The organism is Pararhizobium antarcticum, from assembly GCF_001885585.1.
Classification (GTDB): Bacteria; Pseudomonadota; Alphaproteobacteria; order Rhizobiales; family Rhizobiaceae; genus Pararhizobium; species Pararhizobium antarcticum.
On sequence record NZ_LSRP01000099.1, the window covers coordinates 1 to 42,876 of the forward strand.

Consider the following 42,876-nt stretch of genomic DNA (forward strand, 5'->3'; position numbering starts at 1 on the left):
AAGAAGCGGTTCAAGCACAGCCCATTCTTCATCGCTCAATTCGTGACGGCGCATCGCAATCTCCTTTCAAGGAGATTGAATCACATCGAATGCCGAAGATGAACCCCGTTTATGGGGACGCGCCCTAAACGCCATGAGCAAATCTCAGGCCATCATCGAGTTCAAGCTTGATGGCACGATCATTACCGCGAATGAGAACTTCTGTCGTGCGCTGGGCTATCCGCTGTCGGAGATCGCCGGTCAACACCATCGGATTTTTGTGGATCCCACAGAAGCTGCGAGCGCTGACTACCGGGAGTTCTGGGCCAGGCTTGCGCGTGGCGAGTTCGATCGTCGCCAATATAAGCGTATCACCAAGGACGGTCGTGAAGTCTGGATCGAGGCCTCCTATAATCCGGTTTTCCGAGGTGGCAAGGCCTACAAGGTCGTGAAGTTCGCAACTGACATTACGGCACAGAAATTGAAGGCCGCCGAAGAGGGTGGCAAACTCGACGCCATTTCCCGTGCCCAGGCCGTTATCGAGTTCACCCCCAAGGGCGATATCCTGACTGCCAACGAAAATTTTCTGAACACGTTGGGTTATCAACTGTCAGAGGTTCAGGGCAAGCACCACTCGATGTTCTGCGAGCCGGCCTACGCCAACAGCGAGGAATATCGCCGGTTTTGGCCTAATCTTGCCAGTGGTGAATTTGTGTCCGGCGAATTCATGCGTATCGGCAAGGGTGGAAAAAAAGCCTATATCCAGGCTTCCTACAATCCGATCTTCGACATGAACGGCAAGGTTTTCAAAATCGTGAAGTTCGCAAGCGACGTTACCGCCCGGGTCGGCAATGTTGAGCAGCTTGCCGGTGCTCTGAACGCCTTGTCCGAAGGCGACCTGACGCAGACGGTGACTACGCCGTTCATTCCGACACTTGAAAAACTCCGTGTCGATTTTAACGCTGCTTCAGAGAAGTTGCGCGGTACGTTGCAGACGATCTCGCAGAACGCCGGCGCCATTGCCGCTTCATCGCAGCAGATCCAGTCGGCCTCGAATGATCTTGCGAAACGCACCGAGCAGCAGGCCGCATCGGTGGAAGAAACTGCAGCGGCGCTGGAAGAAATCACCACCACCGTCGCCGACTCCAGCAATCGTGCACAGGAGGCCGGTCAACTGGTCCGCAAGACCAAGGAAAATGCCGAACACTCCGGCAAGGTCGTAGGCGAAGCGGTCGAGGCCATGGGCAAGATCGAGAAGTCGGCAGGCGAAATCGCCAGCATTATCGGCGTCATCGACGAGATCGCATTCCAGACCAACCTTCTTGCCCTGAACGCCGGTGTCGAAGCCGCGCGGGCTGGCGATGCTGGCAAGGGCTTTGCCGTTGTTGCCCAGGAAGTGCGCGAACTTGCGCAGCGCTCGGCCAAGGCCGCCAAAGAGATCAAGGACTTGATCAGGGCATCGAATGAACATGTGAAAAGCGGTGTTGCCTTGGTGGGCAATACGGGAAAAGCCCTGCAGGAGATCGTGACACAGGTTGTCCAGGTTGATGGAAATGTCAGCGCGATCGTCGAATCGTCCAAGGAGCAGTCAACCGGCCTCAAGGAAATCAACACGGCCGTGAATACCATGGATCAGGGTACGCAGCAGAATGCCGCCATGGTCGAGGAGACGACGGCCGCTGCCCACGGTCTCGCCCGCGAAGCAGAGCAATTGTTCGATCTTCTTGGACAGTTCAACATTGGAATGGGCGGGCCGACCCATCGTGCGGCACCAGTTGCAGCCAGCCATAACTCGCGGCCGGTGGCGTCGCCAGCGCGGCAGATGACGGCCAAGGTTGCCAATGCGTTCAATGGCAACGCCGCACTCAAAGGTGGCGATAGCTGGGAGGAGTTTTGAGATCTCAACCCCGAGGTGCCGATCAGCATTGATGCCGATGAACTGAAATCCAAGGCCTTCGCTTTCGCGACCGAGAGTTCATGGATCCTAACAAAGACCATCCGCGAGATTCGCGGATGGTTTTCTTTTGATCCGGTTCGAGGTTGCCTGCACGGGCAGGCAGCCGCATCGTCGACGGTCTAGGGGCGAGGGGTCTAGGGTAGGCCGGGCTCCTCCTCACGGGCAGGGCGCAGCCTGCAGTCCAGGCTTTCGAGCAGCGATCGTGCCGAGCGGTCGAATGTCGTGACCTCCTCGCGGATCCAGTCTGTAAACAGGCGCACGGGGCGTCGGTTGGTGTGGCGCGCCGGGCAGACGATCCAGTAGGCGGGGAACTCGACGACATCGAAGGCGGTCGACAGGGGAACGAGCGTGCCGCGCTCCAGATCCTCCTGCGCCAGTGTTGCAGAATCCAGCACTACGCCGGCACCATCGCGGGCGAGCTGGATCGCCATCGAGGAGCGGTCGAAACGAAGCGGGGCCTGTTCGGTCGGAGGGTCTATGCCGTGGACCAGAAGCCAGACATCCCATTGATAAAGCGCCTTGACGGAATGGATCAGCCGCGCCCTGGACAATTGCTCGGCCGGGTCGTCACTGAGGGCATACAGCCTGTCGCGATAACCAGGACTGCACATGGGCAGGACGAAATCGTTGATGATACATTCCGTGTGAAGCTGATCCCATGCGCCGGATCCATAACGCAGATCGAGATCGACGATCTCCGTTTCGAAATTGGAGAATTCCGGGGTTGCGTCCACACGGACGCCCCAGTCCGGATTGGCATCGAGAAAGCCCTTCAGGCGGGGCGTCAGCCAGCGCACTGCAAAGCTCGGGCTCGAGCGTATATTCAGTTGTCGGCTGTTATGCTGGCGCAAAACCGCAGAGCGGGCGCCGCGGATCATGCGGAACGCTGTCGATGTTGCCTGAAACAGCATTTCACCATCGATCGTCAGGGTCAGTCGCCGGTCGTTGCGCTTGAACAGCCGCACGCCCCACTGTTCTTCCAGCTGTTTCAATTGCTGGCTGACGGCTGCCATGGATACACCCAGTTCGGCTGCAGCCAGAGTAACGCGGCCGGTCCGGGCCACGGCTTCGAAATAGGCGAGGGAATTCAGATTGGGATTGATCGGCAAGCCGGCCTCCACGTCGGAGCTTCGGACGATCGTTGCCGGAAAAACGATCGCACGAGCCCTTGTCTCTTCGGCTCGCCCGTCCAGGCTGTCAAGCGATTCCGTTCAGCCGGCGATAGGCGGCAACCACCTGGCTGTCGTCTCCGAGCCCGTTACCGCTGCCGCTTTCAGCCAGGAACATTTGATGGGCAGCAGCAGCCAGCGGCAATGCCATCGCGGCGGACCGCCCTGCGGCAAGTGCTATCCCGAGGTCCTTGACGAAAATATCGACGGCGCTGGTGACCGGCGGCGCCTCCATCAGCATGCGCGGTCCGCGATCCCTCAGCATCCAGCTGGAGGCAGCCGACCCGGAGAGGATTTCCAGCAGGACTTGCGTGTCGACGCCGGCCTTTTCACCGAGCGCCATCGCCTCGCCGGCAACAGCAAGGTGCACACCGCAGAGAAGCTGATTGATGGCCTTGACCATGGCACCCTGACCTTGCCGGGGTCCGCAATGATAGAGCTTGTCGCCCATGGCACGCAGCACCGGCGCAACGGCGTGGTAGGCGATGTCCGGTGCGCCGACCATGATCGTCAATGTGCCGGCCTCTGCACCGACCACGCCGCCGGAGACCGGGCAATCGACCAGAACCTTGCCGGAACCTTCGATTTCGGCTGCAAGCTGCACCACGTCATCGGGCGGGCAGGTGGCCATGAGGCAGATATGCGCGCCTTCTGGAAGTTCGGCGAGCGCACCGGCCTGAAGCAACACCGAACGGGCCTGCTGGGCGTTGACCACCATGAGCACCAGGATATCAGCACCGGCACAGGCCTGCGCCAGCGTCTCGACGTGGTCGCCGCCAGCCTTTGCCAGCACATCCATTGCCTCCGCGCGCATGTCGAAACCGCGGACGGCATGGCCTGCCTTCACAAGGTTCTGAGCCATGGGAAGTCCCATGGAACCCAGACCAACGAATGCGACGATTTTCTGCTCTGTCATGGCATGCCTCAGTAGAAGGTGAGCGCTGGGACGTAGGATATCAGCGCGAGCACTGCGATCGCCACCCCGTAGAAAGGCCACAGCTCGCGGACCACGTCGCCGATCGGCACCCTGGCAATCACAGCGCCGATGAACAGGGTCGTTCCGATTGGCGGCGTAAACAGGCCGATGGACAGGTTGATGCAGATCATCACGCCAAGCTGGATCGGATCCATGCCGATCGACTGGCCGATGGCGACGAAAGTGGGGCCAAGCAAAAGGATGGCCGCGGGAAGATCAAGGAACATGCCGATGACCAGCATGATGATGTTCATCATCAGAATAATCAGCACGGCATTGACCAGGGTGTGCTGGGCCCATTGCGCGACGATCGTCGGCACCCGCTCGGTGATCAGGACATGGCCGACAAGACTGGAGGCTGCGATCACCAGCATCACGACGCCGGTCGTGGTGACCGTGCTGACCAGCGCCTGGTAAATGCGCTGCCAGGTAAGGTCACGGTAGATCGCCAGGCTGACGACCAGCGCATAGAAGACGGCAATGACGCTGACTTCGGTTGGCGTCGCGATACCGGCGCGCAAAAGCAGGACGATGAAGAACGGCATGGCGAGGGCCGGCAAGGCCAGCAGCACGGACTTGCCGAAGGACGTCAGTTGCTTGTCCACCGTCAGGCGCGGAAAGTTGCGCAGCCGTCCGGAAAAATAGCAGACCAGCATCATGCCGAAGGCGAGCATCAGGCCCGGGAGCACGGCAGCGGAAAACAGCTTGGCGATCGAGGCATTGGCGACCGTCGAATACAGGATCAACGGAATGGACGGCGGAATGAGGCCGGCAATGGTGGATGATGATGCCGTGACGGCAGCCGCAAAGGCCGGCGGATAGCCTTCCCGTTTCTGCCAGGGAATGAGCATCGAGCCGAGCGCGGAGGCTTCGGCTACAGCCGAGCCGGATACGCCGCCGAAGATGGTGGAGCCGACAACGGTGACCTGTCCCATGCCACCATGAAAACGGCCGACGAGCCTGGCTGCAAACTGCACGAGTTTCTGGCCGAGCGTACCCGACATCATCAGCGATCCCGACAGGATGAAGAAGGGAATGGCCAGCAGCGGAAAGCTCTGGGTCGGCTGGAAAAGCTTGACGACGGCCAGCACCGTGGGCGTGCCGCCCTGCCAGAGAATGGCGGCGCCGGCAGCGATGATCAAGGCGTAGCCGACGGGCGTGGAGATCGCCAGCAGGACGGCGAAAATGCCGGTCATGATCGCGGTCATAGCGTGTGCTCCGGTTCAGGCTGATGAAGGGTCCTTGGATCATCGGTAAAGACGACCCGCACAAGATTGACGAGCGACGCGAGCGCAATGCCGCCGAAACCGAAGAGCAGCGAACTGTAGGCCCATGCCTGGCCGAGCCCCGTCATTGGAAAAACCTGCGTCCGGGTGATCTGGATGACCTGAAGCGAAAGAAAGGCGAGATAGGCGAAGGAGACCGCCACCAGAAGATGAATGAAGCTCAGCAGCATGCGCAGCTGTTCGGTCGACAGGAAGCCCCGGATCGCTTCTGCAGCAATATGCGAGCCGCGTTGTGCGCCGAGGACGATGCCGCCCATGATGAGCCAGGGAAACAGAAGGTTTGGCACCTCGTTCGGCCAGCCGAGGCCCGCCTGTGTCATGTATCGGATGGTAACCTCGAGCATCAGGGCGATGAAGATCGCGATGACCGCGCTGATGGCGATCACCATGGCCACGCGGTCGAGCACGAAGCCGATGCCGTTTGCAATGCGCAAGGCGGGAGAACCCGCCTTGGCATTGTCGTTGCGGACAGGATCCGTCATCGTCATTTGCCTGCTGCTGCCTTGGCGGCGGCCACCAGTTCGTCAACCAGTTCCGGATATTGCACGTGCCATTTTTCGTAGACAGACTGGGTTGCCGCGACAAAGGGGGCGGGATCGACGTCGTTGATCTTGACACCTGTCGCTTCGATTTCGCCACGCAGCTTGTCCGTCTGCTCACGCACCATCTGGCGGTTCAGTTCACCCGCTTCCTTGGCCGCATCGCGGACGATCTGCTGATCTTCCGGCGACAGCGTATCAAAGACGATCTTCGAGGCTAGAAACGGCGTCGATTCATACTTGTGGTTCGTCATGGAGATAAAGGGCTGAACTTCATGCAGCTTCGACGAGAAGATGTTGATCAGCGGGTTCTCCTGGCCGTCGACCACGCCCTGTTGCAGAGCGATGTAGAGCTCGGAAAAGGCCATCGGCGTTGGCGAGGCACCCAGAGCCGTGAAGATGTCCACGGTCATCGGATCCGGTGGCGTGCGGATCTTCATGCCAGCCAGATCCGCCGGCGAGACAATCGCCTTCTTGGAGTTGGATGTCTGGCGGATGCCGTTGTTCCACCAGGACAGAACGACAAGCCCCTGCGTTTCGGCGGCGGCGGCAATCTTGTCGCCCACCGGGCCGTCCATGACCGTTTCGGCCTGCTTCAGATCCTGAAACAGGAATGGAAGGCCGAGAAGCGCGATTTCAGGCGCGACTGCCGAGGTTGTTCCCTGGGAGTTTGCCGAAAAAGCGATCGTACCGAGACGCATATTGGTGATGGTCTCAGCATCGTCGCCAAACTGGGCGCTGCCGCCGACGGACACTTTCAGGCGGCCATCCGTCTTCTGTTCAACGAGCTCGGCGAATTTCTGCGATGCCACGTCCTTGGGATTACCGGCAGCGGCATTATGCGAAAGCTGGAATTCCTGCGCGCTCGCCTGGCTGGCGCAAAGCGACAACACGGCAGCCGCAACGATCTGGCGAATATTCATTGTGTCTCCTCCCTGAGAACATCATCTATCATCCGGTCTGCGAGAATTCTCCTGCGGCAAACGGGCCTTGCCGGTTGCCCGGCATATCCTGGAAAGAGCATCGACCGAAACCCTCCCAGGCGGCGCATTGCACACAGCGAGCGTCCTCCCCGCTCAACCTGACCTGAGCCTGTCTGATCTCCTCGGTCCAGTCACGTAAGTTCTACTTAACAACTCGTTCGTTTTTCTTAATTGCCGGGGATGGCAAGTTAAGTCCAGAAATTGCTGTGGGGGCGATTGGTTTGCGCCGCCGCCGCATGGGAGGAAACATGACCAGCCAAATTCAAGCGACAGACCTGTCGAACATGAGTCTTGCGCGCCGTGCCTGGGAAATCCGGCGCAAGGCGGTTCGCATGGGCGAAGTTCAGGGCCAGGGCTATGTCGGCCAGGCGCTCGGCGTCGCTGACGTGCTCGCTGTCTCGTATTTTCACGCCATGACCTATCGCCGCGAAGACCCCGAATGGGAAGGCCGCGACCGGTTCCTTCTGTCGATCGGTCACTACGCGATCGCACTTTATGCCGCCCTGATCGAGGCGGGAATCCTCCCGGAGCAGGAGCTCGAGACCTATGGTACGGACGATAGCCGCCTGCCGATGTCCGGCATGGCCGCATACACGCCCGGCATGGAAATTACAGGCGGCTCGTTGGGGCAGGGGCTCGGTATCGGCGTCGGCATGGCGCTGGGCCTGAAAGCCAAGAAAAACCCGGCCTTCGTCTACAATCTGATGTCCGATGGCGAACTCGGCGAGGGCTCGACCTGGGAAGCGGCCATGTCGGCGGCCCATCATAAGCTCGACAACCTGATCTGCATCATCGATTTTAACGACCAGCAGGCCGACGGCAAGTCGACCGAAATGCTCTGTGCCGAACCGCTTGCTGCCAAATGGAGCGCCTTCGGCTGGCACACACAGAGGGTCGATGGCAACGACATGGCGGCGCTCGTGGCTGCGTTCGATGCAGCGCGTGCGGTCACGGACGCAAAACCCCGCGCCATCATCTGCGATACGCTGATGTGCAAGGGCGTGCCCTTTCTCGAGGCGCGCGAAATGGCGCATTTCGTGCGGGTGGAGGCCGATGAATGGCAAAAGGCACTGGCCGTGCTGGATGCGAACCGGCCGGAATGAGGCCGGCTGGAATGAGGAGGGAAAAAGCATGAGCACGAACCGCAATTACGATCCGCACCGCAAATGGCAGCCCCGGACCCCGCCGAAGAGCGGCGAGGCCGTGCGGACCTCTGCGATGATCGCGTCCTTGGCGGCGGAAGGCTACGAGACGGTTTCCGCGCCGTTCGGTCATGCGCTGGTTGCCGAGGCAAAGCGCAACGACAAGATCGTCGGACTGACGGCGGATCTTGCAAAATATACTGACCTGCACATCTTTGCCGAAGCCTTTCCGGAGCGATTCTACCAGATGGGCATGGCCGAGCAGGTGATGTTTTCGGCTGCGGCCGGCCTCGCACGCGAGGGTTTCCTGCCGTTCGCCACCACCTATGCGGTCTTTGCCTCGCGCCGTGCCTATGATTTCATCGCCATGGCGATCGCCGAGGAAAATCTTCCGGTCAAGATCGTCTGCGCCTTGCCGGGCCTGACCACCGGATATGGTCCAAGCCACCAGGCAACGGAAGATCTGGCGATCTTTCGCGGGCTTCCGAACCTGACGATCATCGACCCCTGCGACGCGATCGACGTTGCGGAAGCCGTCCCGGCGATGGCAGCACATGACGGTCCTGTCTATATGCGCCTGCTGCGCGGCAAGGTGCCGTCCGTCATTCACAAACACTGCCCCGATTACAAGTTCGAGATCGGCAAGGCCAAGCTCCTGCGCGACGGCACGGATGCGCTGGTGATTTCCTCGGGATTCATGACCATGCGGGCGCTGGACGCGGCCGTGGAGATGGAAAAGGACGGCCTGTCCATCGGCGTGCTGCACTGCCCGACGATCAAGCCGCTCGATACGGCCACGATCCTATCGGAAGCCGGCAAGGGCGGAAGACTTGTGGTGACCGCTGAAAACCACACGCGGGTCGGCGGTCTTGGCGAGGCTGTCGCCGGCACGTTGCTCGTCAATGGCGTGACGCCGACCTTCCGGATGATCGGCCTGCCCGACCAGTTCCTGGATGCCGGGGCCTTGCCGAGCCTGCATGAGCGCTACGGCATTTCGACAGCCGCGATGATCCGCCAGATCCGCGGCTGGCTTTGAAGAATTCCTGAATTCCAATCACATTCTTGCACTGCGCGTGATTGCGCCGGTGCGATCTGACCAAAGGGAGAAGAAACAATGGGTATAGCTCTGCTCGAGGGCAAATTTGCAGTCATCACCGGTGCAGCGTCTAAGCGTGGTCTCGGCAAGGCAACGGCCAGGCTGTTTGCCGCACATGGTGCCACCGTCGCGATCCTCGATCTGGACGAGGCCGCCGCGAAGGCCGCCGCTGCCGATCTCGGCCCGCAGCATGTCGGCATGGCTTGCAACGTCACCGACCTCGAAGCAGCCCGCACGGTCATGGCCGCACTGATCGCCAAGTGGGGTCAGATCGACATTCTCGTCAACAATGCCGGCATCACCCAGCCGCTGAAAATCATGGATATCGCCCCGGAAAATTACGACGCGGTTCTGGACGTGAACCTGCGCGGTACGCTTTATTGCAGCCAGGCCGTCATCCCGCACATGCGCGAGCGCCAACAGGGCAAGATCGTCAACATGTCGTCGGTTTCGGCACAACGCGGCGGTGGCATCTTCGGTGGTCCGCATTATTCGGCAGCCAAGGCCGGTGTTCTCGGCCTGACCAAGGCGATGGCCCGCGAACTCGCGCCCGTCAACGTGCGGGTCAACGCTATTTGCCCCGGCTTCATCGCCACCGACATCACCGCCGGCATGCTGACGCCGGAAAAGCTCGTGGAAATCGAGGCCGGCATCCCGATGGCGCGCGCCGGAACCGCGGACGATGTGGCCGGTTGCGCCCTGTTCCTTGCCTCGGACCTGTCGTCCTACGTCACCGGCTCGGAAGTCGATGTCAACGGCGGCTCGCTGATCCATTGATGAAGATGACGGCCCGGTTTCAAGGCCGGGCCGTCGTTGCAGTTCTCGGGAGAAACGTATGAAAATCGGACTTGGCAGCTATGCTTTCCGCTGGTCTATCGGCATCAAGGACCTGCAGCCGGAAAAGCCGATGACGGCAATGGAGGTTCTGGACATCGCGCATGGGCACGGCCTTGGCCTGGTGCAATATGCTGACAACCTGCCGCTCGACCGCCTGACGCCGGACGAGCATATCGCGCTGAAACAGCGCGCTGACAGCTACGACATGACGCTCGAACTGGGAATCCAGTCCTTTGATGCGAAGGAGCTGGCGCGTTACATCCCGATCGGCGAGCGGATCGGCTCGAAGATCTTGCGCGTGGCGCTGGATGCCGAGGATGCGCTCATTCCGGTGGCCGAACTTGCCGCTGAGATCCGCGAACTCCTGCCGGATGGCAAGCGAGCCGGCCTTCGCTTTGCCATAGAGAACCATTTCAACTACCCGTCGACCCGTATGGTGGAACTGCTGGATGCGGTTTCCGATGAGGCGCTCGGCGTCTGCCTTGATGTCGCAAACTCCATCTGCGCCGGGGAATGGCCGATGACCACGGTCAGGATGCTGGCCCCCTACACGATCAACCTTCACCTGAAGGACTATCAGATCACCCCCGACCCCTATGGCGTCGGTTTCCGAATCCATGGCACGCCGCTGGGCGAGGGGCGGGCGGAGATCGAGGAGATCCTCGCCTGCCTGTCGCATTGCCCCGACGATATGAGCTGCATTCTGGAACACTGGCTGCCGCAAACCGATGACATGGCGGCGACGCGCCGGCTGGAGCATGCATGGCTGGATCGCACGGTTGCGGCCGCCAAGCGGTTGGTTCCCTCGACCACCGCCGACTGAAACGCAAGCCCAGAACTGTTTCGAAATCCACGACAACCGGACGTCGCTGCGGTGGCGCTACCGTCGAATGTCCAGAAGGATCGTACCGGACCATGAGCATCAAGACCAAGAAACTGATCAACGCACCCGAAAATATCATCCCCGAATTTATCGAGGGTCTGATCGCCGCCTATCCCGACATGCTGTGCGTGGAAGGAAGCACCGGCCGTGCGGTCGTTGCGCAACAGGGCCCGCGCGATGGCAAGGTCGGCATTGTCATTGGCGGCGGTTCCGGACACGAACCCGCCTTTGCAGGATATGTTGGCCAGGGACTGGCCGACGCCGCAGCGGTTGGCAATGTCTTTGCGTCCCCTTCACCGGAGCAGATTCTGGATGCGGGCCGGGCCGCCGATGGCGGGGCAGGCGTGGTCTTTCTCTACGGCAACTACACCGGCGATGTGCTCAACTTCACGATGGCGGCGGAGGAATTGGAGGCCGAAGGGACGCCGGTGCGCCAGATTGCCGTCGCCGACGACGTCGCATCCGCACCGTTTGAGCGTCGGCACGAACGCCGTGGCGTTGCCGGCGATTTCTTCGTCTTCAAATGCGCCGGGGCCGCCGCCGATCTTGGCGAGCCGCTGCAGCGCGTCGAAGAACTGGCCCGTCTTGCCAATGACAGATGCCGTTCCATGGGCGTGGCGCTCGGAGCCTGCTCTTTGCCGCAGACCGGCACGCCGAATTTCGAGATCGGCGCTGCAGACATGGAAATCGGCATGGGTCTTCATGGCGAACCGGGCATGCGCCGCGAGCCTCTGGCGCCTGCCGATGCCGTGACGGATGTTCTGATGGAACCCATCCTGCGGGAACTCGGTCTCAACGATGGCGATCGCGTGGCGGTGCTCGTCAACGGGCTGGGGGCCACGACACAGCTGGAACTCTTTCTTGTCTTCCGGCGCGTGAAGCAGATCCTCGATCAAAGGAGCATCCACATCCACGCCAACTGGGTGGGCGAATATGCAACGTCGCTGGAAATGGCCGGCGCGTCGGTGACGTTGTTGAAGCTCGACGACGCGCTGACGCGGCTCCTCGACCATCCCTGCCGCACGCCGGCCCTGACGGTGGGTGCTGCAGCTGAGCGCCCGGTGGATGCGCAGCGCAGCGTCCGAAAGACGAGGGCCATCAAGGATGTCGTCGTTTTGGATCGCGCCACATTGGCCACCGGCGGGCGCATTACGCCGCCTGCGTTCCTTGCCATGATGCGGGCGGTCTCGGTCGCAATCCGTGCGCAAAAAGACTGGTTGTCTCAGCTCGACGGCGTCATCGGCGACGGTGATCATGGCGTGACCATGGATATCGGCTGGACGGCGGTCGGGCATGTTCTGGACGCGCAGCCGCGGGATGCGGTGATTGCCCAGACCTGCGAACAGATGGCACAGGCCTTTCTGACGGCCGTGGGCGCGTCTTCGGGGCCGCTTTACGCCGGCGCTTTTCGTTCTGCTGCAGCAGCTGTCAACACCCGCCTGAACCTTGATTCTGCAGCTCTCGCCGCCTGGATTGCCGGGATGAACAACGGCATTCTTGCCCGTGGCGGCGCGAAGCCCGGAGACAAGACGATGATCGACGCCTGGGCACCGGCTGCGGAAGCCGCTGCGATAGCGGCACAGGCGGGCGGCGATGAACGTGCCGTGTTGCAGGCCGCATGCGATGCCGCGAAGACAGGAATGGACGACACAGCCGGTATCGAGAGCCGTCGCGGCCGCTCGGCGAAACTTGGGCTGCGGTCGATTGGCCATATAGACCCCGGCGCCGCCTCGGCCTATCTCACGCTCCGCGCAATGCATGAGGCCTTGCTGGGCCTTGAATAGTCCGGAGAAGGGCGCGATCCTTTTCTCGTCGGGATCAGGTTCAAGCCGGCAGAACCTTGCCCGGATTGAGAATGCCGTTGGGATCAAGCGCCTGCTTGATCCGCCGCATGACCGCGATTTCGGCTTCGCTGCGGGAGTGGTCTAGGAAATCGCGTTTCAGCGTGCCGATGCCGTGCTCGGCCGAGATCGAACCCTTGAACTGCCGCACCAGACCATAGGCAATCGTGTCGATCGCGTGCAGGTCGTGCGCGTCTATCCCGTCCTTCCAGACGGCCACATGCAGGTTGCTGTCGCCGACATGGCCGAAAAACGAGACATGGGCGTTGGGGAAGTGCTGGAGAAGCGCCGCCGAGCAGTCGTCGGCGAAATCGCCGAGCTGGCCGATCGGCAGGCTGATGTCGAGATTGACAAGGCCCGGCAGGCGCTGATCCATGGCATGGCCTTCGCGCACTGACCAGAAAATCCGGGCTTCCTTTTCCGACTGGGCGACCAGCGCATCCTGGATCGTGCCATCCTCTAGCGCCGTGCCGAGGAATGTCTCGAAACGTTCCCTGTCCTCGCCGCTCCCCGAAGAATCGACCTCGATGATCACCGCAAAGGGTGGCGGGTTTTCGAAAAGCGAGAGCGCCAGCGCCTCGGTGTTGAAGCGGAAATAGCTGTCCCACATGGCCTCGAACGCCGACAGGCCCGGGAGATCGCGTTGCGCCGATTTCAGGAGGGCGACGACGGCGCCATAGGTTTCGACCGCACAGAGCGCGGTCAGCCGGGCAGCGGGCAGGGGACGAAGGCGCAGGACCGCGCGGGTGATGATGCCGAGCGTGCCTTCCGCGCCGATGAACAATTGGCGCAGATCGTAGCCGGTATTGTTCTTCATCATCTTGTTGAGAGACGACAGAACAGTGCCGTCAGCGAGAACCGCTTCGAGCCCGAGCACATTATCGCGGGTCATTCCGTGGCGGATGACGCGGATGCCGCCGGCATTGGTGGAAAGATTGCCGCCGATCTGGCAGGAGCCGCGCGCCCCCAGATCGATCGGCAACAACAGGCCCATCTCTTCCGCAGCGCGCTGGGCGACTTCCAGCGGCGTGCCGGCCAGGACCGTCATGGTGCCTGCCGCGACGTCGATCTCCTCGATGCCGGTGAGGCGCTCGAGCGACAGCGCGATCGCGCCGTCATCAGCATTGGCGCCGCCGGCAAGCCCGGTGCGGCCACCCTGGGGAACGACGGGCTGGCGGTAACGGTCGCAGATCTGTAGCGCGAGCGACACCTGTTGCGTGCTTGCGGGACGCAAGACGGCCAGCGGCAAGGTGCGGCCCGTGGTGCTGGCGTCGCTGCGATAGCGCTCGCCGATCGCAGCCCCCGTCAGGACCGCATCCGCACCCAGCGCCTCGATAAGGTCGGTGATCACGCTCATGGCTTGATTGAATCTCCGGTTCGGCCGGGTTTGTGGAGGAAGGATGGCAGGTCGGCAATCGTGCGGCAACCGAGCTGCGCCATGGCGCCGGACAGTTCGGCCTTGAGAATGCCGATCAGGTGGTCACCACCCCGCGCGCCGATCGCGGCACTGGCGTAAATGAAGGGTCGGCCGAGAAGCACGGCATCGGCACCGAGTGCCAGCATGCGAGCGATATCGAGGCCGGAGCGGATGCCGCCGTCGGCAAGGATTGGCACATCCGGCCCGAGCGCACGGCGCATCCCGGGCAGCACGGAAACGGCGGTCGGTGCGGCATCAAGCTGGCGGCCGCCATGATTGGAGACGATCAGGCCGTCGGCGCCAAGTGCCAGATAGGCCTGCGCCTCCGTGACATCGAGTACGCCCTTGATCAACATGTTTCCGCTCCACGCATCGCGGATTCGGCGGACCCGCTCTGCCCCGAGATGGCCGGTCATGACGCGGCCGACGAACGCAGCGGATTGCTGCAGGGAAACGCCCTTCGGAAAATAGGGCGAGAGGTTCTCGAAATCGGGAATGCCATGCCGCAACACGTGGCGCGCCCAGGCTGGGTGCGTGGCGATCTGGAACAAGGTGCGCGCATCGAGAATCGGTGGCACGGACATGCCGTTGCGGATATCGCGCTCGCGGCGGGTGGGGGCTGGGATGTCGACGGTCAGCACCAGGGTCCGGTAACCGGCGCGAAGGGCGCGTTCGAGCATGTCGGCTTCCATTGCCGGATCGTTCGGCGGGTAGAACTGGAACCAGCCATTGTCGTCGACAACCGGACCGATCGTTTCCATCGAACGATTTGCAAAGGTGGAGAGCACATGCGGAATGTTGTGCGCCATCGCCGCCTGCGCCAAAGGCAGCTCGCAGCCCGGCCAGAGCAGGCCGGCAAGACCGAGCGGGGCAACGCCGAACGGCGCATCGAAACGCTTTCCAAGCACAGTGATGCCCATGTCCGGCGTGGCCGCCTCCGAAAGGTAGCGTGGCATCAGTTCGACCGTGTCGAGGCTTGCCGCGTTGCGCCGCACGCTGCTTTCGCGTCCGAGGCCGCCGATCAGATAATCATGCACGAAACCCGGCATGCGCCGCGCTGCAGCTGCTTCCATATCGGGGATGCAGGGAAAGCGGCGGTTGAGGTTTTTCATGGTGTCAGGCTCGCTTCCCGTTGGCGCAGTGCCGTTTCCTATCACGATTTGGCATCGTTCCAGCCCGTGGCAAACAAGCCATTCCCCAGTGAGCCGCAGAGACCATTTCTGAAATTCCCTGGGCGGTTTCCGCGGGACCCATGGTGCCGGCCATCTGTTCGCATACAGCGTGTGCCAGCGGACAATCGAAAACGAGTGAAACGTGCATTGACCTCGCTAATCCGTCAGATGGGCCATGTCGCTACGCGCATTCTTGCTGGCGTAGAGCGCCCGCGAGCGTTCCAGATGCCGCAGCACCGCCTGTTCGGCCGCATCCGGGTCGTTGCTTTCAAGACAGGTGATGATTTCTGCGTGTTCGGCCAGCGTCAGCTTTTCCTTGCCGGTCCAGATCAGCATCTCCGTGTGATACTCCTTCAGCCAGGCCAGCATCGCCTCGCTGATGGCAATGAAGATCGGATTGCCGGAAATTGCGGCGATGCGGGTGTGAAACTCCATGTCGGCGGAAATAAAGGCTTCCGCCTGCCCGAGAGAAGTCCTCTGGCGCTCGAGAATTGCCTGCAGGTCTGCAATATCCAGCTTGCTCGCCTTTCCAGCGGCCTCCCGCGCCATGCCGCGCTCGAAGAAAATACGGGCGCTTTTCAGATGTTCGAGGGAATCCGACGATTTCGACAGCATCATCTTTGCCGTCATGTCCACCTGCCGGAAGATCGATTGCGCCGTCAGTTCCAGCACCTTGGCGCGCTCGCCATGGGATATGACCACCAGTCCCATATTGGCAAGCGACTGCATGGCCTCGCGGATTGCCGGACGGCCGACGCCGAAGCGTTCCATCAACTCGCGCTCCGACGGCATTTCGTCGCCCGGCTCCAGTTCTCCCGCGGTGATCATGCCGCGCAAACGCGAAAACACCTCGTCGGACAGTTTGCGGCGAACGATCTGCTCTGTTTGCTGGCCCATATCTTCCCGTCGATGTCTTTTCGTTGCCGGACACGCTGTCCACCGGATTATGCACTGTTGCTTGCGCAAAGCGAAAGCCGGGAAACGCCCCCTCATCACGCCGTCCACATTCATCTCGGCACAGGCAAGGTTCCTGTTGCATGAATTGCTATACTCATTATACCAGTTGCCCGATCCTTTCCACCACCGTAATCTGATTTTTGCGAAAACCGGGACTGGCCTTCATGACGACGATTACCATCACCTACCGCATCGAAACCGCTGGCAGTATCGAAGCCATGGCCGCCAAGATCGCCAGCGACCAGTCAACCGGCACCTTCGTCGCGGTGCCCGGCGAAACCGAGGAACTGAAAGCCCGGGTCGCCGCCCGGGTCATCGCCATCCGGCCGCTTTCGGATGCCGCGCATCCTTCGTGGCCGGAACTGCGGGCAGGGGATGGTCAGATCAAGCGCGCAGATGTCGACATCGCCTTTCCGCTCGACGCTGTCGGTACGGACCTGTCGGCGCTGATGACGATCGCGGTTGGCGGTGTCTTTTCGATCCGCGGCATGAGCGGCATCCGCGTCGTCGACATGAAGCTGCCGCAGGCGTTCAAGGGCGTTTATCCCGGTCCGCAATTCGGCATGGCCGGCAGTCGGCGGCTGACCGGCGTTGTCGGGCGACCGATGATCGGCACCATCGTCAAGCCGGCGCTGGGACTTCGCCCGGACGAGACGGCTGAGCTCGTCGGTGAGCTGATCGGCTCCGGCGTCGATTTCATCAAGGATGACGAGAAGCTGATGAGCCCGGCCTATTCGCCGCTCAAAGAGCGCATCGCGGCGATCATGCCGCGCCTCCTCGATCACGAGCAGAAGACCGGCAAGAAGGTGATGTATGCCTTTGGTATCTCGGCGATCGATCCGGACGAGATGATGCGCAATCACGACTTGGTTCTGCAGGCCGGCGGCAATTGCGCCGTGATCAACATCAATTCGATCGGTATGGGCGCCATGGCCTTCCTGCGCAAGCGCTCAGGCCTCGTTCTGCATGCCCATCGCAATGGCTGGGATGTGCTGACCCGCCATCCCGGCATCGGCTTCGATTTCAAGGTCTGGCAGCAGTTCTGGCGGCTTCTCGGCGTTGACCAGTTCCAGATCAATGGCATCGGCGTCAAATACTGGGAACCGGATGAGAGCTTCGTTGAATCCTTCGACGCCGTAACGACACCGCTGTTTGATCCCTCCGATTGTGCCCTTCCGGTTGCTGGCTCCGGCCAATGGGGCGGCCAGGCGCCGGAAACCTATCGCCGCACCGGCCGCACCACCGATCTTCTCTATCTCTGCGGCGGCGGCATCGTCAGCCATCCGGGCGGCCCGGCAGCCGGCGTGCGCGCCGTAACACAAGCCTGGGAGGCGGCAGTCGCCGACATCCCGCTCGATATCTATGCGAAGGACCATCCGGAACTGGCGGCATCGCTTGAAAAATTCGGCAGCGGCAAGGGCGAGTAAAGCAATGACGACATCCAGGACCACCCGACCGCTTCTCAGCTACTATGGCGACGATCTGACCGGATCGACCGATGTGATGGAGGCACTCGCCTCCAACGGCGTGCCAACCGTACTGTTCATGGAGCGGCCGGATGCGGCATTGCTCGAGCGTTTCAGCCATTGCCGCGCCATTGGCCTTGCCGGCACCAGCCGCAGCGAAACACCGGCCTGGATGCGGCAACATCTGACACCGGCCTTTGAATGGCTGAAATCGCTGAATGCCGACATCTGCCACTACAAGGTCTGCTCGACCTTCGATTCCAGCCCGGCGGTCGGCAACATCGGCACGGCCATCGAAATCGGCAGGACAGTCTTTGCGCAGGCGCTGGTTCCGCTTCTGGTGGGCGCACCTCAATTGAAACGCTACACCGCCTTTGGCCATCTCTTCGCCGCCTATCAGGGTGAAGTCTACCGTATTGACCGACATCCGGTCATGAGCCGTCATCCCGTCACACCGATGGCGGAGGCGGATCTGCGTCTGCACATGGAAAAACAGACCGCTCTGACGATACGACTTGCCGATCTCGCACTGCTGGCTGCTGCGGATGCCGACGATCGCGTCGACGCCTTGTGCCGCGATCATGACGGCATGGTGCTGTTTGACGTCGACGGGCCGCAATCGCAACGCCAGGCCGGGCGGCAGCTCTGGCGCACGCGTCAACCGGGCGGCTGGTTCGTCGCCGGCTCCTCCGGCGTCGAATATGCTCTGTTGCCGACCTGGCGCGATGAACGGCTGACCGATGCCGATGCCGCTTTCCCCCTGCCGGGAAAGGTCGATCGCCTTGCGGTCGTCTCCGGCAGCGTTTCACCGACCACCGAACGGCAGATCCGCACGGCCGTGACCGATGGTTTCGACGGCATCGGGCTCGACCCGGTCGTGCTGCTCGGCGAGGGCGGAAACCAGGCGCTGGAGACCGCTGTGGCGGCCGGGTTGGCCAGCCTGAAGGCCGGGCGCAGCGTCATCCTGCACACGGCGCTCGGTCCTTCCGCTGACAAGGGCGGCGAGATCGATCGTGTGGCCGGAAGCCGTCACCGGCTCGGCCGCATGCTCGGCGAAATCCTGCGTCGCCTCGTGGAGACCGAAAATCTCGGGCGCGCCGTGATTTCCGGCGGAGACACGTCGAGCCACGCCCTGAAGGAATTGCATGTCGAGGCGCTGACCACGCTTCTACCGCTGCCGCAGACGCCAGGCTCGCCGCTCTGCACCGCGCACGGAAACCATGCCGGGACCAACGGCCTGCAGATCGCGCTCAAGGGCGGGCAGGTGGGATCGGACAGCTATTTCGCCCAGATTCGGGCTGGATCGCGCGATTGACGTTTGAGATGGCGGCATGTTTTTGGCTCCAATGACGTGCCTGCCGAAAAATAATCGGGGATCGTGACATACTGATTGACTCATCATACCAGTTGCCTGTAGTTCTTTGTAAAAGAGACATCGGGTGAGGAAACATGACTTCGATCGCACTGTTCGGCGCCGGCGGAAAAATGGGCTACAGGCTCGCCAAGAACCTCAAGGGCTCGCGCTTCGACGTGCGCCATGTCGAGCTCAGCGATGCCGGCAAGGCGCGCCTCAAGGACGATCTCGGTCTGTCCTGCGTGGATGCAGACAGCGCGCTTTCGGGTGCTGACGTCGTCGTGCTGGCTGTTCCTGACACGGCCATCGGCAAGGTTGCAGCCGGCATTGTTGACAAGCTTGCAGCCGGCACCATCGTGATCGTTCTCGATGCGGCAGCGCCTGCCGCAGGCCATCTGCCGAAGCGTGATGACCTGACCTATTTCGTCACCCATCCCTGCCATCCGCCGATCTTCAACGACGAGACCGATCCGGCCGCCAAGCGCGACTTCTTCGGTGGCGTTGCCGCCAAGCAGCACATTGTCTCCGCCCTGATGCAGGGTCCGGAAGAGCATTTCGCGCTCGGCGAAGAAGTGGCCAAGGTCATCTGGGCACCCGTGATGCGCTCGCACCGTGTCACCGTCGAACAGATCGCGCTGCTCGAGCCGGGACTGTCGGAAACCGTCTGCGCCTCGCTGTTGATGGTCATGCGCCAGGCGATGGACGAATGCGTCGCTCGCGGCGTGCCGAAAGAGGCCGCGCGCGACTTCCTGCTTGGCCACATGAATGTGCTGGGCGCGGTGATCTTTGAGGAGACGCCCGGCGTCTTTTCCGATGCCTGCAACAAGGCCATCGAATTCGGCATCCCCGTCCTGATGAAGGACGACTGGAAGAAAGTCTTCGAACCCGAGGAGATCGCCGAAAGCATCCGGCGCATCACCTGATCGACAGAGGGCAAGCGCCCGATGACATCGCGACTCCGCAGGGAACGGAGCCGTCACCTTTAACGCACCTGGGAGGAATACCATGAAACTGACACGCAGACTGACCCTTGCCGCCTTTGCCGGCGCCCTGTCGATGAGCGTTGCCATGCCGGCATTCGCAGCCGACCTCATCGCCATCATTACGCCAAGCCATGACAACCCCTTCTTCAAGGCGGAAGCGGTCGGCGCGGAAGCCAAGGCCAAGGAACTGGGTTACGAAACCCTCGTTCTCGTCCATGATGACGATGCCAACAAGCAGAGCCAGTTGATCGACACCGCCATCGGCCGCGGCGCAAAAGCCATAATCCTCGACAATGCCGGCTCCGAAGCCTCGATCGCCGCCGTCCAGAAGGCCAAGGATGCGGGCGTTCCGTCCTTCCTGATCGACCGCGAAATCAACGCAACCGGCGTTGCTGTCTCGCAGATCGTTTCCAACAACTACCAGGGCGCCCAGCTCGGTGCCGAAGAGTTCGTCAAGCTGATGGGCGAGGCCGGCAGCTATGTCGAGCTTCTCGGCCGCGAAGCCGACCTCAATGCCGGCATCCGCTCCAAGGGCTATCACGACATCATCGACGAATATCCCGAGATGAAGATGGTTGCCCAGCAGTCGGCCAACTGGAGTCAGACGGAAGGCTATTCCAAGATGGAAACCATCCTCCAGGCAAACCCTGACATCAAGGGCGTCATTTCCGGCAACGACACGATGGCCATGGGCGCGATTGCAGCGCTTCAGGCCGCGGGTCGCAAGGACGTGATCGTCGTCGGTTTCGACGGCTCCAATGACGTGCGCGACTCGATCACCTCGGGTGGCATCAAGGCAACCGTTCTGCAGCCGGCCTATGCGCAGGCCCAGATGGCTGTCGAGCAGGCCGATGTCTACATCAAGACGGGCAAGGGTCCGGCCGAAGAAAAGCAGCTGATGGATTGCGTGCTGATCAACGGCGAGAATGCCGCCAAGCTCGAGACCTTCGCGCTCACCAACTGATCCTCCCAAAGGATGCACGCAGGGCGGATCGTCTCCGCCCTGCGTCTATTTCCATGTGACGGAGTTGAATTTCATGTCGACGTTCCGGGCCGCAGCCCTTTTCACGCTCGCAATCGCGCTGGCCTTGCCGGGCTGCAAGATCGTCAAGACACCGACGGCCGAGGAGGCTGCGGAGGAAGCAAGCGGCGGCTTCAATCCGGCGCGCCAGGTGGCCGGCCTTTGGGATGAAAAGGTCATTCCATTTCTCGACAAACGGGCAGGGACCTTCCAGGAGGTTTCCAGCCTCGCGAAATCCGACTTGGACGCAGCGGCTGCGAAATACGGGCACAAGGAAAAAGAGGGCAGCGCCCCCTGGACCTTCGTTGCAAAAGTGTCCGGCACGATCATCAAAGCCGAGACAAAGTCGCGTGCCGCCTATCTCGAAACCGATGTCGATGGCGACGGCAAGGGCGATGTCCGCATCCAGATCGGCCCGGTCATCAAGGGCACGGCGCTGCGCGACAGCCTCGATTTCGTCAATTTCAACGAGTTCAAGAACCAGATCCAGTGGGCCGAATTCGGCAAGGCCTTCAATACCCATGTGATCGGCCTGACGCTGGACAAGCTGCCGCGCGAGGGCATGGAAGGAAAGGCGATCGAAGCGACGGGCGCCTATCCGCTGCCATCGGCCGGCCAGCCGGCTTTGTTCACGCCCGCCACCATCACGATTGGCGGCTGAGATGGCACTGATCGACACCCATGACACGATCCTGAAACTTGACGACGTCACCAAGGTCTATTCCGGCATCGTTGCCGTCAAACATGCCAGCCTCGAGCTGAAGCGCGGCGCGGTCAACGTTCTCGTGGGTGAAAACGGTGCCGGAAAGTCGACGCTGATGCGCATGATCGCCGGCGTCGAAAAACCTTCGCTCGGACGCATCCTGCTTGAAGGCAAGGAGGTCGAGTTCAATTCACCGGCCGACGCGCAGAAACACGGCATCGGCATGGTCTTCCAGGAACTCAACCTGTTCGGCAATCTGTCCGTCGCCGAAAACATTTTCTCGACCCGCGAGATCACCCGCGGCCTGCGCGGCATCGACCACAAGGCGCAGGTGCAGAAGGCCAATGTCTTTCTCGACAAGCTCGATGCCGGCATCAGCGCCGAGACCATGGTCGAGGATTTGCCGATCGGCCAGCAGCAACTGGTCGAAATCGCCAAGGCGATCTCGCTCGACACCCGCATTCTCATTCTCGACGAGCCGACCTCGGCGCTTTCCGCCGCCGAAGTCGATATCCTGTTCAAGGTCATCAACGAGTTGAAGGCGCAAGGGGTGGCCATCGTCTACATCTCGCACCGGCTCGAAGAGCTGATGCGGATCGGCGACTACATCACCGTGCTGCGCGATGGCCAGATCACCGGGCAGGCGCTGGTGAATGACATCGACACGAAATGGATCGTCCGCTCGATGATCGGCTCGGATGCGAAGGATTTCGCCAAGTCCGTTGATCACAAACTGGGTGCCGAAGCCTTCCGGGCCGAAGACATCTGCCTGCCGCGTCGAACCGGCGGGCTTGCCGTCGATCATCTGTCGATCTCGGTCAAGGCTGGCGAGGTGCTGGGCATTTACGGCCTGATGGGCGCCGGGCGCAGCGAATTCTTCGAATGTATCATCGGCCAGCACGCCCATTCGACAGGCCGGATCTTCATTGCCGGCGAGGAAATCGTCGCCAGGGATACGTCCACCCGCATCCGCAAGGGACTGGCGCTGATCCCGGAGGACCGGCAGCGTGAAGGCCTAGTGCAGGTCTTGTCGATCGCCTCGAACCTGACGCTGGCGAGCCTGGAAAAATTCGTGAAATTCGGCTTCCACATTGCCGGAGCGCGCGAGCGGTCCGCCGTCAAGGACGCGATCAGCAACCTGTCGATCAAGGCACCGAACCCGGATTTCGAGGTCACCTCCATGTCTGGCGGTAACCAGCAGAAGGTCGTTATCGGCAAGGCGCTGATGACCAATCCCAAGGTGCTCCTGATGGACGAGCCGAGCCGCGGCATCGACGTCGGTGCCAAGGCCGACGTGTTCCGCACGATGCGGAGGCTCGCGGGCGAGGGCCTCGCCATCCTGTTTTCGACCTCCGATCTCGAAGAGGTCATGGCGCTCTCCGACCGGATCGCCGTCATGAGCAATGGCAGGATCACGACCATCCTCGACCGCGCGGACGCGACGGAAGAACTGATCGTCAAGGCCGCGTCCGAGGGACACAAGTCGGCCGAACAGAAATCCATAAGGGAAACTGCGTGATGACCACCGCAACCGCGACCGAAAAAGCCCCCGCGACCGACAGCGGCTCGATCCTCTTGACGCTGATGAAGGCCAGAACCTTCATCGCTTTGTTTGCCGTCATCGTTTTCTTCTCGATCTTCGCGCCGAATTTCCTGTCGACCGCCAACATCATCCTGATGTCCAAGCATGTGGCGCTCAACGCCTTCCTCGCCATGGGCATGACCTTCGTCATCATCACCGGCGGCATCGATCTGTCTGTCGGCTCGATCGTCGGTCTCTGCGGCATGGTCGCCGGTGGCCTGATCCTCAACGGCATCGACCTGCAGTTCGGCTATACGATGTATTTCAACGTCGTCGAGGTCTGCCTGATCACACTGTTCGTCGGCGTCGTCATTGGTGCCGTCAACGGTCTCCTGATCACCAAGCTCAACGTCGCTCCTTTCATCGCCACGCTGGGCACGCTCTATGTCGCCCGTGGTTTCGCGTTGCTCTCGTCCGACGGCCAGACCTTTCCCAATCTCGTGGGCAAGGAAGAGCTTGCCACAACCGGTTTCGGCTTCCTCGGTTCCGGCCGTATCATCGGCCTGCCGGTGTCGATCTGGATCCTGATCGTCGTGGCGTTGGCTGCTGCCTATGTCGCCAAATATGTGCCGATCGGCCGCCAGATTTTTGCCGTCGGCGGCAATGAGCGGGCCGCGCGCATGTCCGGCATCCGCGTCGATCGCGTCAAGATGTTCGTCTACATGTTCTCGGGCTTCTGCGCCGCCATCGTCGGCATCATCATCTCGTCGGAACTGATGGCGTCGCATCCGGCAACCGGCAATTCCTTCGAACTCAATGCGATCGCCGCAGCGGTTCTTGGCGGCACCTCGATGTCCGGCGGCCGCGGCACGATCGGCGGCACCATCATCGGCGCCTTCGTCATCGGCATCCTCTCCGACGGTCTGGTCATGATGGGCGTGTCGTCCTTCTGGCAGATGGTCATCAAAGGCATCGTCATCATCGTCGCGGTGGTGGTAGACCAGGCGCAGCGACGCCTGCAACAACAGGTGACATTGATGCAACTGGCGAAGAAGGGCTGATCGAAATGCCGGATCTAAGAGGCGCCCTGATCGGCTGCGGCTTCTTCGCGGTCAACCAGATGCACGGCTGGAACGATGTGCAGGGCGCCGGTATCGTCGCCATCTGCGACCGCGATCCGGAGCGGCTGAAGCTCGTCGGCGATCAGTTCGGCATCGGCCGCCGTTACACCGATGCGGGCCTTATGTTTGCCGATGGCGGCTTTGATTTCGTCGATATCGCAACAACCGTCAACAGCCACCGCGCGCTGGTCGAAATGGCGGCCGCCCACAAGGTTCCGGCCATTTGCCAGAAGCCGTTTGCACCGACGCTGGACGATGCCAGGGCGATGGTCACAGCCTGCGATGCCGCTGGAATTCCCTTGATGATCCACGAGAATTTTCGCTGGCAAACGCCCATCCAGGCCGTCCGCAGGGTGCTCGACAGCGGCGCGATCGGGACGCCCTTCTGGGGACGATTCTCCTTCCGCTCCGGTTACGATGTGTTTTCCGGCCAGCCCTATCTTGCAGAGGGCAAACGTTTCATCATCGAGGATCTCGGCATCCACACGCTCGACATTGCCCGCTTTCTGCTGAGCGATGTGTCCAGCCTTTCGGCACGGACGAAACGCGTCAATCCCAGGATCAATGGCGAGGACGTCGCCACCATCCTGCTCGATCACGAAAACGGTGCAACGTCGATCGTCGATGTCAGCTATGCGACGAAACAATCGGTGGAGCCGTTCCCCGAGACGTTGATCGAAATCGATGGGACGGAGGGCTCGCTGCGGCTGTCGCAGGGCTATGAACTGCAGGTCACCAATGCCGGAGGCACGGTCAACACCGCTGTCGCACCGACGCTTCTGCCCTGGGCGTCCCGCCCCTGGCACAATATCCAGGAAAGCGTCTATGCGATCCAGCAGCATTGGGCCGATTGCCTGAAGGCGGGCGCGCAAACCGCCACCGCCGGCGCCGACAATCTGAAGACCTTCGCTTTGGTCGAGGCATCCTATCAGAGTGCGGCCTCGCTCGAGACCGTCAAGATCGGGGCGCTTCTGGCATGAGCGATGCGGCACTGGCATTCCGGCTATACGGCACGACAAGGGTCGAACCTTCGCCGCGACTGCTGAAAGCCGGCAGGCTTTCGGTCGAGCTTGCCGGCGGCAATCTGCGCAACATCCGCTACGACGGCGTCGAGCTTGTCCGGGCGATCTCCTATCTGGTCCGCGATCGTGACTGGGGGACCTATGATCCCGTGCTTTCGGATCTCGCCGTTCACGAAGACGGCGAAGGGTTCAAGGTCCGCTATTCCGCCCTCTGTGTCGGCCCGAACGATGCAGTTCTGCAGATCGTCGCGACCCTGACGGCCGGCGTGGACGGCACCTTGCGGTTCGAGGTCGAGGCCGGCACGCAGACCGGTTTCGAGACCAATCGCTGTGGCTTCTGCATCCTGCATCCCATCGTCGGACTTGCGGGTACACCGGTTACCGTCGAGCATGTCGACGGATCGACCGAGCAAACGGCGCTCCCGGACCTGATCGAGCCCTGGCAGCCCTTCAAGGACATGCGAGCAATGACGCACACGGCCTTGCCGGGCGTGTCGGTCGAATGCCGCATGGATGGCGACACGTTCGAGATGGAGGACCAGCGCAACTGGTCCGATGCGTCCTACAAGACCTATGTCCGGCCGCTGGCGCTACCCTGGCCCTACCGGATCGAACCCGGCGAACCGGTTCGGCAGAGCATCACGCTAATGGTGACAGATACCCGGACAATCGCCGTGCCCATGGCAGGGCCAGCGCCTCTGGAGATGATTGACAGCGTCATCCGTATCGTCCCCGGCGAAAGCGCAGTCATCATGCCGGCCATCGGGCTCATCATTGCGCCGGAAGAAGCAGAGGCAAGCCTCGCGCTGATGGTGAGCGGCCGTGCACCGTCCGTGCAGGATCTGGTCTTTCACTTTGATCCGGCAGCGGGCCATGAGCCCTCCAGCTTCACGCATTTTGCAGCGATTGCTGCAGGCCACAAGGGAAGGACGGTGCTGGAAGTCGCTCTTGCCTGCAAGGCGCCTCTGGACAAAGAACTGCCGGCGCTCGCCGACGGCATGGCAAAGGCGGGTTTTGCGCCCGATGCGATCATGGTGTCGCCCTCCGTCGATCGCCAATCGACACCGCCGGGAAGCGCGTGGCCGCCATGCCCGGCGCTGCCGGATGTTTATGCGGCCGCCGCAAGCGCGTTTCCGGGGGTGCGACTGGGCGGCGGCATGCTGTCTTTTTTCACCGAACTCAACCGCAAGCGCGTGCCGGCGGACAATCTGGCCTTCATCAGCCATTGCACAAATCCGATCGTCCATGCCGCGGATGACATCAGTGTCATGCAAACCTTGGAGGCTTTGCCCTTCATTACGCGGTCGATCCGCGCCATCTATGGCAAAAAGTCCTATCGCCTGGGCCCGTCCACCATCGCCATGCGCCAGAACCCCTATGGCAGCCGCACGATGGAGAACGCGCAGGACGACCGGATGCCGATGGCTGATCGTGACCCTAGGCACAACGCCCTGTTCGGAGCGGCCTTTGCCCTTGGTTACGCCATCCGTGTCCTCGATGCCGGATTGGAATGCCTGACGCTGTCGGCTTTGACCGGCCGTTTCGGGCTCATTTCAGGTGTTGGGGAGCCGGTCGCGGCCGGCGGTGACCGACCGCTCACCCATGTCGTGCGAATGCTGGCGCAGGCGGCGGGGCAGGGCTTTCGGGCGTGTTCATCCTCCAGTCCCGAGAGGGCGCTTGCCGTCCTGATAGAGGAGGGGACAAAAACGAAGCTGCTGGTGGTCAACATCACCGCGCAGACACAGACGGTTGACCTTTCGGCTCTTGGGAAACTGTCGCAAGCCAGCCTCACGATGCTGGACGACAGCACGATGCAGCCTGAAAGGGGGGTGGAAAACCCATCCGGCGGCGGACTGTTGCCGTTGCGCCCCTTCGCCATTGCGCGGATTGACTTCTGACGGCTGGCGTCCGCTGTCCGTGCCTGCGACACTGACACCTTTACCCGCAGGCGCCTCCTGTCCATATAACGATTCCGATCTGGCGTATTATGAGATAGCGTCAGCCGGAGTTCGGCTGCCTGCCTGTTTGATGGGCTGCGGCATCAGTGGAAAGACGCTTGAGGAGGTTTTGGCATGGCGGATGTAATGTGGAGTGGGATGAGGATACCGGATCTTGCCGGCAAAGCGGTGCTGATCACCGGTGCGTCGACGGGAATCGGCGCAGCACTGGTCCGCGCCTTCGTGGCGCAGGGTGCAAAAGTTGCGATCCACTACAATGAAAGCCGCGCGGCCGCGACGGAACTTGCCGCTGAGGTTTCCGGTGCGGGCGGCGATGTCGTGCTTGTTCAGGGCGATGTCTCCGTCGAGGGAGAGACCGAGCGCGTCGTCCAGGAGGCGGCTGCACATTTCGGTCGTCTCGACGGATTGATCAACAATGCCGGCGGCATGCTTGGCCGCATGACGACAGCGGATATGAGCGATGCCCATTATGACCGGGTTATGAACCTCAACGCCCGTTCCGTGCTGGCCGCAACCCGGGCAGCCCAGCCATTCCTTGCCAGACAGGGCGGTTTCATCATCAACACGACCTCTATCGCCGCCCGCAACGGCGGCGGCAACGGCGCCATTCTCTACGCGGCGTCCAAGGGCTTCGTCTCGACCATCACCAGGGGCCACGCCAAGGAATTCGTACCCGACGGGATCCGGGTCAACGCTGTTGCGCCGGGCGTTATTTCCACGCCGTTCCATGATCGCTACACCAGTCCGGAAATGCTTGACGCTCAGCGCAAGACTGTGCCGATGGGCCGGGTCGGCTCCCCGGACGAATGCGTCGGCGCCTATCTGTTCCTTGCCTCCGACATGCTGTCCGGCTACATCACGGGACAGATCATCGAAGTGAATGGTGGGCAGTTGATGCCGTAATGGCAGCAATTTGCAGCCCCGGCTTTCGCCAGATTTTTTGCGGGATAAAAAAGGATATCACCATGGCACGCAGACCGCTCAATCCGAAGGATGCGGCAGAGGCCCTGTTCGCGCCGGCAAAAAAGACTGTCGCACCGGCGCGCGAAGCGCCGGCGATCCCCAACACCAAGGAACTGGTGTCGATCAAGATCGACAGCGTCGTGCTTGAATATTTCCAGAATGATGGCCCCGGCTGGCAGGACAGGATCAACGACGTCTTGCGTGACGCCATGTCGAAGAACGATTAGCCCGGCGCTGACGGGCTGTCGCCCTTTTGTCAGCACCGGGCAATCGGTGTGAACCAGCCTGAAACGCTGGCTGCGGATTATTCCTCCGTCAGCGTTTCCGTGCCGCTGCCGTCCTTGCCGGTAATTGTCCAGGAGCCAACAAGGGTGCCGTCGCCCTTCACCTTGTATACGACCAGGCCCAGCGCATCCTCCAGCACGTAGGCTGCGGCAAACGCATCTTCGTTCAGCATGCAGACACCGGTCGACTTGGTGCCGTTGGTGTCCCACTCGATGACGCAGGTCGTGTCACTTGCGAGCGTGATTTCGGCCGTGCCGGAATAGGCCGAGCCGTCCAGATTGGTGCCTTCGACCGTGTATTTTCCGGCATTAACGGTCTGTGCCGTCGCCGGAGCGGCCATGGCCAGGCCAATCAAGGCTGCAAACAGAATATTTTTCATGGGATCCCCCTCAAGGATAAATCGGCTCGCTGTGCGAGAGGAAAGTAGCAATATGCGACATTTCTTATAGTTTAAAGGGGCATCTTCGACGTGTTTCAGGCTATTTTTGGGGGAAAATCTCGAAATACAGGAAGGCCGCAGCCGGCCTTTGCCATCAGCTCCTGTCGGCCGCGATTTCCGGTGCAAGCAGCCCCTCGGCGATCCTTGCCGCCTCGGTGATATGCGCCCGGCAGGCTGCCGTCGCAGCGTCCGGCTCGTTGCGCATGATGGCATTGAAAATTTCGCGCATGCTGGCCGGGCCGGATACCGTCCTGTTTACAGTTGCCAGCGTCATCACCCGAAGGCGCGAGATTCTGCCGTTCAGCCGCTTGACGATGTCCCAGGCGATCTCGTGGCCACCGGACAGAAAGATCGTCTCATAGAAAGCGTTCGTCGCGGCCAGAATGGTCATCGCATCGTTCTTGGCGGAGTTTCTGTCGAGATCCTCCAGTACCGTGCGCAGTTTTTCCTTGGTCTCGAGATCGGCATTGCGCGCGCAATCGGCAACGGCTGTCGTCTCCAGGGCAATGCGGATGTCGTAGATCTGGCGAGCCTGATGCCACGCGATGAGTGCCACGATCGGCCCCTGCTTGGGCGCGGTTTCAACCAGGCCTTCGGTCTCGAGATGGCGCAGAACCTCGCGGATGACCGAGCGCGAAACGCCGAGCTGGTCGCAGAGCGCCCGCTCGACAAGTCTCTGGCCCGGCCGGAACAGGCCGGCAATGATGGCGTTGCGCAGACGTTCCAGCGACATCTCGCGAAGCGTGATGGGCGGGTTCTCGATCCGCAACGATCCAAGATCTTGGACGACGTCGTCGGAGGTGATGGCGAACAGCTTCTGGCTCATTCCTTTTCATAGCTGCAGGAAAGATGAGAAACAAGACTTGACACTTCATATGATGGTATACCAACATATGGAATATCGAAATTGACATGGGGGATGGGCTATGGCCATCGAGATCCGGAAGACGCTGCTGCAGGTGGAAACCACACTGATCGAGGGCGGCAAGGCTGCGGGCACCCCCCTGAAGCTGTTTGCCGCCATAGCGGTCATCAAGAACCCCTGGGCGGGTCTTGGCTACGTCGAGGACCTTAAGCCCGAGATCCATGCCGTCGCACCGGTGCTGGGTGCGCTTCTCACCAAGATGATCCTGGACGCTGTCGGCTCGGGCGATATGGTCGAAGCCTATGGCAAGGCGGCGATCGTCGGGCTCGATGGGGAGCTGGAGCATGCCTCGGCCCTGATCCATACGCTTCGTTTCGGCAATCACTATCGCACGGCCGTCGGCGCCAAGTCCTATCTGGCCTTCTGCAACACGCGCGGCCCGGCCAATGCACCGTTGATGATCCCGCTGATGGACAAGAACGACGAAGGCCGCCGTTCGCATTACCTGACGATCCAGACCGCCATTCCCGACGCGCCAGCCGCCGGCGAGATCGTCGTGGCGCTCGGCGCATCGGTCGGCGGTCGTCCGCATCACCGCATTGGTGACCGCTATGAGGACCTCAAGGACCTCGGCCATGACGCAACAAATCCCGCAGCGGTCTGAGGCGGGTATGGGCAGCGTCCGGCGGCTCCACAGCAAGAATGGCACGGCCTGGGCAGAGGCCGGAAGCGGTGCGCCGCTGGTCCTCATCCATGGTGTCGGCATGCGGCTGGAAGCCTGGGCACCGCAGATGGCGGCACTGTGCGCCAGCCATCGGGTGATCGCCGTCGATATGCCGGGCCATGGCGAAAGCCGTGCGCTTCCAGAGAGTTCGGGCCTTGAGGCCTTTGTCGATTGGCTTTCGGTGTTTCTCGATGATCTGCGGCTGGAGCATGTCAGCTTGGCCGGCCATTCGATGGGCGCCCTCATCGCCGGGGGGGCTGCGGCCTCCTTCGGCAAGAAAATTGCACGTGTCGCTCTTCTCAATGGCGTCTATCGCCGCGATGCCACCGCCAGCGCCGCGGTCATCGCGCGGGCAAGAGAGATCTCCAAGGGCACCATCGATTTCGAAGGGCCACTCCTGCGATGGTTCGGCCAAGAGTGTCGCGACAGCGAGGCCTACCATCTGACCAGGAACTGGCTGTCATCCGTCGATCCCAAGGCATACACAACAGCCTACACCGCCTTTGCGACCGGCGACACGACCTTTGCCGATCGCTGGCCACAGGTCTGCTGTCCGGCTCTGTTCCTGACAGGGGCGGACGATCCAAACTCAACGCCAGCCATGGCAGAAGCCATGGCAGAAGCCGCCCCCGCCGGTTATGCGGTGCTGATCGACGGCCACCGGCATATGGTCAATCTGACGGCTCCCGACGATGTAAACAGGATCCTGTCGGACTGGCTGACCCTTGAGGAGGTGAACCGATGAGTGACACATCTTTCGACGCACGCGCACTGCGCACCGCCTTCGGCGCCTTCCCGACCGGTGTCACGGTCGTCACGACCCACGATCCCGCGGGAAACCCGATCGGCTTCACCGCCAATTCCTTCACCTCCGTATCGCTCGACCCGCCATTGCTTCTGGTCTGCCTTGCAAAAACCTCGCGCAATTTCGCGGTCATGACGCAAAACTCAGGTTTTGCGGTCAATATCCTTTCGGAAACGCAAAAGGATGTCTCAAACACGTTTGCCCGCCCGGTCGAGGATCGCTTCTCGGCCGTCGATTGGACAAAGGGACCTTATGGTTCACCTGTCTTCAGCAACGTCGCCGCCTGGTTCGATTGTTCGATGGAACAGGTGATCGAGGCCGGCGACCACGTGATCCTGATGGGCCGTGTCCAGGCTTTTGCAGACAATGGCCTGAATGGCCTCGGTTATGCCAAGGGCAGCTATTTCACCCCTGGCCTTGCGGGCAAGGCCGTCTCGGCAGCAGCGGACGGCACCGTGGAACTCAGCGCGGTTCTGGAGCGCAACGGGTCCGTGCTGATGCTTGGGGAAGACAGGCTTCACCTTCCGACCTGCGCGATGGACGATACCGATCCAACTGCCACGCTCGGAGCCTATCTCCAGGCTCTGACCGGTCTTCCGGTCAGCGTCGGCTTTCTGTACTCGGTCTATGAGAGCCGCGCCGACAGCCGCCAGCACATTGTCTATCATGCCTCTATCGGCGAGGGCGAGCCGGCGAACGGCCGCTTTCTGCAACCCGGCGACGTTGCGCCGGACAGGCTGGCCAATCCCGCCACTGCCGATATCCTCAGGCGGTTCGCCGCCGAGAGTTCGATCGGCAATTTCGGCGTCTACTTCGGCAATGAAACCGCCGGCAAGGTGCACCCCGTTGCAAGGAAAGCCTGAACGATGAAATTTTCCCTTTTCGTCCATATGGAACGTCTCGACGCCGAGCAGGACCACAAGAGCCTCTACGAGGAATTCGTTGCGCTCTGTGAAATCGCCGACAAGGGCGGCATGCACGCCATCTGGACCGGCGAACATCACGGCATGGATTTCACCATCGCGCCCAACCCGTTCGTGACGATTGCCGATCTGGCGCGCCGCACGAAAAATGTCCGGCTCGGGACGGGGACCGTGATCGCGCCCTTCTGGCATCCGATCAAGCTTGCCGGCGAAGCGGCGATGACCGATCTCATCTGCGACGGCCGGCTCGACATCGGCATTGCGCGCGGCGCCTATGCTTTCGAATACGAGCGCCTTCTGCCGGGCCTGGACGCCTGGGGCGCGGGCCAGCGCATGCGCGAACTGATCCCTGCAGTCCAGAAACTCTGGGAGGGCGACTATGCCCATGACGGCGAGTTCTACACATTCCCGTCGACGACATCTGCGCCAAAGCCGCTCCAGAAATATCCACCGATCTGGGTGGCGGCGCGCGATCCCAACAGCCATGAATTTGCCGTCGCCAATGGCTGCAATGTGCAGGTGACGCCACTCTGGCAGGGTGACGACGAAGTCGAGACACTGATGACGCGCTTCAACGAGGCGTGCGCCAAGCATCCGCAGACCGAGCGCCCGAAGATCATGCTGCTGCGCCACACCTATGTCGGTTCCGACGCGGCGGACATCGCGCAGGCGGCGCATGAAATGAGCGTCTACTACAATTACTTCTTCGCCTGGTTCAAGAACGAGAAGCCGATCCACCAGGGCCTGATCGAGCGCATCCCGCCCGAGGATATCGCCGCCAATGCGATGCTCTCGGCCGAGGTCATGCGCAGCAACAATGTGGTCGGCGATGCCGATGCCGTGATTGCTCGGGTCAAGGCCTATGAAGCGATGGGCTATGACGAATATTCCTTCTGGATCGACACGGGCATGAGCTTCGAGCGCAAGAAGGCGTCGCTCGAACGCTTCATTGCCGATGTCATGCCGGCCTTTGCGGAGTGAACGGGATGCGCCAGTTCCAGTGCTACATCGATGGCCGGTTCGAGGACGGGGAGGCCCGTTTCGAGAGTGTCGATCCGGCAACCGGCGCGCCTTGGGCACAGATGCCGGAAAGCCGGGCTGGCGATGTCGGACGCGCCGTCAACGCAGCCCATGACGCACTCTACGGCAACGGCCCCTGGGCCCGGATGACGGCGACGCAGCGCGGCAAGCTACTCTACCGGCTTGCCGATCTGGTTGCCGCCAATGCGCTGCGGCTGGCAGACATCGAAACCCGCGACACCGGCAAGATCATCCGCGAAACCTCGGCGCAGATCGCCTATGTCGCCGATTACTACCGTTACTATGCCGGCCTTGCCGACAAGATCGAAGGGGCGTACCTGCCGATCGACAAGCCGGACATGGACGTCTGGCTGCGGCGCGAACCGGTCGGCGTGGTCGCCGCCATCGTACCCTGGAACAGCCAGCTGTTTCTCGCCGCCGTGAAAATCGGCCCAGCCCTGGCTGCCGGCTGCACGCTGGTGGTCAAGGCGTCGGAAGACGGCCCCGGACCGCTGCTGGAATTTGCCCGGCTTGTGGACGAGGCGGGCTTTCCAGCTGGCGTCGTCAATATCGTCACGGGGTTCGGCCCGACATGCGGAACGGCGCTGACAACGCACCCGAAGGTCGCCCATATTGCCTTTACCGGCGGCGCGGATACTGCCCGCCACATTGTCCGGGGGTCGGCCGAGAACCTCGCCTCGACGTCGCTGGAACTTGGCGGGAAGTCGCCGCTTCTGGTGTTTGCCGATGCCGATCTGGACAGCGCCGCCAATGCGCAGATTGCCGGCATCTTTGCCGCCACCGGCCAGAGCTGCGTCGCGGCTTCGCGGCTGATCGTCGAGCGCAGCATCAAGGACCGCTTCCTCGAAATACTCTCCGCCAAGGCGCAGGCCATCCGCATCGGTTCGCCGCTGTTGATGGAAACGGAGGTCGGGCCGCTCGCCACCGAACGCCAGCGCCGCCATATCGAAACGCTGGTCGGCGCATCGCTTGATGCCGGCGCTCGCCTGGTCACGGGCGGCTCGGCACCGGAAGGGCCCGGCTATTTCTATCGGCCGACCATTCTCGATTGCGACGACGTGCACTCGCCGTCAATGGACAGGGAATTCTTTGGCCCAGTGCTTTCAGTTGTCTCTTTCGAGACCGAGGCGGAAGCGCTGGCGCTGGCCAACGACACGCCCTACGGGCTTGCTTCCGGCATTTTCACCCAGAACCTTACACGCGCCCACCGACTGATGAAGTCGATCCGGGCCGGCATCGTCTGGGTCAATACCTATCGCGCCGTGTCTCCGATCGCGCCGTTCGGCGGCTCGGGCCTGTCCGGCGACGGGCGGGAAGGCGGCATCGAGGCAGCCCTCGGTTACACCCGCACCAAGACCATCTGGCTGCGCACCTCCGATGATCCGATCCCCGATCCCTTCGTGATGCGGTGAGCGCCATGTTTTACGAAATCCGCACCTACCGGCTGAAGAACGGCGCCATTCCGGCCTACCTCAAGGTCGTCGAAGAAGAGGGGATCGCCATCCAGAAAAAACATCTGGGAGAGCTCATCGGCTATTTCTTCTCTGAAATCGGACCCATCAACGAAATCGTCCATATCTGGGCCTTCACAAGCCTCGACGATCGCGAAACCAGGCGTGGGCGCTTGATGTCAGACCCGGCCTGGCAGGCTTTCCTGCCAAGGATCCGCGACCTGATCGAGGTTGCGGAAAACAAGATCATGAAACCGGCAGCCTTTTCGCCAGCGGGAGGAACAAGACCCGTCTGAGCCGAAAAGGTCTTCGGGCCTGATGAAAATTCGGAGCATGCCGTCATCGTCCGGGGAAGGGAAAACCCCGGGTTTTGAACGGGCGTGATGCCCGAGAGACAGTGAAACAGAGATAACAATGGAGCAAGGGAACATGAAAAATCTAACGATCATCGCGGCAATGGCCGCAACGCTTGGCCTTTCGACTGCAGCCAGCGCTGCCGAACTGGTGTTCACCAGCTGGGGCGGCACGACACAGGACGTGCAGAAGGCGGCCTGGGCTGACACGTTCACGGAAAAGACCGGCACGACCGTGGTGCAGGATGGACCGACCGACTACGGCAAGATCAAGGCCATGGTCGAAGCGGCCGGCGTGACCTGGGACGTGGTCGATGTTGAAGGGGACTATGCCGTGCAGGCCGGAAAAGCGGGCCTGCTCGAAAAGCTCGATTTCTCGGTCATCGACAAGACCAAGCTCGACCCGCGCTTTGTCACCGACTATTCGGTTGGCAGCTTCTATTATTCCTTCGTCATCGGCTGCAACAAGGATGCGGTCTCCGCCTGCCCGAAGACATGGGCCGACCTGTTCGACATCGCGAAATTTCCCGGCAAGCGCACCTTTTACAAATGGTCGGCGCCGGGTGTGATCGAGGCAGCCCTTCTGGCAGACGGCGTAGCCGCCGACAAGCTCTATCCGCTCGATCTCGACCGTGCCTTCAAGAAGCTCGACACGATCAAGGCCGAGATCGTCTGGTGGTCCGGCGGCGCGCAGTCGCAGCAGCTCCTGGCATCGGCAGAGGCACCATTCGGTTCGTTCTGGAACGGTCGCCTGACGGCGCTTGCCGCAACCGGCGTCACCGTCGAGACTTCATGGGACCAGAACATCACTGCTGCCGACGCGCTGGTGATCCCGAAGGGGGCCAAGAACAAAGATGCGGCGATGAAGTTCATCGCGCTTGCCACATCCGCCGAAGCCCAGGCCGAAATGGCCAAGGGCACCGGCTATGCGCCGATCAACGTCGATTCTCCGGCTCTGATGGATGCGGAGATCGCCAAGACCCTGCCGGATCAGCAGACCGCAAGCCAGGTCAATGCCGACATGGGCTACTGGGCCGAAAACCGCGATGCGATCGGCGAGCGCTGGTACGCCTGGCAGGCACAGTAAGACGGCAGTTGCAGCGGGCGCGTCTGGCGCGCGCCCGCTGTCCCCCTGATCTTTCGAGAGGATTTACGGCATGGCTACGCTGACCGATCCGAGCGGCATTGCGGGAACGGTCAAACCGCGCATCGTCCGGCAGTATAATTTTGCGCAGACCATGCCGGCCCTTGTGCTGATCCTCGTGTTCTTCGTTTTGCCGGTTTTCGCTCTTTTGCTGAGGAGCGTGCTGGAGCCACAGCCCGGGTTCGGCAATTATGCCGAACTGCTCGGCTCGACCACCTATCTGAAGATCTTTCTCAACACCTTCGTCGTTTCGGCGCTGGTGACCGCCGTTTCGCTGGCCATCGGGTTTCCCGTCGCCTGGGCGCTGGCAATCATGCCCTCGCGGTTGTCCTCTGTGGTCTTTGCCATCCTGCTCCTGTCGATGTGGACCAATCTCCTGACGCGCACCTATGCCTGGATGGTGCTGTTGCAGCGAACCGGCGTGATCAACAAGTCGCTGATGGGCCTGGGACTGATCGATGAACCGCTGCCATTGGTCAACAATCTCGTCGGTGTCACCATCGGCATGACCTATATCATGCTGCCCTTCATCATCCTGCCGCTCTATGGCGTCATTCGCCGCATCGACCCGGCCATCCTGCAGGCGGCAGCGCTGTGTGGGGCAACCCGCTGGCAGGCGCTGACCCGCATCCTCATTCCGCTCGCAGCGCCCGGCATGGTCTCTGGCGCGCTGATGGTCTTCGTCATGTCGCTTGGCTATTTCGTGACGCCGGCGCTTCTCGGCGGAACCGCCAATATGATGCTCGCCGAACTCATCGCCCAATTCGTGCAATCGCTGGTCAATTGGGGCATGGGCGGTGCTGCGGCACTGGTTCTCCTGGTGGTGACGCTGACGCTCTATGCCCTGCAGCTCCGGCTGTTCGGTCCCGCGCGCATGGGAGGACGCTGACATGCTCTTGAATTTCGAGCGGCTCGGCGCCTGGAAATGGATCCTGCTGGTCATCACCGGCCTCACAGCCGCTTTCCTGATCCTGCCGATCCTGTTTATCGCAGCCCTTTCCTTCGGCTCGTCGCAATGGCTGATCTTCCCGCCGCCGTCCTGGACGCTGCAATGGTACACGGCCTTTTTTGCCGATCCGCGCTGGCTGGAAGCCGCCTGGACAAGCTTTCGGATCGCCGTCATGGTCACGGTGCTGTCCGTCCTGATCGGCCTTGTTGCGTCTTTTGGGCTCGTGCGCGGCCGCTTTATCGGCAAGGAGGCGCTGAGGGCCCTGTTCCTGACGCCAATGATCCTGCCCGTCGTCGTTCTGGCCGTCGCGCTCTACGCCTTCTTCCTGCGCATCGGGCTGAACGGCACGACAACCGGATTCGTCATTGCCCACCTGGTCGTGGCGCTGCCATTCTCGATCCTGTCGATCACCAATGCGCTGGAAGGTTTCGAAAAATCGATCGAGGACGCGGCCGTTCTCTGCGGCGCCCATCCGCTGGAAGCCAAGATCCGCGTGACGCTGCCGGCAATCAGCCACGGACTGTTTTCCGCCGCGATCTTTTCGTTTCTCACCTCGTGGGACGAAGTCGTTCTGGCGATTTTCATGGCGAGCCCGACCCTGCAGACATTGCCGGTCAAGATCTGGACCACGCTGCGCCAGGACCTGACGCCTGTCATCGCTGCCGCCTCTACGCTTCTCGTCATCGTCACCATCGCGCTGATGCTACTGGCCGCACTTGTGCGCAAAGGACTGAAATCATGACCGAACCCTTCCTGCAAATCCGCGGTCTGCGCAAGGACTACGGCATTGTCACAGCCGTCAGCGACGTCAATATCACTGTCGAGCGCGGCGAGTTCATGACCTTTCTCGGGCCCTCCGGATCGGGCAAGAGCACGACCCTGTACATTCTGGCGGGCTTCGAAAATCCCACCGCCGGGGATATCCTCTTAAACGGCGAGAGCCTGATATCCACGCCATCACACAAGCGTAATATCGGCATGGTGTTCCAGCGCTACACGCTGTTTCCGCATCTGTCGGTGGGCGAAAACATCGCTTTCCCGCTGAAGGTGCGGCGCTGGGGCAAGGCAGCGATCGACGCGAAGGTCAAGCAAATGCTGGGACTGGTGCGTCTCGAAGGCTTCGAGGACCGCAAGCCGGCGCAGATGTCCGGCGGCCAGCAGCAGCGCGTCGCCCTTGCGCGCGCCCTTGCCTATGATCCGCCGGTGCTTTTGATGGATGAGCCGCTCTCGGCGCTCGACAAGAAGCTGCGCGAGGAGATCCAGCACGAGATCCGCCGCATCCACCAGGAGACCGAGGTGACGATCCTCTACGTGACGCATGACCAGGAGGAAGCGCTCCGGCTTTCGGACCGGATTGCGGTGTTTTCAAAAGGCGTCATCGACCAGATCGGTACCGGCCCCGAACTCTATGCCAACCCTTCAAACCGCTTCGTAGCTTCGTTCATCGGGGACAGCGACTTCGTCACCTGTAAGATCATCTCGATGCGCGATGGTCGGGCCGCCCTTTCGATTGGTTCGGGGCCTGTGATCCATGGCGTTCCCGTACACGGAAAGAATGTGGAAGGCGGTATGGCGGCGCTGATGTTGCGGCCGGAGCGCCTGTCCCTGTCGCGCGCTGCGGTCGGCGAGGGGGCCTTCGGGCTTTCGGCGAAGGTCACCGACATCACCTTTCTCGGCAGCAATATCCATGTCGCAGCCTTGGCGCCCTCCGGGGAAACACTCTCCGTGCGCCTGCCCTTCGGGCACGAGGCCGCCGCCGGGCTTTCGCGTGGCGATACGATCTTCCTCGGGTTCGACCCTGAGAGCGCGCATGTCTTCTGTGGTTGAACCGGTCTGCAGCGGCCTTGGGTGAAGCAAGGCAGCATCAGCCTGACCCTTGGCGCCTGGCTTGCCGATCCTTTGCCGGCCTAGGCAATCAGCCTTCTGCGGATCGCTTCGGCTATGGCCTGGGTGCGATTTGAGGCGCCGATTTTCTTGATTGCTGATTTTATATAACTGTTGACCGTATCGTTCTGGTAGCCCGTTGCAACAGCGATCGCCTCACTGGTGAGACCCCGGCTTGCTTCCGTTAGGCAAGCCATTTCACCCTTGGTCAGGCGCAACTGATCGGCAGCGAAGCGCTCCATAAGCGGTCGTGTGAAAGCACTGTGCATCGGCTCGGCCATCAGGCTGAGGAAATCCAGTTCTTCCTTTGAAAAGGGTGTCGAGCGTGAAAAACAGATCGCTCCATAGGCGGTGTCGCCACGCAAAACCGGAATAAGCGTGCGATTGAAGACGTTGAACGTGCGCTGCAGGTAGACAAGCCGCTCCGGCGCCTCGTGCAAGACATCAATTTCACTTTCAACGACAATCCCCCCGGACGATTTGGCGGCGAGCAAAAAGGGATCCACGGTATAAAGCTGATCGGCGTGGTAGGCCTCCAGAAAGGCAGGGGGTATGTCGGTATCGATCGAAAAGCCGTCCCCGAAACGAAAATTCTCGACATCGATGCCGCTGATGATGATGTAGTCGAAGGGGACCGCACGGCGTAGCCGGTCGACGATCGGATGCTGGCCGAAATGCCGGTGTTTCGGCACGGATCTGAGATCGATATAGTCATCGAGCGCATTCGGCGACAGAATCGAAAGGGGACTGACGGGCATGGGTTATCCGTTCAAAATTTGTATTTTCACATTTGAATTCAAATGGTTAACTCCGTATTAACAAAAGACCGTACGAAATGGCCCTAATCCCGCGCAGGATTGTAATGATAATCGCCTAGGTTGTGGTGAACCTCGAAACCAAGTCGCGGAAGCTCATCTGCCTCCGCATGGCCTTTCAGTGGGTGGTAAGAGCAGGGCGGCTATCCCTGGCGCGCGCTCAAATCAAGCATATGCGCCGCCGACACCATCGTCATCCGGCCGGCAACGACCTTCGACAAAACTTCGATCCGCGGCAGATCGCGTTCGCTCATCGCTATCAATCCCATCTGCATCTCCCAGACATCATTCAGACGCGGGGAGTGTGACATTCCAACTTTGCAGAAACAGGACATTCTAACTTTGCGGCTACAAGAAAAAGTTAGATAATATGTATTATGGAACAACATTCCGTAATCAGTTCAAATCCGCAATGTGGGCGCGGACTTCGGCAAGCTATGCCTGTAGGTCCCTGTCGTTGAGCTTGGCGCTCATGAGGTAATTCTCCCGGACCTGTTCAGACAAACCGAGCCAGCTCTGTCAAAGAAAATCGTGTTGGCTGGCAATTCACCGACGCGCTCTGCCGAAGACCGACCAGTCGGTCTTGGAGCTGATCAACTCCAGCCCCAGTGTGCCGAGCCAACTGTTGCCCATCGAGTCGAGTGCTGGCGACCACACGGCGATTGAGGCGCAATGGGGGGCAACCGCGAGAATTCCGCCGCCGACCCCCGACTTGGCTGGCAATCCGACCCGATAGGCGAAGTCACCTGAGCCATCATATTGGCCACACAGCATCATCACCGAAAGGATCCGCCTAGCGCGCCGGGCCGCTGCCAGGGTTGCATCGTTCTCCTGTTCGGGGTCGTCGAGGATGAGAAAGCGGCCTGCCTTGGCAAGTCCGCGACAATCCAGCGTGATGGCGCATTGGTGGACATAGGCTTCCATGACCTTGTCTACCGGATGGTTCAGATTGCCGTGGTGTCTCGCCATGAACATCAGCGATCGGTTGAGGTCGCCGCCGGTGCGGTCGCTGGCCATAACATCCTTGTCGAGTGCCATCGCCTCACCGTCGAGCATTCTTTCAACAAAGCGAACAACATGACGATTCGGACCTGCGTTTCCTTCGAGACCAGCGAGAACATCGCATACGACCAATGCACCGGCATTGATGAACGGGTTGCGTGGAACGCCCTTGGCGCGTTCAAGATCGATAATGGAATTGAAGGGGTCGCCCGATGGATCACGGCCGATCCGTTTCCACAAAGCCTCACCGAGCGCTTCAAGCGCAAGCTCAAGGGCGAAGACCTTGGATATGGATTGTATCGGAAAGCCGATGCTGGCATTGCCGGCGGCGGCGAGCTGGCCGGTCCTGGTAAAAACTGCGATGCCGAACTTTTCGAAGTCCGCCTTGCGCGGGGTTGGCTTATCCTTCTCCTGAGCCTCCGCGACAGCCTCGTCGTAAATTCCAGGCCCACGTCTTCTCACTTGACCCACAACATCGTTGAGAACTGCCTTCAGCTCTGTCGCATCCTCAACAGGATCTGCCATGTCATACGTCCTCATCTGATTGAATGTGCCGCTTGTGGTTTCTGTATAGTATAGAGATGGACAGGAATTCGCCCCTCCCCGATGTGACGGCAAGCAAAGGATCCGCCAAACCACGCACTGACGACCATAGCGACAAGGTCACCAGAGCCGATCAGCCGCATGCAGCACCGCAACCAAAAACGCAGTCCTTCAAGCCGTTTTGGAGCGGCCTGCTAACGCGTGCGGCCATCAGACCGTTTCAGCGAGCATGCAAATTGTCCGATATCCCAATGACCGTTTACCTCGATGCGAGGCATATTGAACCCAAATGATCGTGTATCTGCAAATTGATTGTTGCACGAGAATCCTATGTCGTAGCCCGCGAGCCGGCACACCTGCACAAAACGTTCGTCGATCAAACCATACGGCGCAGCGATGGAATGCACCCTCGTTCTCAAATTCTGGACAAGGGCGAGCCTGGAACGAAGGGCTTCGTCCAGCAGATCTTTACTTGTCAAGAAAGTTGCAGGCGTGTGAGTTGCAAGGTGACTTCCGAAACTAGCGCCCTCGCAGTGAAGCTTCCGGATCATATCCCAGTCCATAAGGGCTGCGGGTTTCGCCAATGCGGCATCCCAACTCGCATCTGTCCCCACCAGGTCGGTCACAATGAAGATTTCCGGAAAGAAATCGCTGCTCTGTAGAATTGGCCAGGCGGTTGTCGCCGTATCGAGATAACCATCATCAAAGGTAATCAAGATCGGACGTCCGGGCAAAGGCCGGCTTTTCCGGCGAGCTTCTGCGAGTGTTGCGGAGGTCACTGCATGAAACCCGTGCGATCGTAAAAGGCGCATCTGTTTTTCGAATGCGTCCGGGCGCACACACCATTGTCGCAGGCTTGGATCGCAATCTTCGGCCACCCGGTGATAGGTTAGGACCGGCAGCTCCCAGGTCAATTCGTTCTCAACTTCGCGTCTGCGCGCCACGGCTCCATTCCAGACGATGTAGCGCGAAAGGGAATGGTGGAGTTCGCAGTCTATTCCGGCGTGCCGCACCTCTGCCGCGACAACGGGCGCATCGGCTTCCACTCGCTCAAAGACGTCGATCCGATACAGCGATGTAACGAGTGATTTCACCACTCTTAGACCCGGAGCCTTGCTGAAGTGGTCGTAAACGACCTTCGCCCCATATGCCTGATCCCAGTCAAAACCAGTTGAACTCTTGTCGTCCCGCAACAGGAAATGATTTGCCATGACGATTTTGCCGCCTGGAACCAACGCATTTCTTATTTTTTCTGCGATTTCCCCTATTTGATCGATGGAATCCAAATAATACAGCACTTCGGAGC

The 42,876-nt window shown here is 61.1% G+C and carries 41 protein-coding genes; 27 read left to right on the plus strand and 14 right to left on the minus strand.

Annotation, left to right across the window (positions count from 1 at the left end; genetic code table 11):
* The first annotated feature begins 133 nt into the window (after window positions 1–133).
* Complete coding sequence (locus AX760_RS17025; protein ID WP_071834187.1) at window positions 134–1,876, plus strand: methyl-accepting chemotaxis protein; 1,743 nt, start codon at window positions 134–136, stop codon at window positions 1,874–1,876.
* A gap of 194 nt (window positions 1,877–2,070) precedes the next feature.
* Here AX760_RS17025 and AX760_RS17030 read toward each other — a convergent pair whose 3' ends face one another.
* The 5 genes from AX760_RS17030 to AX760_RS17050 form a co-directional block, all read right to left on the minus strand.
* Entirely contained in the window at window positions 2,071–3,045 is a 975-nt protein-coding gene (locus AX760_RS17030) for a LysR substrate-binding domain-containing protein (RefSeq protein WP_071834223.1), read from the minus strand.
* A gap of 88 nt (window positions 3,046–3,133) precedes the next feature.
* Window positions 3,134–4,021, minus strand: a complete 888-nt coding sequence (locus tag AX760_RS17035; RefSeq protein ID WP_071834188.1) for an NAD(P)-dependent oxidoreductase — start codon at window positions 4,019–4,021, stop codon at window positions 3,134–3,136.
* Between the two features lie 8 nt (window positions 4,022–4,029).
* Complete coding sequence (locus tag AX760_RS17040) at window positions 4,030–5,289, minus strand: TRAP transporter large permease (RefSeq protein ID WP_071834189.1); 1,260 nt, start codon at window positions 5,287–5,289, stop codon at window positions 4,030–4,032.
* Window positions 5,286–5,849, minus strand: coding sequence for a TRAP transporter small permease (locus tag AX760_RS17045; protein WP_245295047.1), 564 nt, complete (start codon window positions 5,847–5,849; stop codon window positions 5,286–5,288). The genes AX760_RS17040 and AX760_RS17045 overlap by 4 nt, the downstream gene beginning before the upstream one ends.
* A 2-nt stretch (window positions 5,850–5,851) precedes the next feature.
* Entirely contained in the window at window positions 5,852–6,829 is a 978-nt protein-coding gene (locus tag AX760_RS17050) for a TRAP transporter substrate-binding protein (protein ID WP_071834191.1), read from the minus strand.
* A gap of 308 nt (window positions 6,830–7,137) precedes the next feature.
* On the opposite strand from AX760_RS17050, the gene AX760_RS17055 reads away from it, so the two are divergent.
* From AX760_RS17055 to dhaL, 5 genes are all read left to right on the plus strand, one after another.
* On the plus strand, window positions 7,138–7,992 hold the full coding sequence (locus tag AX760_RS17055) for a transketolase (protein WP_071834192.1): 855 nt from the start codon (window positions 7,138–7,140) through the stop codon (window positions 7,990–7,992).
* A gap of 28 nt (window positions 7,993–8,020) precedes the next feature.
* The gene (locus AX760_RS17060; RefSeq protein ID WP_071834224.1) at window positions 8,021–9,067 is read left to right on the plus strand and encodes a transketolase family protein; all 1,047 of its coding nucleotides are present in this window, start codon (window positions 8,021–8,023) and stop codon (window positions 9,065–9,067) included.
* Window positions 9,068–9,145: 78 nt separating this feature from the next.
* A complete protein-coding gene (locus AX760_RS17065; RefSeq protein ID WP_083531219.1) occupies window positions 9,146–9,904 on the plus strand; it encodes an SDR family NAD(P)-dependent oxidoreductase in 759 nt (252 codons plus the stop codon).
* Window positions 9,905–9,962: 58 nt separating this feature from the next.
* Window positions 9,963–10,787, plus strand: a complete 825-nt coding sequence (locus tag AX760_RS17070) for a sugar phosphate isomerase/epimerase family protein (protein ID WP_071834193.1) — start codon at window positions 9,963–9,965, stop codon at window positions 10,785–10,787.
* 98 nt (window positions 10,788–10,885) lie between these two features.
* The gene (dhaL, locus tag AX760_RS17075; RefSeq protein ID WP_210187275.1) at window positions 10,886–12,631 is read left to right on the plus strand and encodes a dihydroxyacetone kinase subunit DhaL; all 1,746 of its coding nucleotides are present in this window, start codon (window positions 10,886–10,888) and stop codon (window positions 12,629–12,631) included.
* A 40-nt stretch (window positions 12,632–12,671) separates the two neighbouring features.
* Here the strand turns inward: dhaL and AX760_RS17080 are convergent, their stop codons facing one another.
* The 3 genes from AX760_RS17080 to AX760_RS17090 all read right to left on the minus strand — a co-directional run bounded on the left by AX760_RS17080 (window position 12,672) and on the right by AX760_RS17090 (window position 16,174).
* Entirely contained in the window at window positions 12,672–14,045 is a 1,374-nt protein-coding gene (locus AX760_RS17080) for an FAD-binding oxidoreductase (protein WP_071834195.1), read from the minus strand.
* On the minus strand, window positions 14,042–15,217 hold the full coding sequence (locus AX760_RS17085) for an alpha-hydroxy acid oxidase (RefSeq protein WP_071834196.1): 1,176 nt from the start codon (window positions 15,215–15,217) through the stop codon (window positions 14,042–14,044). Before AX760_RS17085 ends, AX760_RS17080 begins: the two co-directional genes overlap by 4 nt.
* A gap of 216 nt (window positions 15,218–15,433) precedes the next feature.
* Complete coding sequence (locus tag AX760_RS17090) at window positions 15,434–16,174, minus strand: transcriptional regulator NanR (RefSeq protein WP_071834197.1); 741 nt, start codon at window positions 16,172–16,174, stop codon at window positions 15,434–15,436.
* 224 nt (window positions 16,175–16,398) lie between these two features.
* Between AX760_RS17090 and oiaX the strand changes: the two genes are divergently transcribed.
* The 11 genes from oiaX to AX760_RS17145 all read left to right on the plus strand — a co-directional run bounded on the left by oiaX (window position 16,399) and on the right by AX760_RS17145 (window position 28,574).
* On the plus strand, window positions 16,399–17,661 hold the full coding sequence (gene oiaX / locus AX760_RS17095; RefSeq protein WP_071834198.1) for a 3-oxo-isoapionate-4-phosphate decarboxylase OiaX: 1,263 nt from the start codon (window positions 16,399–16,401) through the stop codon (window positions 17,659–17,661).
* 4 nt (window positions 17,662–17,665) lie between these two features.
* Entirely contained in the window at window positions 17,666–19,015 is a 1,350-nt protein-coding gene (locus AX760_RS17100) for a four-carbon acid sugar kinase family protein (RefSeq protein WP_071834199.1), read from the plus strand.
* A gap of 134 nt (window positions 19,016–19,149) precedes the next feature.
* Window positions 19,150–19,977 (plus strand): phosphogluconate dehydrogenase C-terminal domain-containing protein, encoded by an 828-nt coding sequence (locus AX760_RS17105; RefSeq protein ID WP_071834200.1) that lies wholly within the window; start codon window positions 19,150–19,152, stop codon window positions 19,975–19,977.
* A gap of 82 nt (window positions 19,978–20,059) precedes the next feature.
* On the plus strand, window positions 20,060–21,001 hold the full coding sequence (locus AX760_RS17110) for a D-ribose ABC transporter substrate-binding protein (protein ID WP_071834201.1): 942 nt from the start codon (window positions 20,060–20,062) through the stop codon (window positions 20,999–21,001).
* 73 nt (window positions 21,002–21,074) lie between these two features.
* A complete protein-coding gene (locus AX760_RS17115; protein ID WP_071834202.1) occupies window positions 21,075–21,719 on the plus strand; it encodes a DUF2291 family protein in 645 nt (214 codons plus the stop codon).
* A gap of 1 nt (window position 21,720) precedes the next feature.
* The gene (locus AX760_RS17120; RefSeq protein ID WP_071834203.1) at window positions 21,721–23,280 is read left to right on the plus strand and encodes a sugar ABC transporter ATP-binding protein; all 1,560 of its coding nucleotides are present in this window, start codon (window positions 21,721–21,723) and stop codon (window positions 23,278–23,280) included.
* Window positions 23,280–24,344 (plus strand): ABC transporter permease, encoded by a 1,065-nt coding sequence (locus tag AX760_RS17125; RefSeq protein ID WP_071834204.1) that lies wholly within the window; start codon window positions 23,280–23,282, stop codon window positions 24,342–24,344. Before AX760_RS17120 ends, AX760_RS17125 begins: the two co-directional genes overlap by 1 nt.
* A gap of 5 nt (window positions 24,345–24,349) precedes the next feature.
* Entirely contained in the window at window positions 24,350–25,384 is a 1,035-nt protein-coding gene (locus AX760_RS17130; RefSeq protein WP_071834205.1) for a Gfo/Idh/MocA family oxidoreductase, read from the plus strand.
* On the plus strand, window positions 25,381–27,324 hold the full coding sequence (gene apnL, locus AX760_RS17135) for a D-apionate lactonase (RefSeq protein ID WP_071834206.1): 1,944 nt from the start codon (window positions 25,381–25,383) through the stop codon (window positions 27,322–27,324). Before AX760_RS17130 ends, apnL begins: the two co-directional genes overlap by 4 nt.
* Before the next feature lie 174 nt (window positions 27,325–27,498).
* Window positions 27,499–28,287 (plus strand): SDR family NAD(P)-dependent oxidoreductase, encoded by a 789-nt coding sequence (locus tag AX760_RS17140; protein ID WP_071834207.1) that lies wholly within the window; start codon window positions 27,499–27,501, stop codon window positions 28,285–28,287.
* Between the two features lie 62 nt (window positions 28,288–28,349).
* On the plus strand, window positions 28,350–28,574 hold the full coding sequence (locus tag AX760_RS17145) for a BrnA antitoxin family protein (protein WP_071834226.1): 225 nt from the start codon (window positions 28,350–28,352) through the stop codon (window positions 28,572–28,574).
* A gap of 77 nt (window positions 28,575–28,651) precedes the next feature.
* Here the strand turns inward: AX760_RS17145 and AX760_RS17150 are convergent, their stop codons facing one another.
* Together AX760_RS17150 and AX760_RS17155 are read right to left on the minus strand one after the other, a co-directional pair.
* Window positions 28,652–29,011, minus strand: a complete 360-nt coding sequence (locus tag AX760_RS17150; RefSeq protein WP_071834208.1) for a hypothetical protein — start codon at window positions 29,009–29,011, stop codon at window positions 28,652–28,654.
* Between the two features lie 154 nt (window positions 29,012–29,165).
* Window positions 29,166–29,897, minus strand: coding sequence for a GntR family transcriptional regulator (locus tag AX760_RS17155; RefSeq protein ID WP_071834209.1), 732 nt, complete (start codon window positions 29,895–29,897; stop codon window positions 29,166–29,168).
* Between the two features lie 100 nt (window positions 29,898–29,997).
* Between AX760_RS17155 and AX760_RS17160 the strand changes: the two genes are divergently transcribed.
* The 10 genes from AX760_RS17160 to AX760_RS17205 all read left to right on the plus strand — a co-directional run bounded on the left by AX760_RS17160 (window position 29,998) and on the right by AX760_RS17205 (window position 39,153).
* Window positions 29,998–30,600 carry an amino acid synthesis family protein gene (locus AX760_RS17160; RefSeq protein WP_071834210.1) on the plus strand — a complete coding sequence of 201 codons (603 nt, stop codon included), beginning with the start codon at window positions 29,998–30,000 and terminating at the stop codon, window positions 30,598–30,600.
* Complete coding sequence (locus tag AX760_RS17165; RefSeq protein ID WP_175552087.1) at window positions 30,536–31,405, plus strand: alpha/beta fold hydrolase; 870 nt, start codon at window positions 30,536–30,538, stop codon at window positions 31,403–31,405. Before AX760_RS17160 ends, AX760_RS17165 begins: the two co-directional genes overlap by 65 nt.
* Window positions 31,402–32,328 carry a flavin reductase family protein gene (locus AX760_RS17170; RefSeq protein WP_071834212.1) on the plus strand — a complete coding sequence of 309 codons (927 nt, stop codon included), beginning with the start codon at window positions 31,402–31,404 and terminating at the stop codon, window positions 32,326–32,328. The genes AX760_RS17165 and AX760_RS17170 overlap by 4 nt, the downstream gene beginning before the upstream one ends.
* 3 nt (window positions 32,329–32,331) lie before the next feature.
* A complete protein-coding gene (locus AX760_RS17175) occupies window positions 32,332–33,369 on the plus strand; it encodes an LLM class flavin-dependent oxidoreductase (RefSeq protein ID WP_071834213.1) in 1,038 nt (345 codons plus the stop codon).
* Between the two features lie 5 nt (window positions 33,370–33,374).
* Window positions 33,375–34,841 carry an aldehyde dehydrogenase gene (locus tag AX760_RS17180; protein ID WP_071834214.1) on the plus strand — a complete coding sequence of 489 codons (1,467 nt, stop codon included), beginning with the start codon at window positions 33,375–33,377 and terminating at the stop codon, window positions 34,839–34,841.
* Between the two features lie 5 nt (window positions 34,842–34,846).
* Window positions 34,847–35,176, plus strand: coding sequence for an NIPSNAP family protein (locus AX760_RS17185; RefSeq protein WP_071834215.1), 330 nt, complete (start codon window positions 34,847–34,849; stop codon window positions 35,174–35,176).
* Window positions 35,177–35,309: 133 nt separating this feature from the next.
* Entirely contained in the window at window positions 35,310–36,320 is a 1,011-nt protein-coding gene (locus AX760_RS17190) for a polyamine ABC transporter substrate-binding protein (protein ID WP_071834216.1), read from the plus strand.
* A 70-nt stretch (window positions 36,321–36,390) separates the two neighbouring features.
* Entirely contained in the window at window positions 36,391–37,266 is an 876-nt protein-coding gene (locus tag AX760_RS17195; RefSeq protein WP_071834217.1) for an ABC transporter permease, read from the plus strand.
* 1 nt (window position 37,267) lies between these two features.
* Window positions 37,268–38,068, plus strand: coding sequence for an ABC transporter permease (locus AX760_RS17200; RefSeq protein ID WP_071834218.1), 801 nt, complete (start codon window positions 37,268–37,270; stop codon window positions 38,066–38,068).
* Window positions 38,065–39,153, plus strand: a complete 1,089-nt coding sequence (locus AX760_RS17205; protein ID WP_071834219.1) for an ABC transporter ATP-binding protein — start codon at window positions 38,065–38,067, stop codon at window positions 39,151–39,153. The genes AX760_RS17200 and AX760_RS17205 overlap by 4 nt, the downstream gene beginning before the upstream one ends.
* Before the next feature lie 80 nt (window positions 39,154–39,233).
* On the opposite strand, the gene AX760_RS17210 is transcribed toward AX760_RS17205, so the two are convergent.
* The 4 genes from AX760_RS17210 to AX760_RS17225 all read right to left on the minus strand — a co-directional run.
* On the minus strand, window positions 39,234–39,968 hold the full coding sequence (locus AX760_RS17210; RefSeq protein ID WP_071834220.1) for a helix-turn-helix transcriptional regulator: 735 nt from the start codon (window positions 39,966–39,968) through the stop codon (window positions 39,234–39,236).
* Between the two features lie 200 nt (window positions 39,969–40,168).
* Window positions 40,169–40,294, minus strand: a complete 126-nt coding sequence (locus AX760_RS27985) for a hypothetical protein (protein ID WP_280950781.1) — start codon at window positions 40,292–40,294, stop codon at window positions 40,169–40,171.
* Window positions 40,295–40,571: 277 nt separating this feature from the next.
* Window positions 40,572–41,552 (minus strand): glutaminase A, encoded by a 981-nt coding sequence (glsA, locus tag AX760_RS17220; RefSeq protein ID WP_071834221.1) that lies wholly within the window; start codon window positions 41,550–41,552, stop codon window positions 40,572–40,574.
* Between the two features lie 212 nt (window positions 41,553–41,764).
* Window positions 41,765–42,876, minus strand: a 1,112-nt coding sequence (locus AX760_RS17225) for a polysaccharide deacetylase family protein (RefSeq protein WP_139276505.1), incomplete at its 5' end; no start/stop codon positions are given.

Bases quoted from the DNA above. Each gene is read 5' to 3' on its own strand.
- AX760_RS17155 (WP_071834209.1), bottom strand. From the start codon at position 29,897: ATGAGCCAGAAGCTGTTCGCCATCACCTCCGACGACGTCGTCCAAGAT.
- AX760_RS17205 (WP_071834219.1), top strand. From the start codon at position 38,065: ATGACCGAACCCTTCCTGCAAATCCGCGGTCTGCGCAAGGACTACGGC.
- AX760_RS17040 (WP_071834189.1), bottom strand. From the start codon at position 5,289: ATGACCGCGATCATGACCGGCATTTTCGCCGTCCTGCTGGCGATCTCC.
- apnL (WP_071834206.1), top strand. From the start codon at position 25,381: ATGAGCGATGCGGCACTGGCATTCCGGCTATACGGCACGACAAGGGTC.
- AX760_RS17200 (WP_071834218.1), top strand. From the start codon at position 37,268: ATGCTCTTGAATTTCGAGCGGCTCGGCGCCTGGAAATGGATCCTGCTG.
- AX760_RS17210 (WP_071834220.1), bottom strand. From the start codon at position 39,968: ATGCCCGTCAGTCCCCTTTCGATTCTGTCGCCGAATGCGCTCGATGAC.
- AX760_RS17115 (WP_071834202.1), top strand. From the start codon at position 21,075: ATGTCGACGTTCCGGGCCGCAGCCCTTTTCACGCTCGCAATCGCGCTG.
- oiaX (WP_071834198.1), top strand. From the start codon at position 16,399: ATGACGACGATTACCATCACCTACCGCATCGAAACCGCTGGCAGTATC.
- AX760_RS17170 (WP_071834212.1), top strand. From the start codon at position 31,402: ATGAGTGACACATCTTTCGACGCACGCGCACTGCGCACCGCCTTCGGC.
- AX760_RS17145 (WP_071834226.1), top strand. From the start codon at position 28,350: ATGGCACGCAGACCGCTCAATCCGAAGGATGCGGCAGAGGCCCTGTTC.
- AX760_RS27985 (WP_280950781.1), bottom strand. From the start codon at position 40,294: ATGGGATTGATAGCGATGAGCGAACGCGATCTGCCGCGGATCGAAGTT.
- AX760_RS17160 (WP_071834210.1), top strand. From the start codon at position 29,998: ATGGCCATCGAGATCCGGAAGACGCTGCTGCAGGTGGAAACCACACTG.
- glsA (WP_071834221.1), bottom strand. From the start codon at position 41,552: ATGGCAGATCCTGTTGAGGATGCGACAGAGCTGAAGGCAGTTCTCAAC.
- AX760_RS17195 (WP_071834217.1), top strand. From the start codon at position 36,391: ATGGCTACGCTGACCGATCCGAGCGGCATTGCGGGAACGGTCAAACCG.
- AX760_RS17065 (WP_083531219.1), top strand. From the start codon at position 9,146: ATGGGTATAGCTCTGCTCGAGGGCAAATTTGCAGTCATCACCGGTGCA.
- AX760_RS17090 (WP_071834197.1), bottom strand. From the start codon at position 16,174: ATGGGCCAGCAAACAGAGCAGATCGTTCGCCGCAAACTGTCCGACGAG.
- AX760_RS17100 (WP_071834199.1), top strand. From the start codon at position 17,666: ATGACGACATCCAGGACCACCCGACCGCTTCTCAGCTACTATGGCGAC.
- AX760_RS17050 (WP_071834191.1), bottom strand. From the start codon at position 6,829: ATGAATATTCGCCAGATCGTTGCGGCTGCCGTGTTGTCGCTTTGCGCC.
- AX760_RS17185 (WP_071834215.1), top strand. From the start codon at position 34,847: ATGTTTTACGAAATCCGCACCTACCGGCTGAAGAACGGCGCCATTCCG.
- AX760_RS17175 (WP_071834213.1), top strand. From the start codon at position 32,332: ATGAAATTTTCCCTTTTCGTCCATATGGAACGTCTCGACGCCGAGCAG.
- AX760_RS17120 (WP_071834203.1), top strand. From the start codon at position 21,721: ATGGCACTGATCGACACCCATGACACGATCCTGAAACTTGACGACGTC.
- AX760_RS17190 (WP_071834216.1), top strand. From the start codon at position 35,310: ATGAAAAATCTAACGATCATCGCGGCAATGGCCGCAACGCTTGGCCTT.
- AX760_RS17080 (WP_071834195.1), bottom strand. From the start codon at position 14,045: ATGAGCGTGATCACCGACCTTATCGAGGCGCTGGGTGCGGATGCGGTC.
- AX760_RS17125 (WP_071834204.1), top strand. From the start codon at position 23,280: ATGACCACCGCAACCGCGACCGAAAAAGCCCCCGCGACCGACAGCGGC.
- AX760_RS17060 (WP_071834224.1), top strand. From the start codon at position 8,021: ATGAGCACGAACCGCAATTACGATCCGCACCGCAAATGGCAGCCCCGG.
- AX760_RS17105 (WP_071834200.1), top strand. From the start codon at position 19,150: ATGACTTCGATCGCACTGTTCGGCGCCGGCGGAAAAATGGGCTACAGG.
- AX760_RS17150 (WP_071834208.1), bottom strand. From the start codon at position 29,011: ATGAAAAATATTCTGTTTGCAGCCTTGATTGGCCTGGCCATGGCCGCT.
- AX760_RS17180 (WP_071834214.1), top strand. From the start codon at position 33,375: ATGCGCCAGTTCCAGTGCTACATCGATGGCCGGTTCGAGGACGGGGAG.
- AX760_RS17055 (WP_071834192.1), top strand. From the start codon at position 7,138: ATGACCAGCCAAATTCAAGCGACAGACCTGTCGAACATGAGTCTTGCG.
- AX760_RS17070 (WP_071834193.1), top strand. From the start codon at position 9,963: ATGAAAATCGGACTTGGCAGCTATGCTTTCCGCTGGTCTATCGGCATC.
- AX760_RS17045 (WP_245295047.1), bottom strand. From the start codon at position 5,849: ATGACGGATCCTGTCCGCAACGACAATGCCAAGGCGGGTTCTCCCGCC.
- AX760_RS17025 (WP_071834187.1), top strand. From the start codon at position 134: ATGAGCAAATCTCAGGCCATCATCGAGTTCAAGCTTGATGGCACGATC.
- AX760_RS17140 (WP_071834207.1), top strand. From the start codon at position 27,499: ATGGCGGATGTAATGTGGAGTGGGATGAGGATACCGGATCTTGCCGGC.
- AX760_RS17130 (WP_071834205.1), top strand. From the start codon at position 24,350: ATGCCGGATCTAAGAGGCGCCCTGATCGGCTGCGGCTTCTTCGCGGTC.
- AX760_RS17085 (WP_071834196.1), bottom strand. From the start codon at position 15,217: ATGAAAAACCTCAACCGCCGCTTTCCCTGCATCCCCGATATGGAAGCA.
- AX760_RS17110 (WP_071834201.1), top strand. From the start codon at position 20,060: ATGAAACTGACACGCAGACTGACCCTTGCCGCCTTTGCCGGCGCCCTG.
- AX760_RS17035 (WP_071834188.1), bottom strand. From the start codon at position 4,021: ATGACAGAGCAGAAAATCGTCGCATTCGTTGGTCTGGGTTCCATGGGA.